43 protein-coding genes and 1 tRNA gene (1 of these 44 cut by a window edge) are annotated in these 44,043 nt (G+C 69.4%); 21 read left to right on the top strand and 23 right to left on the bottom strand.

What is annotated here, in order from left to right:
- The coding region (locus AC3WRV_RS16495) for an OmpA family protein (protein WP_492314084.1) at positions 1–288 on the top strand (288 nt) is incomplete at its 5' end.
- A gap of 185 nt (positions 289–473) precedes the next feature.
- A complete protein-coding gene (locus tag AC3WRV_RS16490) occupies positions 474–1,778 on the top strand; it encodes a UDP-glucose dehydrogenase family protein (RefSeq protein WP_291838775.1) in 1,305 nt (434 codons plus the stop codon).
- Positions 1,779–1,782: 4 nt separating this feature from the next.
- Here AC3WRV_RS16490 and AC3WRV_RS16485 read toward each other — a convergent pair whose 3' ends face one another.
- A complete protein-coding gene (locus AC3WRV_RS16485; RefSeq protein ID WP_291838777.1) occupies positions 1,783–1,953 on the bottom strand; it encodes a hypothetical protein in 171 nt (56 codons plus the stop codon).
- Positions 1,954–2,306: 353 nt separating this feature from the next.
- Positions 2,307–2,981, bottom strand: a complete 675-nt coding sequence (locus AC3WRV_RS16480) for a YiaD family glycine zipper/OmpA-like lipoprotein (protein ID WP_291838780.1) — start codon at positions 2,979–2,981, stop codon at positions 2,307–2,309.
- 225 nt (positions 2,982–3,206) lie between these two features.
- Between AC3WRV_RS16480 and AC3WRV_RS16475 the strand changes: the two genes are divergently transcribed.
- Complete coding sequence (locus AC3WRV_RS16475; protein ID WP_492314098.1) at positions 3,207–4,118, top strand: isopenicillin N synthase family dioxygenase; 912 nt, start codon at positions 3,207–3,209, stop codon at positions 4,116–4,118.
- 264 nt (positions 4,119–4,382) lie between these two features.
- Here AC3WRV_RS16475 and AC3WRV_RS16470 read toward each other — a convergent pair whose 3' ends face one another.
- From AC3WRV_RS16470 to AC3WRV_RS16435, 8 genes are all read right to left on the bottom strand, one after another.
- The gene (locus AC3WRV_RS16470; RefSeq protein ID WP_492314083.1) at positions 4,383–6,377 is read right to left on the bottom strand and encodes a pilus assembly protein TadG-related protein; all 1,995 of its coding nucleotides are present in this window, start codon (positions 6,375–6,377) and stop codon (positions 4,383–4,385) included.
- 131 nt (positions 6,378–6,508) lie between these two features.
- Positions 6,509–8,389 carry a M2 family metallopeptidase gene (locus AC3WRV_RS16465; RefSeq protein WP_492314082.1) on the bottom strand — a complete coding sequence of 627 codons (1,881 nt, stop codon included), beginning with the start codon at positions 8,387–8,389 and terminating at the stop codon, positions 6,509–6,511.
- A gap of 86 nt (positions 8,390–8,475) precedes the next feature.
- Positions 8,476–9,183: a monofunctional biosynthetic peptidoglycan transglycosylase gene (gene mtgA, locus AC3WRV_RS16460; protein WP_492314081.1), complete on the bottom strand. Its 708-nt coding sequence runs from the start codon at positions 9,181–9,183 to the stop codon at positions 8,476–8,478.
- Positions 9,184–9,222: 39 nt separating this feature from the next.
- Positions 9,223–10,842, bottom strand: a complete 1,620-nt coding sequence (locus AC3WRV_RS16455) for a TadG family pilus assembly protein (RefSeq protein WP_492314080.1) — start codon at positions 10,840–10,842, stop codon at positions 9,223–9,225.
- Complete coding sequence (locus AC3WRV_RS16450; protein WP_291840584.1) at positions 10,839–11,258, bottom strand: TadE/TadG family type IV pilus assembly protein; 420 nt, start codon at positions 11,256–11,258, stop codon at positions 10,839–10,841. Before AC3WRV_RS16450 ends, AC3WRV_RS16455 begins: the two co-directional genes overlap by 4 nt.
- A gap of 369 nt (positions 11,259–11,627) precedes the next feature.
- Positions 11,628–12,593, bottom strand: coding sequence for a WD40 repeat domain-containing protein (locus tag AC3WRV_RS16445; RefSeq protein WP_492314079.1), 966 nt, complete (start codon positions 12,591–12,593; stop codon positions 11,628–11,630).
- Positions 12,590–12,808, bottom strand: coding sequence for a DUF2093 domain-containing protein (locus tag AC3WRV_RS16440; protein WP_492314078.1), 219 nt, complete (start codon positions 12,806–12,808; stop codon positions 12,590–12,592). The genes AC3WRV_RS16445 and AC3WRV_RS16440 overlap by 4 nt, the downstream gene beginning before the upstream one ends.
- An 82-nt stretch (positions 12,809–12,890) precedes the next feature.
- Positions 12,891–13,991 (bottom strand): CobW family GTP-binding protein, encoded by a 1,101-nt coding sequence (locus AC3WRV_RS16435; protein ID WP_492314077.1) that lies wholly within the window; start codon positions 13,989–13,991, stop codon positions 12,891–12,893.
- 142 nt (positions 13,992–14,133) lie between these two features.
- Here AC3WRV_RS16435 and AC3WRV_RS16430 point away from each other — a divergent pair, with 142 nt between their 5' ends.
- A complete protein-coding gene (locus tag AC3WRV_RS16430; RefSeq protein ID WP_492314076.1) occupies positions 14,134–15,003 on the top strand; it encodes a hypothetical protein in 870 nt (289 codons plus the stop codon).
- Positions 15,004–15,014: 11 nt separating this feature from the next.
- On the opposite strand, the gene AC3WRV_RS16425 is transcribed toward AC3WRV_RS16430, so the two are convergent.
- The 3 genes from AC3WRV_RS16425 to AC3WRV_RS16415 all read right to left on the bottom strand — a co-directional run bounded on the left by AC3WRV_RS16425 (position 15,015) and on the right by AC3WRV_RS16415 (position 22,137).
- Positions 15,015–15,971, bottom strand: a complete 957-nt coding sequence (locus AC3WRV_RS16425) for a cation diffusion facilitator family transporter (RefSeq protein WP_492314075.1) — start codon at positions 15,969–15,971, stop codon at positions 15,015–15,017.
- A gap of 87 nt (positions 15,972–16,058) precedes the next feature.
- Entirely contained in the window at positions 16,059–16,718 is a 660-nt protein-coding gene (locus AC3WRV_RS16420) for a hypothetical protein (protein ID WP_492314074.1), read from the bottom strand.
- A gap of 76 nt (positions 16,719–16,794) precedes the next feature.
- A complete protein-coding gene (locus tag AC3WRV_RS16415) occupies positions 16,795–22,137 on the bottom strand; it encodes a beta strand repeat-containing protein (protein ID WP_492314073.1) in 5,343 nt (1,780 codons plus the stop codon).
- A 556-nt stretch (positions 22,138–22,693) separates the two neighbouring features.
- Here AC3WRV_RS16415 and rplU point away from each other — a divergent pair.
- The 3 genes from rplU to AC3WRV_RS16400 all read left to right on the top strand — a co-directional run bounded on the left by rplU (position 22,694) and on the right by AC3WRV_RS16400 (position 24,276).
- Positions 22,694–23,197, top strand: a complete 504-nt coding sequence (gene rplU, locus AC3WRV_RS16410) for a 50S ribosomal protein L21 (protein ID WP_291836075.1) — start codon at positions 22,694–22,696, stop codon at positions 23,195–23,197.
- A 92-nt stretch (positions 23,198–23,289) separates the two neighbouring features.
- Positions 23,290–23,577 (top strand): 50S ribosomal protein L27, encoded by a 288-nt coding sequence (gene rpmA, locus AC3WRV_RS16405; protein ID WP_291836072.1) that lies wholly within the window; start codon positions 23,290–23,292, stop codon positions 23,575–23,577.
- A gap of 165 nt (positions 23,578–23,742) precedes the next feature.
- Entirely contained in the window at positions 23,743–24,276 is a 534-nt protein-coding gene (locus tag AC3WRV_RS16400; protein ID WP_492314097.1) for a GNAT family N-acetyltransferase, read from the top strand.
- A 273-nt stretch (positions 24,277–24,549) separates the two neighbouring features.
- Here AC3WRV_RS16400 and AC3WRV_RS16395 read toward each other — a convergent pair whose 3' ends face one another.
- From AC3WRV_RS16395 to AC3WRV_RS16385, 3 genes are all read right to left on the bottom strand, one after another.
- Positions 24,550–24,747, bottom strand: a complete 198-nt coding sequence (locus AC3WRV_RS16395) for a hypothetical protein (protein ID WP_492314072.1) — start codon at positions 24,745–24,747, stop codon at positions 24,550–24,552.
- Positions 24,748–24,996: 249 nt separating this feature from the next.
- Positions 24,997–25,644 (bottom strand): hypothetical protein, encoded by a 648-nt coding sequence (locus AC3WRV_RS16390; RefSeq protein ID WP_492314071.1) that lies wholly within the window; start codon positions 25,642–25,644, stop codon positions 24,997–24,999.
- A 56-nt stretch (positions 25,645–25,700) separates the two neighbouring features.
- Positions 25,701–26,216 carry a hypothetical protein gene (locus AC3WRV_RS16385; protein ID WP_291836062.1) on the bottom strand — a complete coding sequence of 172 codons (516 nt, stop codon included), beginning with the start codon at positions 26,214–26,216 and terminating at the stop codon, positions 25,701–25,703.
- A 137-nt stretch (positions 26,217–26,353) separates the two neighbouring features.
- Here AC3WRV_RS16385 and AC3WRV_RS16380 point away from each other — a divergent pair, with 137 nt between their 5' ends.
- Positions 26,354–27,556: a threonine ammonia-lyase gene (locus AC3WRV_RS16380; protein ID WP_492314070.1), complete on the top strand. Its 1,203-nt coding sequence runs from the start codon at positions 26,354–26,356 to the stop codon at positions 27,554–27,556.
- Positions 27,537–28,070 carry a BamJ family beta-barrel-assembly machinery protein gene (gene bamJ, locus AC3WRV_RS16375; protein ID WP_492314069.1) on the top strand — a complete coding sequence of 178 codons (534 nt, stop codon included), beginning with the start codon at positions 27,537–27,539 and terminating at the stop codon, positions 28,068–28,070. Before AC3WRV_RS16380 ends, bamJ begins: the two co-directional genes overlap by 20 nt.
- On the opposite strand, the gene queG is transcribed toward bamJ, so the two are convergent.
- The 3 genes from queG to AC3WRV_RS16360 form a co-directional block, all read right to left on the bottom strand.
- A complete protein-coding gene (gene queG, locus AC3WRV_RS16370) occupies positions 28,067–29,104 on the bottom strand; it encodes a tRNA epoxyqueuosine(34) reductase QueG (RefSeq protein WP_291836053.1) in 1,038 nt (345 codons plus the stop codon). The genes bamJ and queG overlap by 4 nt on opposite strands.
- A 156-nt stretch (positions 29,105–29,260) precedes the next feature.
- Entirely contained in the window at positions 29,261–29,944 is a 684-nt protein-coding gene (fzlA, locus tag AC3WRV_RS16365) for an FtsZ-binding protein FzlA (protein WP_492314068.1), read from the bottom strand.
- 48 nt (positions 29,945–29,992) lie between these two features.
- Positions 29,993–30,925, bottom strand: coding sequence for a cation diffusion facilitator family transporter (locus tag AC3WRV_RS16360; RefSeq protein WP_492314067.1), 933 nt, complete (start codon positions 30,923–30,925; stop codon positions 29,993–29,995).
- 135 nt (positions 30,926–31,060) lie between these two features.
- Here AC3WRV_RS16360 and AC3WRV_RS16355 point away from each other — a divergent pair, with 135 nt between their 5' ends.
- On the top strand, positions 31,061–32,218 hold the full coding sequence (locus AC3WRV_RS16355) for a citrate/2-methylcitrate synthase (protein WP_492314066.1): 1,158 nt from the start codon (positions 31,061–31,063) through the stop codon (positions 32,216–32,218).
- Positions 32,219–32,245: 27 nt separating this feature from the next.
- Positions 32,246–33,049 (top strand): undecaprenyl-diphosphate phosphatase, encoded by an 804-nt coding sequence (locus tag AC3WRV_RS16350; RefSeq protein ID WP_291838681.1) that lies wholly within the window; start codon positions 32,246–32,248, stop codon positions 33,047–33,049.
- A gap of 208 nt (positions 33,050–33,257) precedes the next feature.
- On the opposite strand, the gene AC3WRV_RS16345 is transcribed toward AC3WRV_RS16350, so the two are convergent.
- On the bottom strand, positions 33,258–34,229 hold the full coding sequence (locus tag AC3WRV_RS16345; protein ID WP_492314065.1) for a complex I NDUFA9 subunit family protein: 972 nt from the start codon (positions 34,227–34,229) through the stop codon (positions 33,258–33,260).
- 175 nt (positions 34,230–34,404) lie between these two features.
- On the opposite strand from AC3WRV_RS16345, the gene AC3WRV_RS16340 reads away from it, so the two are divergent.
- From AC3WRV_RS16340 to lptB, 5 genes are all read left to right on the top strand, one after another.
- Positions 34,405–34,491, top strand: a tRNA-Leu gene (locus tag AC3WRV_RS16340).
- Between the two features lie 299 nt (positions 34,492–34,790).
- Positions 34,791–35,405 carry a ribonuclease D gene (locus AC3WRV_RS16335; RefSeq protein WP_291838676.1) on the top strand — a complete coding sequence of 205 codons (615 nt, stop codon included), beginning with the start codon at positions 34,791–34,793 and terminating at the stop codon, positions 35,403–35,405.
- A 9-nt stretch (positions 35,406–35,414) separates the two neighbouring features.
- A complete protein-coding gene (lptC, locus tag AC3WRV_RS16330) occupies positions 35,415–36,068 on the top strand; it encodes an LPS export ABC transporter periplasmic protein LptC (protein WP_291838672.1) in 654 nt (217 codons plus the stop codon).
- Positions 36,068–36,544, top strand: coding sequence for an LptA/OstA family protein (locus AC3WRV_RS16325; protein ID WP_291838669.1), 477 nt, complete (start codon positions 36,068–36,070; stop codon positions 36,542–36,544). The genes lptC and AC3WRV_RS16325 overlap by 1 nt, the downstream gene beginning before the upstream one ends.
- A gap of 19 nt (positions 36,545–36,563) precedes the next feature.
- Entirely contained in the window at positions 36,564–37,355 is a 792-nt protein-coding gene (lptB, locus tag AC3WRV_RS16320) for an LPS export ABC transporter ATP-binding protein (RefSeq protein ID WP_492314064.1), read from the top strand.
- A 2-nt stretch (positions 37,356–37,357) separates the two neighbouring features.
- Here the strand turns inward: lptB and AC3WRV_RS16315 are convergent, their stop codons facing one another.
- Positions 37,358–38,113, bottom strand: coding sequence for a DUF805 domain-containing protein (locus AC3WRV_RS16315; protein ID WP_492314063.1), 756 nt, complete (start codon positions 38,111–38,113; stop codon positions 37,358–37,360).
- 134 nt (positions 38,114–38,247) lie between these two features.
- Between AC3WRV_RS16315 and AC3WRV_RS16310 the strand changes: the two genes are divergently transcribed.
- Positions 38,248–38,685 (top strand): hypothetical protein, encoded by a 438-nt coding sequence (locus tag AC3WRV_RS16310; protein ID WP_492314062.1) that lies wholly within the window; start codon positions 38,248–38,250, stop codon positions 38,683–38,685.
- 16 nt (positions 38,686–38,701) lie between these two features.
- Here the strand turns inward: AC3WRV_RS16310 and AC3WRV_RS16305 are convergent, their stop codons facing one another.
- The gene (locus AC3WRV_RS16305) at positions 38,702–40,279 is read right to left on the bottom strand and encodes a phage tail sheath family protein (protein ID WP_492314061.1); all 1,578 of its coding nucleotides are present in this window, start codon (positions 40,277–40,279) and stop codon (positions 38,702–38,704) included.
- Between the two features lie 325 nt (positions 40,280–40,604).
- Here AC3WRV_RS16305 and AC3WRV_RS16300 point away from each other — a divergent pair, with 325 nt between their 5' ends.
- Entirely contained in the window at positions 40,605–40,763 is a 159-nt protein-coding gene (locus tag AC3WRV_RS16300) for a hypothetical protein (protein WP_492314060.1), read from the top strand.
- Here the strand turns inward: AC3WRV_RS16300 and AC3WRV_RS16295 are convergent.
- Positions 40,760–41,200 carry a VOC family protein gene (locus AC3WRV_RS16295; RefSeq protein WP_492314059.1) on the bottom strand — a complete coding sequence of 147 codons (441 nt, stop codon included), beginning with the start codon at positions 41,198–41,200 and terminating at the stop codon, positions 40,760–40,762. The two genes, AC3WRV_RS16300 and AC3WRV_RS16295, sit on opposite strands and share 4 nt — an antisense overlap.
- Positions 41,201–41,346: 146 nt before the next feature.
- Between AC3WRV_RS16295 and AC3WRV_RS16290 the strand changes: the two genes are divergently transcribed.
- The 3 genes from AC3WRV_RS16290 to rpoN form a co-directional block, all read left to right on the top strand.
- The gene (locus tag AC3WRV_RS16290; protein ID WP_492314058.1) at positions 41,347–42,672 is read left to right on the top strand and encodes an Hsp70 family protein; all 1,326 of its coding nucleotides are present in this window, start codon (positions 41,347–41,349) and stop codon (positions 42,670–42,672) included.
- 83 nt (positions 42,673–42,755) lie between these two features.
- A complete protein-coding gene (locus AC3WRV_RS16285; RefSeq protein WP_492314057.1) occupies positions 42,756–43,421 on the top strand; it encodes a hypothetical protein in 666 nt (221 codons plus the stop codon).
- A 146-nt stretch (positions 43,422–43,567) separates the two neighbouring features.
- Positions 43,568–44,043: the beginning of an RNA polymerase factor sigma-54 gene (gene rpoN, locus AC3WRV_RS16280; RefSeq protein ID WP_492314056.1), read on the top strand. Its footprint extends 1,030 nt past the window's final position; only the first 476 of its 1,506 coding nucleotides appear in the window; it begins with the start codon at positions 43,568–43,570; its stop codon lies off the right edge, out of view.

Below are 44,043 nucleotides of genomic sequence, written 5' to 3'. Positions count from 1 at the left end.
GCCGAAGCCCAATCGGTGGTCACGCAGGCCGCCAACTACGCCAAGTCGGGTCGTCCGACGCGCATCCTGATCGTCGGCCACGCCGACACCTCGGGTTCCGCGGCGTACAACATCGGCCTGTCGAACCGCCGTGCGCGCACTGTGGCTGACGCCCTGGTCGCCTCGGGCGTCAACGGCGGCGTGATCTCGCTGGACGGCAAGGGTGAAACCCAGCTGGCCCGCCCGACCGCCGACGGCGTTCGCGAGCCGCTGAACCGTCGCGCCACCATCGGCATCAACTTCCGCTAAAAACGGAAGCTGATCCGAAGCCTTCGGCCTCAAGCAGGCCGAAGGCCGGTAGGCCCAGACTACAGAGCCGCCGGTCCTCCAAAGAGGGCCGGCGGTTTTGCTTTGTCCGCCGCCGCGACGCCCGGGGTGGTCAAAGGCGCGCCCGGTCGCTATCTCCACGGCCTGTCTGAACGGGGTGGACCCACATGCGCGTGGCGATGATCGGAACCGGCTATGTGGGCTTGGTGTCAGGGGCCTGTTTCGCCGACTTCGGCCATGACGTGACCTGCGTCGACAAGGACCAGTCCAAGATCGACCGGCTGGAGAAGGGCGAGATCCCGATCTTCGAGCCCGGCCTGGACGATCTGGTCGCCTCGAACGTGCGCGGGGGCCGCCTGTCCTTCGCCCTGGACGGCGCCGAGGCGATTCGCGGCGCCGACGCCGTCTTCATCGCCGTGGGCACGCCGTCGCGCCGCGGCGACGGCCACGCCGACCTGTCCTATGTCTACGCCGCCGCCGAGGAGATCGCCGGCCTGATCGAGGGCTTCACCGTCGTGGTGACCAAGTCGACCGTCCCGGTGGGCACCGGCGACGAGATCGAACGCATCATTCGCGAACGCCGCCCCGACGCCGAGTTCGCCGTGGTCTCCAATCCGGAGTTCCTGCGCGAGGGCGCCGCCATCGAGGACTTCAAGCGGCCCGACCGCGTGGTGGTCGGCACCGAGGACGAACGCGCCCAGGCCGTGATGCGCGAGCTGTACCGTCCGCTGAACCTGAACGAGACGCCGATCCTGTTCACCGGTCGCCGCACGTCCGAACTGATCAAATATGCGGCCAACGCCTTCCTGGCGATGAAGATCACCTTCATCAACGAGATGGCGGACCTGTGCGAGGCGGTCGGCGCCGACGTGCAGCAGGTCGCGCGCGGCATCGGCCTGGACAAGCGGATCGGCGCCAAATTCCTGCACGCCGGCCCCGGCTACGGCGGCTCCTGCTTCCCCAAGGACACGCTCGCCCTGGTGCGCACGGCGGTGGACGCCGGCACGCCGGTGCGCCTGATCGAGACCACGGTCGAGGTCAACGACGCGCGCAAGAAGGCCATGGCCGGCCGCGTCTCCGCCGCTATGGACGGCGACCTGAAGGGCAAGACGGTCGCCCTGCTGGGCGTGACCTTCAAGCCGAATACCGACGACATGCGCGACGCCCCCTCGCTGGACGTGGCCCCGGCCCTGATGGCCCTGGGCGCGACGGTTCAGGCCTTCGACCCCGAGGGCATGCATGAGGCGTCCAAGCTGCTGGACGGCGTGGTGTTCAAGGACGGTCCCTATGAGGCCGTCACCGGCGCCGATGTGGTGGTGATCCTGACCGAGTGGGACCAGTTCCGGGCGCTGGACCTGGACCGCGTCAAGCTGCTGCTGCGTCAGCCGGTGATGGTGGACCTGCGCAACGTCTACCGCCCCGACGACATGCGGGCGCGCGGCTTCCGCTACACCTCGATCGGCCGGGCCTAGGCGACTATCGCGAGACGGTCCGGACCAGCTGGGCCTGGGCCTCGGCGACCGGATCGGGGCGGGGCAGGAGGACGCGGCCGGCGCCGATGACGACGGTCGCCGACAGCACCGCGGCGATGACCGCGATGGTGGCCAGCCTGAGGCCGTCTGCAAATTCCTGATGGTCCGGACGCAATCGTTCCCCCGAGTCGAACGTGCTTCCGTATCGAGCATTCGCGCGCCGGCTGTGCAAGTCACGGAACGGTGTGAGGCGCGGAAAAAGCGGCGTTACGGTCGGCTGGACCGGGGATGAAAGTGGTTAGTGGCTAGTGGTTAGTGGCTGGCCAGCCGGGTACGGCCTCACGGCCTGCGCCGCCCTTCCGCTGACGCCTGACGGTGCTGACGCCACGCTCGTTCTTTGGCTGCCTGCGGAAGGGCGGCGCGGAGGGCGCCGTCGCAGGCTGGCGGCCAGCCACTAACCACTAGCCACTAACCACTTGCCGGCCGCCGGCGGCCGCGCATGACGCACCGCCGCCGGAGCCAGTCAGATCAGCCGCGGAACGGGCGGATCAGGATTTCGACGCGGCGGTTCTGGGCCTTGCCGTCCGGGGTGGCGTTGGAGGCGATCGGCTGGCTCTCGCCGCGGCCATCGACGTACAGGCGGTCAGCCAGGACGCCGCGATCGACCAGGTAGCGGGCCACCGAGGAGGCGCGCTGGCGCGAGAGGTTCAGGTTGTAGTCGTCCGCGCCGTCCGAATCCGCGTGACCGACGATGTCGATCAGCGACTGGTCGTAGCGGTCCAGCACCGCGGCCACGTCGTCCAGGGTCGCATAGAAGCGCGCGTTGATGGACGACTGGTTCGAGGCGAAGGTCACGTCCGACGGCATGCGCAGGACCAGGTTGTCGCCCTGGCGCGCCACGCCGACGCCGGAGCCGGACAGTTCGGCTTCCAGCTCGCGCTGCTGACGGTCCATGTAGGAGCCGACCGCCGCCCCGCCCAGGGCGCCGATGCCGGCGCCGATGAGGGCGTTCTTGCGGCCTTCCTCGGAGTTGGAGGTGTTGGTCAGATAGCCCAGCAGGGCGCCGCCCAGGGCGCCGGCGATCACGCCGGTGCCGGTGTTGTTGCGGCGCGGAGTCGAGCTGTACGGGTCGGTGGTGGTGCAGGCGGCGGCGCCCAGCAGGGCGGCGATGCTCACGCCGGTGACGAAGAGTTTGGCGCGCATGATGGATCCTTTCGATCGTACGGGTTCTGGCCCTGAAACGCGGCCTTACAGTCAAGGTTCCTATCTGTACCGGAGCTGAACGGATCCGGTCGGATTTTTTCGGACGGCGCCCACGCTTTGCCAAGGTCGTGCCGCAGGGCGTATGGAAACCGCCAGACTGTCGACAAGGGTTCAGACGTGACCGAAGCCGCCCCCGCCCCGACCCGCGCCCTCGAGCCGGTGTCGATGAAATTGTACGATCAGGACTTCCAGGCCTTCGCCGACAAGCTGGGCCAGTCGTTCAAGCGCTACGGCTTCGCCGTCATCTCCGATCACGGCCTGGACGAGGCGGTGATCGAGGCGGCCATCGACGACTCCAAGGCCTTCTTCGCCCTGCCGGAAGACGTGAAGCGCCAGTACCACCAGCCGGGCACCGGCGGCGCGCGGGGCCTGACCCCGTTCGGCGTCGAAGCCGCCAAGGGCGCCGCCACCGTCGACCTGAAGGAGTTCTGGCATGTCGGCCGTGAACTGCCCGAGGGCCACCCCTACCGCAAATACATGCGCGACAACGTCTGGCCGACCGAGGTCGAGGGCTTCAAGGACCACCTGTACGGCATGTTCAGCGCCATGGACGCCCTGGGCGCCAAGGTGCTGCGCGGCATCGCCCGCTATCTGGAACTCGGCGACGACTTCTTCGCGGACAAGGTCCAGCTGGGCAATTCGATCCTGCGCATGCTGCACTATCCGCCGGTGCCGGCCGGCGCCTCGGGCGTCCGCGCCGGCGCGCACGAGGACATCAACGTCATCACCCTGCTGCTGGGCGCCGAGGAGCGCGGCCTGCAGCTGAAGGACGCCGACGGCGAATGGCTGGAAGTCGCGCCGCCGCCGGGCGCCCTGGTGGTCAACATCGGCGACATGCTGCAGCGCCTGACCAATCACGTCCTGCCGTCGACCAGCCACCGGGTGATCAACCCGACGCCGGAACGGGCCAGCTTCGCCCGCTACTCGACGCCCTTCTTCCTGCACTTCAACCCGGACTTCATGATCGAGACCCTGCCGTCCACGATCACGCCGGAAAACCCTGACCGCTACGCCGGACAGCCGCTGATGGCCGAGGACTTCCTGACCCAGCGGCTGAAAGAGATCCGGCTGATCTGACGGGCGGCAGCCGGCGGCGGTGCGCGACGGGCCGACGCTGGTGGCTGCGAGTGATTAGTGGTTAGTGACTAGTGGCTGGCCAGCAGGGTGCGGCCGTGTGGCCGGTGTCGCCCTTCCGCGGCCGCCGGCTACTGAGATGCCGCTCCGCGCGCTGTGTACGTCGCCAGCGGAAGGGCGGCGCAAACGGTCCCGTCGCAGGCTGGCGGCCAGCCACTAATCACTAGCCACTTCCCATCCACCAGCGCCTGCCGCCCGAGGCGCCGCCTACTTGGAAATGCGCAGCTGGCTGATGCTGCGGCCGATGGCGGCGAAGGCCGTCTTCAGCGAGGAGCCGTTCTGCGGCAGGTAGACGTAGTCCGGGCTGGTGGCGCAGGCCTGCATGACCTCGGTGGCCGTATCGACCGTTCCGGGCGTGGTGTCCGGCGTGCCCGAGATGTCGAAGCCCACGGTGTAGATGATGATGTTCTGCGCCTTCATGGCGTTGCACATGTTCACCGACTGCAGGAAGGGGCTGCCGTTGTTGGAATTGTGGTTGATCCAGCGGTCGTTCGAACCGCCGCCCGCGCCCGAGTCCCGCGCCCGCACGCCGTTGTAGTAGACCGCGTTGAACTCGCCGTCGGTCATGATGATCACCACCTTCAGCAGGTTCGGCGTGCCGTAGGGATCGGGCGTGCTTTCCGTCGGGAAGATGGAGGCGAAGGTCGGCGAGACCATGTACCAGCCCCAGCCCACGCCGATCTGGCCGGCGGTGCCGCCCTCGGCCTTGTAGGCGTTGATGCGGCTATGCAGCGTGTCGCGGTTGGTGGTCAGCGGCGTGAATGTGGTGGTCATGCAGCCGCCCTGACCGACGTTTGTCGTCCCGACATAGGAGAAGGCGACCTTGGACGTGGACGGGGCCGCGTCGGTGTAGGCGTTGGAGCCCACCCGCTCGCTGACGCAGCTGGACGCCTCGAAGATGCGCAGGTTGTTCTCGTTGTTCGTGAACAGGAAGTTGGCGCAGCCGTACTCGAGGCACTGCACCGTGCCGCCCGAGGTGTAGTTGGACACCGCCGCCACGGGGCCGACCATGTTGTTGATCGAGAAGGTCGAGTCCGTCTGCTTGGTGACGGTCTGGTAGAAGGGCGTCGAACCGCTGGGGCTGACGCTGTTCTGGGTGTTCAGCTGGGTCATGCCGCCGACGTTCAGCATGCGGACGTCCTCGCCCGTGGCCAGGCCGTGGCCGTTCGAGGTCACCACCACCTCGCAGGTCGAGACCAGGCAACGCCGGGCGATGCCGCTGCTGGCCGTATAGGTCTGGTAGCCCGTGGTGTTGATGGCCGACCCGGCGAGGGTCTGCAGGGAGAAGGTGTTGTTGTCGATCCTGACCACCTTGTAGGACTTGCCGTTCAGGTAGGAGGCTAGGTCGGTCTGGCCCGAATTGTTCCCGTCGGTCACCCCGCTGATCCAGACGAAATCGCCCGTGGAGTAGCCGTGGCTGTTCGCGGTGAAGACCCCGGGGCTGGCCTTCGTCATGGCGGTGATCGTCTTCTGGCTGTTGGCCACCATCCAGGCCGCGCCGGTGATGTTGGTGGCCCCGCGCGCGGCCCCGCGCACATCGTTCAGATAGCTGCCCGCGTTGACGCCCATCGAATAGGGCACCAGCGCCATTCGGGTCTTGTTGATGCTCTGGTTGGTCTGCACGACCAGGTCGACCAGATCGTTCGCCGCCTCCTGGAGGTCGGACAGGCGGGTCCCTTCCATCGAGCCGGTGATGTCCAGCACCAGCGACACCTCGATGTCCTTGGTCGCCCGGTTGACCTCGGAGTGGGCGCCCACCTGGATGTAGTCATCCATGAACTTGCCGTAGGGCGGCAGGAAGATGTTGGCGACCAGGGTCTTCACATCGACCTTGGAGCTGGCGACCACGATCTCGGACTTGTTCAGTACGAAGGTGGTGTCGGCCTCGCGCAGGGTGATGTTCGGATAGGCCTTCAGATTGGCTTTCAGGGCGGCCAGGCCGACGCGCTGGATGTTGACGTCGTCGGAGTAGGGCGAGCGGGCGGCGGCCAGGGTGGCGGCGTCCAGGGCGTCCTGCAGGTTGACCCGCACGGTCGAGGCGCGGTGGATATCGACCCCGCCGACGGTCATCAGGACCAGCACGGGCATGCTGAGGCCGAAGATCATGGCCACGTTGCCGCGTGTCTCGGACGCCATGCGGCGAACAAGGTTGCACGCGCCTCGGGCGATCCCGCTGATCCAGTGTCCGATAGCCATCGTCATCCCGGTCCTCGCCGCGGCACAGGGCGCCGACGGTCATCGGGGCGGAAGATGACCGAGTTCGGTTAAGGGAAGGCCTAACGGCGAGGGTTAACCCGGCGGTGACGAACCGCCGGGCTCTCTGGTTCAGGCGATCAGGCGTCCCAGCCGCAGGTCTTGCCGCGGTTCTGCACGGTCAGCCAGGCGTTCAGCGGCGCGAAATAGTCGGCCACCGCCGAGGCGTCGTTGCCGCGCTCGCCGGTGAAGGCTTCCATCGCTTCCGGCCACGGGCGCGACTGGCCCATCTCCAGCATCCGCTCGAAGCGCTCGCCCACCTCCTTGTTTCCGTAGATCGAGCAGCGGTGCAGCGGGCCCTGCCAGCCGGCCTGCTTGCAGGCCGCGCGCTGGAACTGGAACTGGTAGATGTGGGCCAGGAAGTAGCGGGTGTACGGAGTGTTGCCCGGGATGTGGTATTTGGCGCCCGGATCAAAGGCGTTGGCCGGACGCGGTCCCGGCGGCACAAGGCCCTGATATTTCAGCATGTTGGCCGACCAGGCGCTGTTGTACTCGGCCGGGCTGGTCTCGCCGTCGAAGACGCCCCAGCGCCAGCGGTCGACCATCAGGCCGAACGGCAGGAAGGCGATCTTGTCCAGCGCCATCTTGAGCAGGAAGGGAATGTCCTCTTCCGCGCCCGGCGTGGTCTGCAGCAGGCCGATCTGGTTCAGATAGGTGGGCGTCAGGGCCGACAGGCCGACGAAGTCGCCGATGGCCTCGTGGAAGCCGTCGTTCGCCCCGTTCTTGAACAGGAAGGGCTGATCCTTGTAGGCGCGCTGGTAGTAGTTGTGACCCAGCTCGTGGTGGACGGTGTAGAAGTCGTCGCCGTTCACCTGGGTGCACATCTTGATGCGGATGTCCTCGGCGTTGTCGAGGTCCCAGGCCGAGGCGTGGCAGACCACCTCGCGGTCGCGCGGCCGGGTGATCATCGACCGCTCCCAGAAGGTCTGGGGCAGGGCCGGCAGGCCCAGCGAGGTGTAGAAGCCCTCGCCCGTGCGGACCATGCGGGTGGCGTCGTACTGGGCGTTCGTCAGCAGCGCATCGAGGCTGTAGCTGGACGTCCCGCCGCTGGTCGGGGCCACGACGTCGTAGATGTTGCCCCACTGCTGCGACCACATATTGCCCAGCAGGTCGGCGCGGATCGGGCCGTGGTCGGGCTGGACGGCGTCGCCGTACTTCGCGTTCAGGCGGCCGCGCACATAGCAGTGCAGGTTCACGTAGAAGGGCTTCACCTGTTCCCACAGGCGGTCGGTCTCGGCGGCGAAGGCGTCCGGGTCCATGTCATAGCCCGCGCGCCACATGGCGCCGGTGTCGGCGAAGCCCAGCTCGCGGCTGCCCTCGTTGGCGATCTCGACCATGCGGGCGTAGTCGGCGGCCATGACCGGCGAGATGGTGCGCCAGCCCTCGTACAGGGCCTTGGTCTCGTTGGGATCGCGGCTCTCGGCGATCAGGACGTTGGCGTCGTCCAGCGTGATCTGGCGGCCCTGATACTCGAACTTGCCGACGGAGTAGGTCGAGTCCAGGCGGGTGGTGATCTCGGCCAGTTCATTGGCGGCGCCCGGACGGTTCGGGGCGGGCAGGACGATGCCGAGGCGCAGCAGGTTCAGCTTGCGGCGGACATCGGCCGGAACCTGGACGTCGTTGAAGGCGGCGGCCTGGTTGGCCAGCTCGACCTGGGTCTCGGTGACCTCGGCGTTGATGCGGCTCTCCAGCCACATGGTGTCGTAGGTGATGTTGGTGGCGCGGGTCCACTGGATGCGCGCGGCCTCTTCGCTCAGCGCGGCCAGCCGGGTCTCGGCGGCGGCGACGAAGGCGGCGGCGCCTTCAGTCGTGACGGGCCAGGTCTGGGTCGCGGACGCCGGGGCGGCTGCATCGGTCGCGGCCGGGGCGGCGGCGCTGTCGGCGTGGCTCAGGCCGGCGCAGGCGGCGACGCCGAAGGCGAGCGCGCAGACGGCGGTCGCGGTCATCAGGGTACGCTTCATAGGCTCCTCCTCGCGGCCTCCCGCCGCTGGTTTGGCGACAAGGGACGCGCGCCGGCCGATGGCGTCAAGCGGTCAGCGGTGCGGATCTAGCGAAGGACGCAGCGCGCCAGGCCCTCGTTCCGGACCGTGCCCATGGCCGCCTGGACCCGCGAGGCGCGGCGACGGACATAGGGGCCGGGCGCCGCCGCCTTGTAGCGGCGCGGGCTGGGCAGGATGGCGGCCAGGCGGGCGGCTTCGCGGGCGGTCAAATCCTTGGCGCTCTTTCCGTACCAGTGCCGCGCGGCGGCCTCGGCGCCGTAGATCCCCGGTCCCCATTCGGCGACGTTCAGATAGACCTCCATGATCCGGCGCTTGCCCCAGGTGGTCTCGATCAGAAGGGTGTAGCCGGCCTCCAGCCCCTTGCGGATCCAGTCCCGGCCCGGCCACAGGAAGACGTTCTTGGCGGTCTGCTGGCTGATGGTGGAGCCGCCGCGGATGCGGCCGCTTCCGCGCTTCTCGGCCCTGGCGTTGGTCTGCAGCGCCTTCTCGATGGCCTTCATGTCGAAGCCGGCGTGGGCGCAGAAGGTGGAGTCTTCCGAGGCGATCACCGCCTCGACCAGACGAGGCGAGATGTCGTCGAGCGAGCGCCAGCGGTAGTCCCGGCCGGAGCCCTCGAACAGCCGGGCCGTCATCAGCCAGGTCTGGGGCGGCGGCACGAAACGGTACAGCGCCACGCTCCCGACCAGCAGCACGGTCAGCATCAGGAAGACGGTCAGGATCGGCCGCCGCCTCTTTGGTTTGGGAGCCCCCGTCATGCGCCGATGTTGGGCGGCTCCTCGGGCGGGCGCAAGAGGTCAGGCGGCGAGGGTGGGCGGCGAGCCCTTGGTGCCGCATTCCAGGCCCGCGGCGCGCACGTCGGCCTCGCCGATCCCGGCGCCGACCAGCTTCAGGATCTCCTCCAGAACGCTGTCCAGCGGGGCGGCGACCCCGGCCAGGATGTCGCGCAGGGTCGCGGGCAGCCCCGGCAGGGAGATGCCCAGCAGCCCCAGCACCTGCACGTCCAGATGGGCGTTGGCCACCAGGCTGGTCAGGGTCGAGCCGAGGATGCCCTTGGCGCCGATGGTCTGGGCCTTCAGGCTGTTGATGTCGGCGCGGTGGAAACGCAGGCGGGTGTCGCCGGAATCGCCGACATTGATGCGGGCGGCGGCGCGGACCTTCAGGACGGCGGTATCCAGGATCGCGGCGGGCGACAGGGCGGCGTCGCGCGAGAAGTCGGACAGCTTCGAGGACTCGATCTCGCCCAGGGCGACGCTGGCGATGCCGGACCGGGCGGTGACGTCGAAACTGTCCTCGCGGCAGTTGATGGAGGTCAGGGCCGCCTTGCCGCTGGCCACCTCGGCGTAGACCGGCAGGTGGACCCGACCCAGGCCGGCCAGATTCGCGGTGGTGACGTCCACATGCAGCCGGACCTGGGCGGTGCGCACCACGGTCGTGCCGTCGCGGGCCACGGTCAGCCAGGGGGATTTCTGCTCGCGTTCCCCGACGGCCAGGCGGACCTTGGCGGTGACGGGGCCGTCGACATCGGCGTTCAGATCAATGGTCTGCGGCCCGGCGGCCTCGCCCAGGGCGGCGTTGAGCAGGTCCCAGACGGGAACCTTGGCGCTGATATCGCCCTTCACGCCCGACGCGACATTGATCAGGGAGCCGAGGCGCAGGTTTCGGTCCGGCCCGGTGGCCAGCGTGGCGGAGATGCTCTTCAGGGCCAGGTTGGTCGGGCCTGTCGTGCCCTTCGCCATGGCGTCGACCAGTTGGCGGGTCGACAGGTCGCGGGTCAGCAGGTTTTCGCGGTCGTCGGCGGACAGGACGCGGCCCAGTTCGTCCAGCAGGTCGTCGACGTCCAGGCTGGAGGCCAGCATGTTGTCATAGGACAGGGCGGTCAGCTTGATCTCGCGTCCGATCAACTGGGACAGGATGGCGTTGGCCAACGGGGGGTCCAGGGTCAGCAGGCGCGAGCCGATGGAGAAGGCGGCGGCGTCGCGCGCCGGGCGGATGGCCACGGCGGTCTTCTGCACCCGCACCGACCCGATGCCGAGCACGGAGCCGAAGAACAGGGGCACGTCCTCGCGCAACACCACGCGAACGGCGTCGGGAACGGGCCCTTCGGGGTTGAAGCGGTCGGCCACGGCGACATCGGCCTTTGCCTGATACTCGCCCAGGGCGACCTGTTCGATGCGCGCGCCGGACTGCTTCAGGCTCAGCACGCGTCGCACGGTGCTCTCGGCGGTGGTCAGGTCGCCGGCGGCCGAGACGGCGGCGGTGTCGGCCAGTCCCTGCAGCGCGCGGGCGCGGAATTCGACCGAGGCGGCGTCGACCGTGGCGGCGGTCGCGGTGATGACGAGCACGGCCAGCAGCACCGAGAGGGCGCCGACCCCGCCCCGCTGGTCGCGGCGCAGGCGTTTGAGAAAACTGGTCATCCTGCGGCCTCCGGAATGACGACGACGGCCTCGCGGGTGACGGCGGGGTTGGGCATGGGAATGAGCCGCGCCAGGTCGTAGTCAGGCAGGGTCGTGGTCACGGACACGGCGTAGAGGTCGCCGTCGCGCCAGGCGCGCCAGGTGCGGGTCGCGCCCTTCTCCAGCGGCACGCGCGCCACGGCGCCGGTCATCAGGCCAGAAACGATGGTCTGGCGCTCTGTGTCGTCCAGGCCCGCCACGGCGGCGCGGGCTCCGTCACTGGCCAGGTTCTGGGTCTGCGACGCGACCGTGAACCAGCGGCTGTAGAAGATGCCGCCGGCGACGAGGGCGAGCAGGACCGGAGCGAGTATGGCGAACTCCACCGCGGCTCCCCCGCGGCGGTTGCGCATGAGCGTGAGGATTACCGGGCGCGACATGGGGGCGCCTTTCCGGCGCCGGATGTGGAGTTGAGAATGGTGTCGGCCATGGTCCGCCGGGTCTTCGGACATTCGGCCATCGAGACGATGCGCCATTCTTCGGGAGAGAGGTCCGCCATAGACACCGGCTTGGGCCGCGTGCGCTGGGGCGCCTCGGTGCGGGGCGGGACCTCTAGTCCCAAGAAGCCAGGAATGGGTTTGGCGTGCGACATGGTCACAGCCTAACGCCACAATGGCTAATACACCCTAAACGGGTAGATGGTAATTTATACGCGTAGAAATGGTCATTTCACCCTAGTAGAAATACGCATCGGAAGACGATGTTTCGAGAATCTGCGAATTTCGGACGAATTCATCCCTGAATGAGATTCAGGTGTCGGCGACCCCCGCGCCGCCGTCCTCGTCGGCCCAGGCGATGCGCCGGGCGTCCGCGCTCATGGCCAGGGCCACGATGGGGGCGCCCTTCTCGGCCTTCAGGAAGTTCAGGCCCTGGCCGGCCGGATCGGCCAGCCAGACGCGCCCGTCGTTCAGCCCGGCGGCCAGCAGGCCGGCCTTCGGCGTCGACGCGACCAGGGTGACCAGGCTGCTTTCGTCAAAGCCGATCTCGGTGGCCTCGCGCCCCATCGGACCGTTGGCGCCGACGAAAGGCCACAGCACGGCGCCCTGCGCGCCCGAGGTGGCCATCAGCTGGCCGTTGGACAGGAAGCTGACCGACTTCACCTTGCCGGGGTAGCCGCCCATGCGCAGGTTCTTCTGGTCCTTGATCCGCCAGCCGTGCAACTGGTTGTCCTGCATGGCGGTGACGACGAAGGCGCCGTCCGGCGAGAAGGCCACGCCGGTATGCGATCCGGCCCACTTCAGCAGGGTCGGCTTCTGGTCGGCGATGCGGGCGAACCACAGCGCCGCGCCGCCGTAGGTCGAGGTCGCGATCCGCCGGCCCTTGGGCTCGAACGCCACGCCAGAGACGGTGCGCTCGTGCACGAAGTCGCGGCGGAAGGCGGCGTCCTTGGCGTCGATCACCGACAGGGTCTTGCCCGCCGAGAAGGCGATCAGCCCGCTTTCGGCCGAGGCGGCGATGGAATCGATCCACGCGCCCTTGGCGGTGGCCAGCAGGCCGGCCTCGCCCTTGCGGTGCCAGATCACCCGGCCGTCGTCGCCCCCGGTCAGGACGCCCTCGCCCGACGGGTGGGCGCAGGCGCACAGGATCGCGCCGTCGTGGGCGATGCTGAAGGCGCCGTCCTCGAACCGCACCGCGCCGTCGCCCAGGGCGAAGACCGCGCCGTCCTTCTCGAACAGGGCGGCGGTGGGCTGGGCATCGAACTGGAAGAGGGTCATGTCTCGGCCTTGTGGGTCTCGACCCACCGGCGGGTCATGAACTCCGCCGAGGCGTATGCCTCCTGCAGCGCCACGTTCCAATAGGTCAGGGCGTCCAGCGGGATGGCCGCGCCGGACACCGCGCAGCGCACGAAGTCGCCGGGCTGAACCACCTCGAAGTCGGGGGTGCCGTAATGCAGCACGGCTTCGCGATGCGGGGCGAGGGGCGGGTTCACCAGGGCAGCGCCTCGCCGTTCCAGCGGAGGAAGCGGTTCAGCGACGCGCCGACGATCAGCGCGGTCCTGGGCTCGGGTGCGATCAAGCCGCGCACGCCTCGAACCCGGCCTTCAGCGCCGCCTCGTCCAGATCGCGGCCGATGAAGACGGCGCGCGACCAGCGGCGTTCCTTGTCGCCCCACGGCTTCTGCAGGTCGCCCTCCAGGATCATGTGCACGGCCTGGAAGACCAGGCGGCGGTCCTCGCCGGCCACCTCGATGATGCCCTTGGCGCGCAGGATGTTCTGGCCCTGCTCGCCCAGCAGCTTGTCCAGCCAGGCGGTGAATTTCTGGCCGTCCATCGGACGGTCCAGCGACAGGGCGATGCCCTTGATGTCGTCCTCGTGCGCGTGGCCGCGCGGACCGTGGTCGTGCCCATGATCATGCCCGTGATCATGGTCATGATGATCATGGTCGTGATCATGACCGCAGTGGTCGTCGTGCACATGGCCGTCCGCGCCGTGCGGCGGATTGACGAAGTCGGGACGCACCTCGGTGATCCGGTCGAGGTCGAAACCGTGCACGCCCAGCACCTGGTCCAGCGGCACATTGGCCCGCTCGGTGCGGGTGATGGGGGCCAGGGGGTTGAGCGCGCGCAGGCGGCGCTCGACTTCGTTCAGCTCCTCGGCGGTGACCAGGTCGACCTTGTTCAGGATGATGCGGTCGGCGAAGGCGACCTGCTCACGGGCCTCCTTGGAGTCGTCCAGGCGCGCCATCACGTGCTTGGCGTCGACCAGGGCGGTGACGCTGTCCAGCTGGGTCTTGGCCTTGACCTCCTCGTCGACGAAGAAGGTCTGGGCCACCGGGCCGGGGTCGGCCAGGCCGGTGGTCTCGACGATGATGGCGTCGAAGGCGGGCTTGCCCGGACGCTGGCGCTTCATCAGGCCGGCGACGACGCGGATCAGGTCGCCGCGCACCGTGCAGCAGACGCAGCCGTTGTTCATCTCGAACACGTCCTCATCGGCGCCGACCACCAGGTCGTTGTCGATGCCGATCTCGCCGAACTCGTTGACGATGACGGCGTAGCGCTTGCCGTGGTCCTCGGTGAGGATCCGGTTCAGCAGGGTGGTCTTGCCCGCGCCGAGATAGCCGGTGAGGACGGTGACGGGGATCTTGGCGTTTGCGGCGGAAGCGGTGTCGGTCATGGGCCGCTAGATGGCGGTTGGGGCGCCGGAAGGGAAGGGGGCTGGCCACTTGCTGGTCGATGCAACTTCAGGGGGATTTTCGCCTTGCGAAGACGGGAGAAGGTGGTGAAGCTTCGCCGTGAACCCTGGAGGCCCGCCCCCGATGAGACTTCCTCCAAGCTATTTTCGTCCCTTCGACAAGGTCTACCGGGCCGTGACGGCGGACATTCGTAGTAGGGCGGCCACCCTCTCCGGCGACGACCGGACGTGGCTGGAGCGGCTCGTCGTGACGTTCCTGGAAGAGCGACAGCGCTGGAACGACAGTGGGGAGCTGGCGGGATACCGGGCGATCTGGCTGCGTCTGAACACGCCCTTGCTGCGGCTGGCCGCCGGGGCCTACCTCCATGTCGCCTATGATCTGCCCCGGGCCATGGCGAACGACTGGCCGGGCCAGGGACGGTGGGCGCACGCGCCCACCGTCGCGCGGGGCGAGGGCGTCTTCATGGGACTGGCTTCGATCTTTCCCCTGCATTTCCAGTTGAGCCTGGGGCTGGGGTGGCTGCCGTTTGGCCTGTTCCGGGACTATCTGGACGCCCCCATGGATCGGCTCAGGCGGGGCGCCTGGGCGCACGCCCGCATCCTGGCCACCGAACCCGGTCGCCCTCAGCGCGAAGCCGCGATGGCGGAGGCCCTGACCATGGGTCTGAAGGATGCGTGGGATCTGCAGCCGTGGAAGATCAAGAAATTCCTCCGGCCGCCCGACGGCGCCGTGTTTCCCGTCGTGACCGTTCCCCTGCTGACGCTGGTCGCGGGCAGTTCGCTGGCGACCGGGCTCACCGTCGCGGTGGTCCTATGGGGCCTTTTCGAGTGGCGTCTCTACGTGGCCCGGAATCGGCAGATGCAGCGCGAGTTCATCGCGACCTGGGGCGAGATGCTCGAGGACTATGTACGCGTCGCGGTGCGGGAGCCCGAAGACCTAGAGCGCTTCCGGCGTCAGCGCCGCATCGACCTGAGGCTTGATACCGCGGACTGATCCGCGGTCGCTCAGCAGTCCGGACAGTCCGGCAGCGCCCCGCTTTCCAGCTGAAGCGTGGTGTGGCCGATCTGGAAGCGGGCGCGGGCCAGGGTCTGGGCCTCCGCCAGCAGGGCGTCGGCGTCGGCGCGCTCGTGGACCAGATGGGCGGTCAGGGCGGTGTCGGTGGTCGACAGCCCCCAGATGTGCAGGTCGTGCACGGCGCGGACGCCGGGCAGGGCCAGGAAGGCGGCCCGAACGGCCTCGACGTCGACGTTCCGCGGCGCGGCGTCCAGCGCCAGGTTCACCGAGTCCTTAAGCAGGCCCCAGGTGCCGAGCAGGATCACCACCACGATGGCGATGCTGACCAGGGGATCCACGATCGACCAGCCGGTCAGCAGGATGACGCCCCCGGCGATGACCACGCCGATGGAGACCGCCGCGTCGGCCATCATGTGCAGATAGGCGCCGCGGACGTTCAGGTCCTTGTGCTGGTCCTTCATGAACAGCAGGGCGGTGCCCAGGTTGATCACGAAGCCGATGCCCGCCACGATCATGATGGTGACCGAGCCGACCGGGGCCGGTTCGGCCAGGCGGCGCACGGCCTCGAAGGCGATGGCGCCGCAGGCGAAGATCAGCAGCAGGGCGTTGAACAGGGCGGCGAGCACCGTGGCCTTGCCGTAGCCGTAGGTCTTCTGCGACCCGCCCGCGCGGCGCGCCAGCCAGGCCGCGCCCCCGGCCATCGCCAGGCCCAGCACGTCCGACAGATTATGCCCGGCGTCGGCCATCAGGGCGGTCGAGCCGCTGATGATCCCGGCCCCGAACTCCACGGCCACGAAGGCCAGGTTGACGATCAGGCCGACGGCGTAGCGCCAGTCGCCGGTGTCGACCGGGCCGTGATGATGGCCCCCGGGCCCATGGCTGTGCCCATGCCCATGGTCATGGGCGTGGTCGGCATGATCGTGTGCGTGGTCGTGTCCGTGCGCCATGCGGCGTCCTTAGGCTCCGTCGCGTAAGGGGTCAATGCGGCGTTCTACTAAGTCATTGAATGTAAATATATAACCTTTCACCAACCTTCAGTGTTGGTGGAAGACGACCAGCAGGCCGATGGCGATCAGGGCGACCCCCAGGACCGCGCCCTCGTAACGGGCCCAGCGTTCCAGCCGCAGCACCGACCAGCCGGCGCGGGCCAGCAGGGTGAAGACCGCCATGCCGGCCACCGTGCCCGCCGCGAAGGTCAGGGTCAGGGCGATCAGCACCAGCAGGCCCTCGGTGGCCTGCGACAGGTAAATGGGCAGCAGGACCTCGCCCGGCGACACGGCCATCATGGCCACCAGCCCCCAGAAGGCGGCGGCGTGGGACACGGTGGGCTCGGGCAGGTCCATCTCCGGGCCGCCCGCCATCCGGGGGCGGCGCAGGGTGGCGCGGGCCAGGTAGAAGGCGCCGAACAGGAACAGCAGCACCGCCGAGATGTGCGGCAGCAGGCCCGAGATCCACTGGTCGAGCGCCAGCCCGGCCATGACGATCAGGCTGCCGAACAGGGCGGTGGTGGCGATATGGGCCAGGCCGGCCGCGCCGACCGCGCCGAGCACGCGCGGCAGGTTCCAGCGCTGCGCCCGGCCGACCAGCACGAAAGGCAGCCAGTGCGTGGGCAGGGCGGCGTGCAGGAAGGCCGTGGCGAAGCCGGTCCCCAGCAGGGACAGCAGAATGGGTTGCTCGAGATCGGACGGCGACATTGCTCGCCCTGTAGCGTGTTACTTTATAACAGTCGAGCCCGGCGGCGCATTTTTCGTGCGCCGCCGGATCGGTGGATCAGAACATCCAGTCGTCGTGACCCGGCGCGTGGCCGATGCCGGGGATGGCGTGATCTTCCAGCACGGCGATCTGCACGCCGTCGATCATGACCGACGGAGCCAGATGGCTCATCTCGAGCCCATGCGCATCGTCGCCCAGACCCGGCTGCACCAGCGGAAGGTGATCGCCCTTGCCGATGAGGAAGTCGTCGTCGGTCACCCCGGGCAGGACCAGGGGTTCGGCCGTGTCCTTCTGGTCGTCCGCGATGAGGCCGGGCTGGGTGAGCGGCTGCGAAGCGGCGTCCTTGACGAACAGGACCGGCGAGGCGGCGCCGCCGCTGAGGATGGCCGTCACGCCGTTGGAGAAGCGGACCTCCTCGATGCCGTTCAGCAGGTCGATCCCGTCGCGACCGCCGACATTGTCGGTGATCCGGTACTGGCTGCCGCCCAGGTGCACGATCGTATAGTCGGTGCTGAGGCCGCTCATGACCACGGTGTCGCGACCCGACCAGCCGTCCAGCACGTCGTCGCCGCCGCCGCCGGTCAGGGTGTCGTCGCCCATGCCGCCGGTGATCTCGTTGGCCAGGGCGTTGCCCTGACCGGCGAAGTTGCCCGTGCCGGTGAAGCGCATGTGCTCGACGTTGTCGGCCAGGGTGTAGCTGTGCAGCGTCGTCTCGACACGGTCCACGCCCTCGCCCGACAGCTCGACGATCGTGTCGTTGGCGTCGACGATATAGAGGTCGTCGCCCTCGCCGCCGTACAGCTCATTGGCCACGCCGGATCCGCCGCGCAGGGTGTCGTTGCCCTCGCCGCCGATCAGGATGTCGTAGCCGGCGCCGCCGTCCAGCACATTGTCGCCCGTGCTGGCGATGATCACGTCGTTGAAGGCGGTGCCGATGATGTTCTCGACCCCGCTGACGTAGTCGGTTCCGCCGTCGCCGTCGGTCACCTCGCCCGTATCCAGCTGGGCGCGAATGCCCGAGGCTGCGGCGCTGTAGTCCGCCGTATCGACCCCGTCGCCGCCCCGCAGGACGTCGTTGCCGCCGCGTCCGATCAGCACGTCGTCGCCGTCGCCGCCGTCCAGTCTGTTGGCCGAAGCGTCGCCCGACAGGCTGTCGTTGAAGGCCGAGCCGGTCAGGTTCTCGATGCTGGTCAGGATATCGGAGCCGCCGTCGCCGTCGTTGGTGACCGCATTGGCCGCCAGATCAGCCACGATCCCGGCGGCGGCCGTCGCATAGCTGGCCGTGTCGCTGCCCAGGCCGCCGTTCAGCCGGTCCCGCCCGGCGCCGCCGCTCAGGATGTCGTCGCCGGCGGCGCCGGTGAGGACGTTGTTCAGCGCATTGCCCCGGCCCTGGAAATTGCCCGAGCCGGCGTAGGTCAGGTCCTCGAAATTGGCCCCCAGGAAGAAGGCGTTGAGGGTAGTGACGACGGTGTCATGCCCCTCGTCGACCTCCTCGATGATCGTGTCGTCGGCGTCGACGTAATAGGTGTCGTCGCCCTCGCCGCCGTACATCTCGTTGGCCGTGCCGGTTCCGCCGTACAGGGTGTCGTTGCCGGCCAGGCCGACCAGGACGTCATAGCCGCCTCCGCCGCTCAGGACGTTTTCGCCCTCGGCCCCGGTCAGGGTGTCGTTGAAGGCCGAGCCGGTGAGGTTCTCGATCTCGATCAGCGTGTCCACGCCGCCGTCGCCGTCGTCGTCGGCCGTTCCCGTGTTCAGGCCGGCCACGACGCCGCTGCTGGCGTTGGTATAGTCGGCGGTGTCCTTGCCGGCTCCGCCGGTCAGCGTGTCGTTGCCGCCGCCGCCCACGAAGGTGTCGTCGCCGCCGCCCGAGGTCAGGACGTCGTCGCCCGATCCGCCGGTGACCACGTCGCCCTCGGTGTCCTGGCCGGTGATGGTGATGGTGACCGTGGCGGTGTTTCCGTTGGCCAGGGTGTAGCTGAAGGTGTCGGTCGCCGTCTGGTTCGGCGAACCCGACGACGGGCCCGGAATATACGCGAACGCCCCGTTGGGATCGTAGCTGTAGGTCCCGTCGGCGTTGAGCGTCAGCAGGGCGCCCGACGGCAGGGTGATCTGCATCCCGACCGACGCTGCGGAGCCGTTCACGGCGCTGACCACCAGGGCGGGACCGTCCACGTCGCTGTCGTTGGTGAAGACCGTGCCGCTCACGGCGACGGTCTCGGCGGTGATGTTGACGTCGTCCACCGCCACGGCGGCGTCGTTGACCGCGCTGACGGTGACCGTCGTGCTGACATTGACGGTCGTGAGATTGGAGCCGCCGCCGTTGTCCGCGATCGAGACCACGGTCACGGTGCGGTCGCCCACGGTCGGGTTCTGGCTGGCGTTCCGATAGACGAGCGCGTCCAGAATCTGCTGCGCGTGGGTGTTCGAGCTGATGCCGACGATGATGACGTTCAGCACGCCCGCCCCGCCCGAGGTCACCTGCACCATCACGGCGCCGCCCGGCGCGGGCTGGATGAAGGGGCTGCCGGCGACCAGGTTGATGGGCACGCCGGACAGGATCAGCTGCTCGTCGAGACCGTCGGAAACGCCGCTGACCTGCAGGCGCAGCGTCAGTTCCTGGCCGCTTTCGGGATTGGTGACAGTCACTCCCGAGAACAGGTCCGCCGAGGCGCCGTCCTCGACGAAGGTCGTGGTCGTGCCGGTCAGGCTCAGCGTCGGGGCGTCATTGACGCCTGCGACGGCCGAAGTGCCGGCGCTGGTCACGCTGTTAGCGAAGCCCTGGCCGTCGGTGTAGCTGGTGATCACGCGGATCACGCCGCCTACGTCGGCGTCGCCCAGGGTGTAGGTCGATTGGTCGGCCCCGACGTTGACGAAGCCGGATCCGGTGTTGCGCTGCCATTGGTAGTGCAGCGTGCCCAGGCCGTCGGCGTCGGCGAGCGTCGAGGAATCGGCGGTCAGGACCTGGTCCTCGGTCGCCGTGCCGGTGATCGAGACGCCGCCCGTGGGCGCGTCGTTGATGGCCGCGATGGCCGCGGTGCCGGCGCTGGTCGCCGATTCCGAGAAGCCCTGGCCGTCGGTGTAGCTGATGACCACGCGGACCACGCCGCCCACGTCGGCGTCGCCCAGGGTGTAGGTCGCCTGGTCGGCCGCGCCGATGGAGACGAAGCCCGAGCCGGTGTCGCGCTGCCAGTCGTAGTGCAGCGTGCCCAGGCCATCCACGTCGGCCAGGGTCGAGACGGCGGTCAGGGTCTGGTTCTCGGTCGCCGTGCCGGTGAGCGAGGCGCCGCCGGTGTGCGGATCATTGACCGCCGCGATGGCGGCGGACGCCGCCGAGGTCGCCGATTCCACCGTGCCGCCGGCGTCGGTGTAGTAGATGACCACGCGGACCACGCCGCCCACGTCGGCGTCGCCGAGGGTGTAGGTCGACTGGTCGGCGCCGACGTTGACGAAGCCGCCGCCGGTGTCGCGCTGCCATTGATAGTGCAGGGCGCCCAGGCCGTCCGGATCCGCCAGGGTCGAGACGGCGGTCAGGACGCCGTTCTCGCTTGCCGTGCCGGTGATCGCGGCGCCGCCGGTGTGAACGTCGTTGGCCGCCGTGACGGTGACGCTGGTCGTCTGGGTCGTGCTGGTGCCGCCGTCGCCGTCGGTCAGGACGATGGTGACCGTGCGCGTCGCGGTGTTCGGCGCGTCCGAGGTGTTGTTGTACTGCAGCGCCCGCACCAGGGCCTGCGTCGCCGCCGGGGTGGCGTCGGTATCGAGGGTGATGACCAGGGCCACGCCGCCGGTCCCGCCGGTGAAGGTGCCGATCTGCACGCCCTGATACAGGATCGCCGAACCCGAGACGCCGATCTGGCCGGCCCCGTTGCCGATGTTGGCCACGCTCAGCACGTCCTGCCCCGCCTGGCCGTTGGCGGTGATGGTGACGGTCAGGGTGCCGGTGTCGAAGTTCAGGCTTTCCGCGTCCGCCACCGTGGCGTTGCCGCCCACGTCCAGCCGGACCGGCACGTTCTCGGTGTGCGCGGCCGCGTCGCCGTTCAGGTTGGTGAAGGTCGGGGCGGTGTTGCTCGACGCCGTCGTGAAGTTCAGCGTCGTGGGGTTGAAGATGCCGGCGAACACCGCGCCCTCGGCGTCGGCGAAGGTCTCCTGGTCGATCAGGATGTAGTAGTTGGTCAGGCCCGCCAGGGTGACGGACGGGTCGATCGTCCAGGTCGTGCCCGAGCCGGTCACCTGGGCCGAGCCGATCGAGATGGTCTCGATCAGGATGCCGTCGCCGCGGTAGATGTAGATGTTGCCGTTGCCCTTGGTGACGCTTTCGCTGAACGTCAGGGTGATGTTGGCGCCCGGGGCCACGCCCGTGCCGTTGTCCGAGGGCGTCGTGGCGGTCAGGCGCGGCGGGGCGCCGTTCTGGCGGTACAGCACCAGGCCGCCGCCGGCCTGGTCGCGGTCGACGATGTCCACGTCGCCGTCGCCGTCGATGTCCACCGCGGTCCAGGTGGTCAGCTGCTGGGCGGTCAGGTCCAGCCCCTCGAAGGGCGTGCCGGTCAGGCTGGTGAAGTTGGTGAAGGACCCGCCGTCATTACGGAAATAGCCGAAGCCGGTCCCGGCGGTGTTGCCGTTCTGGTAGATGGCGTCGGTGTCGCCGTCGCTGTCGAAGTCGCCGAAGATCATGCGGGCGTCGAAATTGCCGATGTCGGCCAGCGGATCCGCCGTGCGGACCATGGTCCCGCCGTCGTTGCGGTACATCACCTGGGTCGTGCCGCGATCCAGGATGTCCATGTCGCCGTCGTCGTCGATATCGACCACGAAGGTGGAGGTGGTGATCTGCAGGCCGGTGAAGACGACGCCGGTGAAGGGCGTGCCTGCCGCCGCGGCGTTGGTGAAGTTGGTGAAGCTCAGGCCGCCGTCGTTGCGTAGGAAGCCGATGCCCGATCCGGCGGTGTTGCCGTTCTGGTAGAGGGCGTCCACGTCGCCGTCGCCGTCGAAGTCGCCCCAGACCATGCGCTGATCGAAGCTGCCGGTGTCCGGGATCGGATCGGCGATGCGGGTGAAGCCGGCGTTGCCTTCATTCCGGAAGAAGGTCGTGCTGTTGGATGTGCGGTCCAGGATGTCCAGGTCGCCGTCGCCGTCGAAGTCCAGGATGAAGAAGTTGGCCGGGCTGATCTGACGGCCCGACAGGTCCACGCCCTGGAAGATCGACCCGGCGGCGGTGGCGTCGGTGAACGTGACGAACGTCCCGTTGCCGTTGTTCCGCATGTAGCCGATGCCGGTGCCGGCGGTGTTGCCGTTCTGGAACAGGATGTCGATGTCGCCATCGCCGTCGAAGTCGCCGAAGATCATGCGGCTGTCGAAGGCGCCGGTGTCGCCAATGGGATCGGTTACGGTGGACCAGGTCGTCGGCATATAGGTGTCTCCCCCTGAAGACGGGCGCTCATGAAGCGCCGTTATGCATTGGCGTCGTCGCCGACGCTAGGTACTCTTACCTAAACCTTAAGAGGGTCGGGCAAGCAACCAGAGATTATGGCGAAGCTAACTTCGAGCAGAAAACTCGCCAACGAGGCGACTGGAGGATGATCGCCAGTCAAACGCAGCGCCGGCGGAGCATCGATCAGCCCCGCATCATGCATAGAACTCTGCGCACCGGTATCGTCAGGGTTGATGAGGCCGTCGTGATCGGGGACGCCTCGGCCGGGCCGGGCGATGGCCGCTGACGGGCGACCGCTCCGGATTCCCGTCGTCCCGTCCCCCGCGACCTTGCGACGGCCGGGCAGGGTCTGTACGGCGGGCAAAGGTCCGAGCTTCAGGGGACGGCGGGAGCCGGACCCGAATACGGCGGGTCCGGGGTTTTTTCCCCGTCCGCGTTGACTCGGCGGACCCCTTCCGTATATGTCGCCGCTCTTCGCCCGCCGGGGGTCCCCGCCGGGCGCTATTCTTTTTGCGTTTACGCTGAGGCTTCAACATGTACGCGGTGATCAAGACCGGCGGCAAGCAGTACCGGGTCCAACCGGGCGACGTGATCGTGGTCGAGAAGCTCGACGGCGACGCTGGCGCTGCCGTCAACTTCGGTGAAGTCCTGATGCTGGGCGGCGACAAGGGCGTCACCCTCGGCGCTCCGCTGATCGAAGGCGCTTCGGTCGCCGCGACGCTGGTCGAAACCCGCAAGGGTGAGAAGATCAAGATCTTCAAGAAGATCCGTCGCCAGGGCTACCGCCGCACCAACGGCCACCGCCAGATGGAATCGGTCCTGCGCATCACCGGCATCGAAGGCGCCGGCGAGAAGGCCAAGTGGGACGGCGAAACCTCGCTGATGACCAAGCTCGAGATGAACGCTCGCGCCCGTGGCCTGGCCCCGCGCGTCGAGGCGACCGAGGAAGCCGCTCCGGCTCCGAAGGCCGCCAAGGCTCCCGCGGCCAAGAAGGCTCCGGCCAAGAAGGCCGCCGCCGCCTCGACCGACGAAGCGTAAAACCAACCCCGCGTCCCTTGCGGCCGCGACTGTGATAGAATGACGATGTCGGGCGCCCGAGGGCGCCGGACGCGAAGCTGAAGAGAGTTACGATGGCTCACAAGAAATCAGGCGGTTCGTCGCGTAACGGTCGCGACTCCGAGTCGAAGCGCCTCGGCGTGAAGAAGTTCGGCGGCGAGCGCGTGCTGGCCGGCAACATCCTCGTGCGCCAGCGCGGCACCACCTTCCACCCGGGCGAGAACGTCGGCCTGGGCCGCGACCACACGCTCTTCGCCACCGTGCACGGCGCCGTGAAATTCACGAAGAAAGCCAACGGCCGTTGTTACGTGTCGATTCTTCCGGCGAACGACACCGCCGAACAGGCCATGGCCGCCGAGTAACGCGATACGGAACATCACCCGGATCGCGAAGGCTCAAGAGCCGCGATCCGGACCAGGGAAATTTTCCGCGGGGAGTCTGGATCACCAGGCTCCCCGTTTTCGTTCCCCGCCTCGAACACCGCCCGAGCCCTCCAAGGAGGCGGTGAGTTCCGAATGAGGCGTGTCATGTGCGTGATCGAACCCTCTCCCGTCGTCGAGACCCGGCGCCTGGCCTTGCGCAGCCCGCAGGCCCAGGACATCAGCCGTCTCACGGCCCTGGCCAATGACGCCGACATCGCGCGGATGACGCTGCGCATGCCGCATCCCTTCTCGACGGCCGACGCCGAGGCCTTCGTGCTGACCGTCGCGGGCCAGGATCCGGCCCGCGCCCGCACCTTCCTGATCGACCACGAGGACCACGGGCCCGTCGGCGTGATCGGCCTGTTCGAGGACGGGGATATCGGCCCGGAGGTCGGCTACTGGATCGGCCGCCCCTACTGGGGCCGCGGCTACGCCACCGAGGCGCTGGAGGCGGGCGTGGTCTGGGCCAGCCGCAACTGGCGCCGCCGCGCCCTGGTCGCGGGCCATTTCGACGACAACCCCGCCTCGGGCCGCGTCCTGGAGAAGGCGGGCTTCCTGTACACGGGCGAGGTCCGCAAGGGCTTCAGCCGCGCCCGGAACGGGGAAGCCCGGACGCGCCGCATGGTGTGGCTGGCCTAGCAGGCGCTTTCTCCCTCCCCCTCGTGGGGAGGGATGTCGGCGCGCAGAGCCGACAGGGTGGGGTTCGTAAGGGCGGAAGCGCCGCTCCCCACCCGACCTCGCTTCGCTCGGCCACCCTCCCCAGAAGGGGAGGGAGAAACCAGGCCGCGTCGGGTCGAAAAGGCGGAGCCTTTTGACCGCGGCCCAACAAACATGCGCCAGGCCGCGTCGGGTCGGGAGGTCCCCGAAGGGGCCGACGGTCCGCGGCCCAACATAAAGAAAGCTCTTCGGCTTTCAGCCGAAGAGCGTCGGCCCGAACACCGCCGCCAGGGCGATCGCGCCGCCGGTCACGGCCACGACGGCGCCGGCGATGAAGGCGACCAGGGTGCGGGCGCTACGCTGGCGGCGCAGGCCGCTGGTCTTGACGCCGCGCAGGATGACGAACGGCTTGGGACCGAAGACCTCGGACCCGGAAATATTGTGCTGGGACATGACGCTCCCCCTCGACTACGCCCGGACGGGCGGGGCGAAGGAGCGGGCCGCAGAGGGCGAAACAATGGCGAACGCCGATCACCCACACGTCTGTGATCGGACGAACATTGTCAGGCGTCCAGCTTAGAGCCTGATCGGCTGAGGTGGAATCGCTTCGCGATTCCGCTGATGCCGTGAATCAGGCTCCAGAATTATGCTGGAGCGAAATCTGAGCTGAGTTGGACTGCGTCCAACTCAACCGATTTCGCTCTAGCCGCACCAGACCAGGCGGCCGCTGTAGGCCCGATAGTAGCCGCTGCCGGGGTCGTAGGAGCGGTAGGTCGCCCGGCACCAGTCGATGCGGCGCCCGTCCCGGGAGCCTCCCGCATAGCCGCCGCGATAACCGCCGCCGGGGAAGACCACGTCGGGCCGCCCATAGGCGCCCTCATAGGCCGTGCCCCCCTGATTGTGTCCGCCGTAGCCATAGCCGCCGTAGTACTGCGAGCCGTAGCCGCGGCGCGGGTAGTAGCCGTGACCGCCATAGCCGTAGCGGCCGGAGTCGTATCCGTAGCCGTACCGGTAGCCGGCCAGCTGGCGATAGTCGCTGCGGGCCTGCGGGCTGACGCGGCGGCGCTGGTCGCGCCAGCGGTCGCCGCAGTCGTCGCGGCTGGCGTCCCAGAACCGGTCGCAGCGATAGTCGCCCGGCCGGTCCAGCTGGCTGCGCCAGTCGAAGTTCGACGGCACGGCGTTCGAGCGGTAGCGCGGCGTGTAGTAGCGGCTCCCGCCGTCCGGATCGTAGCCGCCGTTATAGCCGCTGTTCCCGTACTCATGGCCGTAGCCGCCGGCCCACGACTGGGCGGCGGCGGGGGATGCGGCCAGGGCCAGGCCGGCCGCGGCGATCAGGAGGGAGGCTCGCATGGTTAATTCTCCGAAGCGGCCCGATACGCGGCCTCGAAATACGGCGTTGGAGGCACTCAGGGCAGGGTGACGGCGATCCGTCCGTTACGCGTCTCGACGTGACGCATCAGCACCACGCGGTCTCCCCCGGCGCTGACCGGGGCGATGATGAACCAGCCGCCCGCGGGCAGGCCGACGAAGTCGAAGGTCCCGTTCCGGCAGGTCTCCGAGCGCACGAAGGAGCGGTAGTCGGCGTTGGGATCGGCCACGGTCCGGGCGCGCACCACGGCCTCGGGCAGGGCGGCGCGGTCGGTCGAGCCGTACAGGGTCCGGAACCGGGCGCGGGTATAGGGGGTGTCCGGCGTCAGGGCGACCGAGCCGGTGCAGCTGAAGACCTGGCCGTCGCGGCGATAATCGACCCGGCCCTCGATGGCCGCGCGGCCCGAGGTGCTGGACCAGGCGAAATCATCGGCGCGGAACGCGGCCGGTCCGGCCGGCGCGACGGGCCCCATGGGCACGGTCTCGCAGCCCGCCAGCACGGCGGCTGCGGCGGTCAGGGCGGCGAGGGGCAGAAGGGACCGGGCGGTGGACATGGGCTCTCTCCGGGCGGGGGCGGGTCGAACGCCCGATCAGACGCTCAACGCCGCCATAAGGTCAAGGTTGCGACCTCTTGGACCGTGGTTCACAAGCGCGCAACAAACCGGCGCGAGACCGGCTATAGGGGACGCTCATGACAGTGACGTTTGACGATATTCTGGCGGCGCGGGACCGGATCGCCGGTCAGGTGGACCGCACGCCCGTACGCTATTCCCGCCGCCTGTCGCAGCTGACCGGCGCCGAGGTGTGGATCAAGTTCGACAACCTGCATTTCACCGGCAGCTTCAAGGAGCGCGGGGCGCTGAACCGCCTGCTGCAGCTGACGCCGGAGGAGCGCAAGCGCGGCGTGGTGGCCGCCAGCGCGGGCAATCACGCCCAGGCGCTGGCCTATCACGGCGGCCGTCTGGGCGTGCCGGTGACCATCGTCATGCCCGAGGGCACGCCCTTCGTGAAGGCGGACGGCACGCGGGCGCACGGCGCGACCGTCGTCATCAAGGGGCTGGATTTCTCGGGCTCCACCGAAGAGGCCCACCGGCTGCGCGACGAGGAAGGCTTCGTCTTCATCTCGGCCTTCGACGACGAGGGAATCGTCGCCGGCCAGGGCGTCTGCGGCCTGGAGTTCATGGAGGACGCGCCGGACCTCGACGTCCTGATCATCCCGATCGGCGGCGGGGGGCTGATCGCCGGTTCGGCCATCGCGGCCAAGGCCATGAAGCCGTCGATTCGCATTTTCGGGGTCGAGGCGGCGATGTACCCCTCGTTCAGCGCCAAGCGGCGCGGCGAGGCGCCCAAATGCGGCGGCCAGACCATCGCCGAAGGCATCGCCATCAAGGCCGTCGGCGACATTCCCTTCGCCCTGGCCGAGCCGCTGATCGAAGAGGTCCTGGTCTGCCAGGAGGCCGATTTCGAACGCGGCGTCTCCTATCTGGCCACCATGGAGCGGACCGTCGCCGAGGGCGCGGGCGCGGGCGGGCTGGCGGCCATGCTGGCCTATCCGGACAAGTTCAGGGGGCTGAAGGTCGGCATCGAGCTGACCGGCGGCAATATCGACGCCCGCATGTTGGCCGTGGTCCTGAACCGCGAACTGGTGCGCGAGAAGCGGCTGATCGTCTATCGCATCCTGGGCGACGACCGCCCGGGCATGCTGTCCAAGATGAGCGCCGTGATCGGCGGCCTTGGCGGAAACATCATCGATGTCGTGCACAACCGGCTGGCGCTGGACGTGCCGGCCAAGGGCGCGGAGTTCGACATCATGGTCGAAACCCGCGGCGAGGCGCATGCGGAAGAAATCAGACAGGGACTTGAAGGTGCGGGTTATGAACTCCGGATGGGCTAGGGGCGTCGCCGTCCTGGCCATGGTTGCGGCCCTGGCCGCCTGCAATCGCGCGCCGGACACGGGCGGCGCCGACGCCGAGGCCAATCTGAAGGCCGGGCAGGCCTTCATGGAACGCAACGCCAGGGCTGAGGGCGTTCAGACCCTGCCCGGCGGCATCCAGTACAAGGTCCTCCAGTCCGGTCCTCCGGGCGGCGAGAGCCCGGACAGCAATGACTTGGTGCGCGTCGAGTACGAGGGCACCCTGACCGACGGCACGGTCTTCGACAGCAGCTATGAGCGCGGCCAGCCGGCGGTCTTCACCCTCGGCACGGTCGTCGCGGGCTGGACCGAGGCGCTGCAGCACATGAAGGTCGGCGACGAGTGGATCGTCTACCTGCCGGCCGACAAGGCCTATGGCGAGCGCGCGGCCGGCAAGATTCCGGCCAACAGCGTGCTGGTCTTCCGCCTCAAGCTGTTGGCCGTCGCCCGCGCCGAGGGCGGCGAACGGGTGGTCGGCGTCACCGCCAACGCCTAACGGCCGGGGAGTCGGGACAGCGCCCATTCGGCCGCATCCCGCACCACCGGCGCGGGATCGTTCAGCAAGGCTTCGGCCGGGCCGATCAGGTCGGCGTCGCCGCTGTTGCCGATGGCGTACAGGACATTGCGCACGAACCGGTCGCGGCCGATGCGCTTGACCGGGCTCTTCGAGAACAGGGCCCGGAAGGCGGCGTCGTCCAGCGCCGCCAGATCCGCCAGCCGGGGCGAGACCAGGGCGTCGCGCGCCTGCACCCGCCCTTCCTTGGCCGCCGCGGCGAACTTGTTCCACGGGCAGGAGGCCAGGCAGTCGTCGCAGCCGTAGATGCGCCCGCCCGTCGCCGCGCGGAACTCCTCCGGCCAGGGACCCGCGAACTCGATGGTCAGGTAGGACAGGCACCGCCGGGCGTCGAGCTGGAACGGCGCCGGGAAGGCGTTGGTGGGACAGGCGTCCAGGCAGGCGGTGCAGGTGCCGCAGTGCTCGCCCTCCGGCGGGTCGGGCTCGAACGTCGTGGCGCTCAGGATGACGCCCAGAAACAGCCAGTTGCCGTGGCTGCGCGACAGCAGGTTGGTGTGCTTGCCCTGCCAGCCCAGCCCGGCGCGCTGGGCCAGCGGCTTCTCCATCAGCGGGGCCGTGTCGACGAAGACCTTCACCTCTTCCTTGGTGCGGGCGGCGATCTGGCCCGCCAGGGTCTTCAGCCGGCCCTTGATGACCTCGTGATAGTCGTCGCCGCGCGCATAGACCGAAATGTAGCCGGCCGACCGGTCTTCCAGTTCCGGCAGGGGATCGTGCTCCGGGCCGTAGTTCAGGCCCAGGACGACGGCGGTCTTTGCGCCGTCCCACATGGCGGTCGGATGGGCCCGGCGCTCCAGCGTCGTCTCCATCCAGCCCATGTCGCCGTGACGCCCCGACTCGACGAAATGCGCCAGCCGCTCGCCCGCGCTCCACGGCTCGGACGCCGAGGCGAACCGGCAGACGTCGAAGCCCAGGGCGGCGGCGCGCTCGCGAATGAATTTACGGGGATCGGCCGCCATGGACGCTATCTCACACACCGCTCATCCCGGCGAAAGCCGGGACCCAGTCCTGTCCAGCGTGACGCCGGCATTTCAGGACCGGCGATGACGCATGCCCTGCAGGGGCGGATCACCCAGAACACTGGGTCCCGGCTTTCGCCGGGATGAGCGGAGATCTCAGAAGTCGAGGTCGGCGTAGTGCGCCGCCGCGGCCACCCCTGGGAAGCGGTCCGTCAGCAGGGGCCGGAAACAGGGGCGGGATTTCAGCTTCATGTACCAGGTCTTGAGCGCCGGATAGTTCGCCCAGGCGATCTCGCCGAAATAGTCCAGGATCGACAGATGGGCCGCGGCGACGATGTCGGCCTGGCTCAGGCGGCGTCCGGCCAGCCAGTCGCGTTCGGCCAGCAGGCCTTCCAGCATGGTCAGATGGGCGCGCAGCGCCTCGCGCCCGGCGCGCAGCTGGCGCGCCTCGGGCGGGCCCAGCCGCAGCAGGGGCTTCTCCATCCGCTCGTGCAGCAGGACGGCGTCGACCTCGTCGGTGAAGCGGCGGTCGAACCAGCCGACCAGGCGCCGGGTCTCGGCGCGCTCGAACGGATCGGCGGGGACCAGGAAGGGCTCGCGGTCGCGGTCCTCCAGCCAGCCCAGGATGGCGGCCTGCTCGCACAGGGTCAGGACGCGGTTGTTGGCGGTGGTCTGCAGCACGGGCGTCATGCCGGACGGGTTCAGGGCGCCGACGGGGCAGTCCGGCTCCCACGGGCGCACGGCGTTCTCCTCGAACGCCACCTTGGCTTCGCCCAGCGCCAGTCGCGCGGCGCGCGAGACGGGGTCGAAGGCGAAGTGAAACAGGACGGAGACCGACATCCCGCACTCCATGCGCCCAAGCCCGTTAAGCGGGCGTTAGTCATCGCGTCAGGACCACGGGCCTTTTTGCCCCGTCGCCTGTGTCGCGTCCGGCTCCACCGGTCCGCGCGGGTCGGGATGGATCAGGATGTCGGCGTGCGGCCACAGGGCCAGCAGGCGCGCTTCGGCCTGTTCCAGGATGTCGTGGGCCTCGGCCAGGGTCAGGGTCGGCGCCATGTCGACGTGCATCTGGATCGTGGTCACCGGCCCCGCCTGACGGGTGCGCAGCCGGTGGACCCCGGCGATGCGCGGATCGGACAGGATGGCGCTGGTGATGGCCACGCGGTCGGCGTCCGAGGTCGCCCGGTCCAGCAGCTGGTCGGCGGCGTCCTTCAGCACGGCCGTGGCGCCCCAGAACAGCCAGACCGCGACCACCAGGCCGGCGGCGGCGTCCAGCCCCGGCGCCTTCAGGAACGTGCCCGAGATCACGCCGATCAGGACCACGGCGCTGGCCGCCAGGTCGGAGGCGTAGTGGGCGCGGTCGGCGGCCACGGCGACCGAGCCGCTGGCCTTGATCGCCCGGCTCTGCCGCCAGATCAGCCAGACGGTCAGCGCCATGGAGATCAGGACCACGCCGACGCTCCAGGTCCCCGACGTCACCGGGCGGGGATCGAACAGGCGCTGGATGGCCTCCCAGCCGATGAAGACGCTGGAGGCGAACACCAGTCCGGCCTGCACCAGCGCGGCCATGGCCTCGCCCTTGCCGTGGCCGAAGCGGTGCTCCTCGTCCGGCGGGGCGGCGGCCCAGCGCACGGCGAAGAAGGTGGCCAGGGAGGCGATCAGGTCCAGCGACGAATCCGCCAGCGAGGCCAGGATCGACACCGACCCCGAGGCGCCCAGGGCGAAGGCCTTCAGCGCGATCAGCACCACCGCCACGCCCACCGACAGGCGCGTGACGCTGCGGGTCGCGGCGTGGGCGTCGTCGAGGGAGGAGGCGGTCATGACGCCTTGTCGCGGAAACCCGTGACCCTGCCAAGGCGCCGTGCGCGTACCGACGTTAGCGTGTTCGTCACGAAAGGGTCCCATGGTCGCGTCCCATTATGGTTTCCGGGCGCTGAACAGCCGGGGGAGACAGGCATGGACACGTCCGGCGAGCGCTGGATCGGGCGAGGCGAGGCGCTGGATCGTCTGCGGGTCAAGGCCCAGACGCTCTACGCCTATGTCAGCCGTGGCCGCATCGCCGCCCGTCCCGACCCGAACGATCCCCGCCGCAGCCTGTACGCCGTCCGCGACATCGCGCGCCTGACCGGCGATGCGGTCGACGACGGCGACGAAGCGCCGCGGACGGCCGAACGCGGCCCCGCCGCGCGCGGCCAGGCCGATCTGGAATCCTCGGTCAGCGTCGTCGCCTCGGGCCGCCTGTTCTATCGCGGCCTGGACGCGGTCCAGCTGTCCGCCACGGCGACGCTGGAGGACGTGGCCCGCGGCCTGTGGGGCGCCCGGACCGCCAATCCCTTCGCCGAGATCCGGCCCCGCGTGGGCGTGACGCCCGGCGGATCGACCCGCGCCCGCCTGTTCACCGCCCTGTCGCGCCGCGCCGAGGAAGACGCCGACGCCAAGCCGCGCATGCCCGAGGCCCTGCGCACTGAATGCGCCCGCGTGCTGGACGAGGCGGTCGACGCCGTCGCCGGCCCAGGGCCCCGCCTGTTCCTGCACCAGCGTCTGGCCCGCTTCTGGAAGGCGCCCGAGCGCGACGCCCAGCTGATCCGCCGGGCGCTGGTCCTGTCGGCGGACGCCGGGATGGACGCCGCCGTGGTCGCGACCCGCGCCGCCGCCGGGGGCGGAGCCTCCCCCGCCGCCGCGGCTCTGGCCGGACTGGCCGTGCTGGCCGCCTCGCGCACCGTGGGCGAGACCGCGTCCGCCTCGGCCTGGATCATCGCCGCCCGCCGATCGCCCGCCGAGGCCGCCCGCGATGCGGCCGGGGCCGGGTTCGGCGATCCGGACTGGGCCGCCGGCGATCCCCGCGCCGCCAGCCTGCTGGCCGCCGCCGAACTGCCGGCCGACCTGGCCCGCGTCCTGCGCGACGGTGAGGCGGTCACGGGACAGCCGCCGGGCTTCGCCCTGGCCCTCGCGGTCGCCGTGCGCCGCATGGAGCTGCCGCGCGACGCGGCGCAGGACATCCTGCTGACGGGCCGCCTCGCGGGTTTGCTGGCCCATGCGGTCGATCAGATGCTGGACGGCTCGCCTATCCGGGCGCGCCTGCGCTATGTGGGGCCCGAACCGGGCGCGAACTGACCCGACATCATCTTTGAAAGGACGCGCATGGCGGACTGGCTGGCGGCGATCATCCTCGGCCTGGTGGAAGGCCTGACCGAATTCATTCCGGTCTCGTCCACCGGCCACCTGCTGCTGACCAAGGAGGCTCTGGGCCTGCCGCCGGAGCCGTGGGACACCTTCATCGTCATGATCCAGCTGGGCGCGATCCTGGCGGTGGTGGCGCTCTACTTCCAGCGCCTGTGGAAGGTGCTGGTCGGCCTGCCGGGCAAGGATCCGGCGGCGCGCATGTTCGCCCTGTCGGTGCTGCTGGCCTTCATCCCGTCCGCCATCGTCGGCCTGCTGTTCCACGACTTCATCAAGCGGGTGCTGTTCAATCCCACGATCGTCTGCGTGACCCTGATCCTGGGCGGCTTCGCCCTGATCGCGCTGGAGCGCTGGGCGCCCCCGGCCCGCACCGAGGATTCCATGAAGTTCAGCTGGAAGACGGCGCTGGGCGTCGGCCTGTTCCAGTGCCTGTCGATCATCCCCGGCGTGTCGCGCTCGGGCGCGACCATCGTCGGCGGCCTGCTGCTGGGCGTCGACAAGCGGGCGGCGGCGGAGTTCTCGTTCTTCCTCGCCATCCCGACCATGGTCGCGGCCTTCGGCCTCGACTTCTGGGAGAGCCGCGACCTGATCAACGGCGACGTCGCCGGACTGATCGGCATCGGCTTCGTGGTGTCGTTCTTCAGCGGCCTGTTCGTGGTCAGGACCCTGGTCGACTTCGTCGGCCGCTACGGCTTCGCGCCGTTCGCGGCCTGGCGGATCCTGGTCGGCGGCGTCGGCCTGCTGGCCATCTGGGCCTACGGCTGATCCCGGAGCGCCGGAAGTGGTTAGTGGTTAGTGGTTAGTGGTTGGTCGGCAGGGTGCAGCCGCAAGACCTGCGCCGCCCTTCCGCTGACAGTGCCGGCGGAAGAGCGGCGCAAACCGCGCTGTCGCAGGCTGGTGGCCAACCACTAACCACTAACCACTAACCACTAACCACTTCCCCGAAGGTCCGCGCTCCGCTGGAGGCGGTGGCTCAGGCCGCCGTCGCTTCCGCGAACTGCCCGCCGCGGCGGTAGCGCCACAGATAGCTGGCGGCCACGGCCTCGACGCCCGTGGGCTCGATGTCCAGCGCGGCCAGGCCCTGGGCGTCCGCGGCGACCACGTTGTCGCTCTCCAGCAGCACCACCTGGTCCTTGGTCAGCACCGGCTTGAAGCCGAGGGCCGCCGGGATCTGGGCGAAGGTCCCGATCAGCTTGGCGATGGCGAAGGGCAGGGGCAGGAAGCCCGGGGTGCGGTAGGTCTCGCGCGCCACCAGCCTCAGCACGTCTTCGAAGGTCATCACCGCCGGGCCGCCCAGCTCATAGGTCTGGCCGCCGGCTTCGCTGCGGCTCGCGGCGCGGGCCACGGCCTCGGCCACGTCGCCGACATAGACCGGCTGGAATTTCGTCTGGCCGCCGCCGATCAGCGGCAGGACGGGGGCGATCTGGGCCATGCCCGCGAACTTGTTCAGGAAGTCGTCGCCGGGGCCGAACACCACCGACGGACGCAGGATCACCGCGTCCGGCTTCACTTCGCGCACCGCCATCTCGGCCTCGGCCTTGGTGCGGGCGTAGTCCGACTCGCTCTCCGGATTGGCGCCCAGGGCCGAGACCTGGACCAGACGGTCCACGCCGGCGGCGGCGCAAGCTTCCGCGATCTTGCGCGACGCGCCGACGTGCAGGGCCTCGAAGGTGCGCGCGCCAGCCTCGTACAGGATGCCGACCAGATTGATCACGGCGTCCGCGCCGCGAACCGCCTCGGCCACTTGGGCGGCGTCCGTGACGTCGCAGCGGATCGCCTGGATCTGGCCGACCGACCCCGAGGTCTGCAGCTTGTAGGCCCGGTCAGGACGGCGGCAGGCGATGCGGATACGCCAGCCACGACGGGCCAGGGCATGCACAACCTGGCTGCCGACGAATCCCGAACCGCCGAAGACGGTGACCAGGCCGGGGGCGACTTCGCTCATGTCAGACTCCAAAGGCGAACGGCGCGCGGGCGAACCCTTGCTGGGGCGGGGATTAGACGATGGCTGCGAGCCTCGCAACGCAAACGCAAAAAATGGCTGTTGACCCACATGATCCGCTGCCTTAGAGGTCCGCGCCTTCCAGACGAAAACGCCCCCTCGGGGACGCGACGTCCGGGCCCAGATGGCGGAATTGGTAGACGCGCTGGCTTCAGGTGCCAGTGACTGAAAGGTCGTGGAGGTTCGAGTCCTCTTCTGGGCACCAATTATTGAAACGGCGTCGCACTTCCGGTGCGGCGCCGTTTCTCTTTTGGGGCGGGGCTCGATGGGGAACGGCGCCCCGGCTGGCGGCCGTTGGTGCTGGCGAAGTGATTAGTGGTTAGTGATTAGTGGGTGGCCGCGTCTCTGACAGCGCCGGTTGCGCGCCGCCGCCTGCGGCGTCGACCCACTAATCACTAACCACTAATCACTAGCTGGGCTCCGTCAGCCGCGATTAGCCGCCTGTGGGCTCCGTCAGACGACATTGGCCTCGCCTCCTGCGCCGCTGCGCGCTACCTACGGCTCATGACGGTATTTCTGCACGAAGGCGATCTTCCCGACGGTCTGGACCTGGGTCCGGTGGTGGCTGTCGATTCTGAGACCATGGGGCTGCGCTTCCGCCGCGATCCGCTCTGCGTGGTCCAGCTGTCGTCCGGCGACGGCGACGCCCATGTCGTGCGTCTGAACCGGCCCGCCTACGACTGCCCGAATCTGAAGCGCGTCATGGCCGATCCGGCGGTGCTGAAGCTGTTCCACTTCGGCCGCTTCGACATCGGCATGTTCCAGCTGCATCTCGGCGTCGAGACCCGTCCGGTCTACTGCACCAAGATCGCCTCCAAGCTGGCCCGCACCTATACGGACCGCCACGGCCTGAAGGATGTCGTGCGCGAATGCGCGGGCGTCGAACTCAGCAAGGCCCAGCAGTCCAGCGACTGGGGCGCGGCCGTCCTGACCCAGGCCCAGCTGGACTACGCCGCCTCCGACGTCCTCTACCTGCACGCCGTGAAGGCCAAGCTGGACGAGATGCTCGAGCGCGAGGGCCGCACCGAGCTGGCGCGCCGCTGCTTCGACTTCCTGCCCACCCGTTCGGCCCTCGACCTCGCGGGCTGGGACGAGCAGGACATCTTCGCCCATGCGTGACGCGCACTGATGATCGAGCCGGTCGAGAGCCGCACCGCCGAGGACGAGGCCCGCGTCGCCGCGACGGCCAAGGCCTTCCGCTCGCGCTCCCGGCGGGTCCAGCTGCTGCGCCGCCTCCTGCCCGTGCTGATCCTGGTGCTGGCCGGCGGCACGATCAGCTGGGTCGTCCTGCGCACCGTCATGTCGGACGTCGAGCGCAAGGCCGGGACCAGCCGCGAGGTCCGCCTCGACAACCCCATGTTCCACGGCCAGGACGCCCAGGGCCGCAGCTTCGTCATCGGGGCCAAGGGCGCGGTTCGGGATCCGGCCACGGGCCGCTTCCGCCTGATCGGTCCGGCGCTCCGCCTGAACCTGGGCGGCCGCAAGGTCACCACCCTGACCGCCGACGGCGGTACGTACGACGAGGTCGCCAAGACCGTGACCATCGGCCCCAACGTCCGGATTTCCGACGGCGGCACCGGTTTCACGCTCGTCACGCCCGAGGCGGTGGTCAATACATCGACCGGCGTGGTGACCGGTGACAAGGGGGTTCAGGGAACCGGCCCCCTTGGAACGATCAACGCTTCGTCCTATGCGATCTATGAACAGGGCCAACGGGTCGTGTTCAGCGGTACGGGCGATAACAAGGTGCGCGGGACCGTGAACCCGGCGAGGGCGAACTGATGAGCAAGACCACACTTCTGACCGCCGCCGCGCTCGGCCTGGGCCTGATGGCCCTGCCGACGATCGGCGACGCCCAGAGCTTCCAGGGCGGGCAGCCGATCACCTGGGGCGCCGACCGCGTCGAATATGTCGGCAGCACCCTGAACCTCATCGGCCGCGCCGAACTGATCCAGGGCGACAACCGCCTGCGCGCCGACCGCATCGCCGGTCTGGACCAGACGGGCGACAGCCGCGTCGAGGCGACCGGCAACGTCTATCTGGTCACGCCGGAACAGACGATCCGCGGGGACCACGCGGTCTTCACCACCAGCAACGACACCGTCATCCTGACCGGCGACGTGATCCTGACCCAGGGCGAGAACGTCGTCACCGGCGCCCGCCTGGTCTACAACACCCGCACCGAGGCGGCGCAGATGGAAGGCGGCTCGGGCCGTCGCGTCCAGGGCGTCTTCCACCCCCAGACGCGGGGGAACTGAGCTTCGGCTCGGGTGTCGCGTGGCGCGCAAGGAACTCTCAGCCCTCAACGTCCATGACGCGGTCGCCCCGGCGCCGGTCGAGGCCGCGCGCGCGACCGGCCTGCGGGCCGAACACCTGGCCCGCTCCTTCGGCCAGCGCCAGGTCGTCCGCGACGTCTCCCTCACCGTCCAGCGCGGCGAGGTCGCGGGGCTGCTGGGTCCCAACGGCGCGGGCAAGACCACCTGCTTCTACATGATCACCGGCCTGATCCCGCCGGACGCCGGCTCGATCTGGCTGGACGGCGAGGACATCACGGCCCAGCCGATGTACCAGCGCGCCCGCATGGGCCTAGGCTATCTGGCGCAGGAGGCCTCGATCTTCCGCGGCATGACGGTCGAGCAGAACATCCGCGCCGTGGTCGAACTGCACCAGACCGACCGCAAAAAGATCGCCGAGGAGACCAGCCGCCTGCTGGAAGAGCTCCGCATCGACCACCTGCGCCACGCCCCGGCCTCGGGCCTGTCGGGCGGCGAGCGTCGCCGTTGCGAGATCGCCCGCGCCCTGGCCGGCAACCCCAGCTTCATGCTGCTGGACGAACCCTTCGCCGGCATCGACCCCCTGGCCATCGCCGACATCCGGCAGGTGATCCGCTATCTGGCGGGCGAGGGCATCGGCGTCCTGATCACGGACCACAATGTCCGCGAGACGCTCGAGATCATCGACCACGCCTCGATCATCTCGGGCGGTTCGGTCCTGTTCGAGGGCAAGGCCGAGGACGTCATCCGCGACCCCGAGGTCCGGCGCGTCTATCTGGGCGACATGTACGCCTGATTTCAGCCGTTGCGGCGTCCGAACGGCTGCGACGGCGCCGTGCCGGGATCATAGGCGGGCCGCCCCCAGTCGACCGGCGCGGCCTGGCGGGCGGGCGCCGGCTCGGTCTGCGGTCCCGGACCGAAGTCGAATCGGGACTTGTACGCGGGCTCCGCGCCCGTCTCGCCCCTGGCCTCGGCGAACAGGCTCTCCAGCCGCGCCTCGTCATAGATCCCGCCGCCCGAGGAATAGCCGCCCGAACTGGGATCGCGCGGGTCGCCGCCGAACTGGTTCTCGCCGCGCGTGCCGGGCAGCAGGGTCAGGATCAGCAGGACGCCCTGGCAGACCATGCCGATCATCGACAGCACGCCCGCCGCGCCCAGCCCGGTCAGGACTGTGCCGACGAAGGCCTCGCGGCTCGCGCCCGCCCCGACCGCGCCGACAGCCGTGGCGATCGTGCCGATGACCATCACCGAGCTGAGCAGGCTGGGCACGATCAGGCACAGCCAGATCGCGCCGCGCCCGCTGTCGTGCAGCCGGCGCACCAGCACCGCGTAGTTGGGCACGATCAGGGCGGCCAGGCTGATCAGGATCACGCCGAAGGCGATCAGCACGCCGGGCGTCGCCTGGGCGGGTTCGCCCGAGCCCATCGCGCCCAGGGTCAGGCCGACCAGCAGGCCGTACCAGAGCCCCTGCAGCACCGCGAACAGCCAGTACTCGCTCCGGCTGGCGCGACCCTTGAAGTCGGCATAGCGGATCAGCGGTCGGAACATCACCATGGGGGACCCCCGGAAAGCCTGTCGGACAAGGCTCAACCTGTGGGCGAGCGATGAACATGTCGCTGACGGAAGGGGTTAACCGCCACGGGCCTGTCCCGCTTGCCCCCGGCGGCCCCATCTCGCACACTCCCGCCATGCAGAGACATCGCGCCCTTTCCCTGACGGTCGCCGTCCTGTTCACGGGGCTTCCCACCGTCGCCCTCGCCTGCGATTTCGCGATACCCGCCGACCCGGCGGGGCGTGAGGCCGCGGCGCGGGCCACGATCGACCAGTTCGCCGCCATCATCGACGCCGAGGTCGTCCGCGCCCCGGCGCCCGGCCGTCCCGCCCTCGTCCGCGCCGTCCGCGTCTTCAAGGGTCCGCGGCTGGAGATGTTCGAGATCGGCCCGCAGCGCACTTCCTGCGACGCCGGCATCGGGGGCGTCGGATCGCGCCAGCGGCTGTTCCTCACCGGCGGCCCGGACCTCTGGTACGCGGGCGACACCGCCTCCTACCCGGCTGACGAGGACCGGCTTCTCGGCTCCGACCGCGAGCAGGACTGGCCCTTCGTCGGCGTGGCGATCCAGCCCTGACGAAGGCGCCGCCGCCCTAGCCCTGCCCGGCCGTCTGCTGGATGTTCAGGATCACGAACTCGGCCGGTCTCACCGGCGCGAATCCGATCTGGATGTTCACCCGCCCGGCCTCGATGTCGGCCGTCGAGGTGGTGGTGGCGTCGCAGGTCACGAACCACGCCTGGTTCGAGGCGGATCCGAACAGGGCGCCCTGTTTCCACAGGTCGTTCATGAACGCCGACACCTGGCTGCGCAGGCCCGCCCAGAGGACTTCGTCATTGGGCTCGAACACCGCCCACTTCGTGTTCTGCAGGGTCCATTCCGTCAGATAGAGCATCAGCCGCCGGACCGGGATGTAGGCGTAGGGATCGCCCAGCACGTCGGCGCCTTGCAACGTGCGCGCCCCCCAGATCACCGTGCCGCCGATGGGGAAGGTGCGCAGGCAGTTGACGCCCAGCGGGTTCAGCAGGCCGTTCTCCGCGTCGGTCAGCACGGCGGGCAGGCCGGCGACGCCGTTGATCGCCGCGTTCAGCCCCGCCGGGGCCTTCCAGACGCCGGACTGGACATCGGTCTGCGCCCACACGCCGGCCATGTAGCCGCTGTTGGGGAAGGTCCGGACCTGGCCGTCGCGAAGCGGATCGACCGCCTGCACCCGGGGGAAGTAGACCGCGGAACTGCGCCCCGCCTCGACGCTGAACGCGCCCAGGTCGGCCGGCGACACCGCCTGCAGCTCGCCCCGCGCATAGTCCGCCTGCCATCGCGTCGGCGGATCGATGATCAGCATCGCATTGCGCATCACGCAGTATTCCGCCGCCCTCTGGTAGACGACCGGCGGCGTGTCGCCGTCGATGTCGTCGGGCGGAATGCACAGGATGTTGAAGCCCGGCGTCTGGTCCAGCGCATACAGGCCGGTCTTCCGGACCGGATCGCCCAGCCAGGCGCCGATCGACAGGGGCGCTGAATCCCGGCCGCCCTGGCCCTGGCCGCTCGCGCCCGCCGCCACGGCTCCGCCGCTGCTCCAGGTCGCCAGCTGCGACTGCTCCGCCAGCACGTGGCGCAGCAGCAGGGCGGGATAGGCCGGGTCCAGGGTGACGTTGGTGAACCGCTCGGTCCGGACCGCGCCGTTCGGCGCCTCACAGGCGACGGTCAGGTTGAACAGGCCGGCCGGATCGGACACCCCCAGCCCGCGCGCCGTCTCCTCCGTGACGCCCGCCGTATCGACCGTGGCGCTCAGCCGGTCGCCCCAACTCCCGGGCGACGCGGCGGCCAGCACCAGCGGCGCGCCGTCCCCCGCCGGCCCCGCACCCAGCGACAGGATGGCGCGGCAACCGTCCGTGTCGCCGCCCGCGGGCGCCTCGAACAGCCGCACGCACACCGCCTGGCCCCCGCCGTTCTCGAAGAAGGCGCTGACCTGGTAGGACATCGAACTGTCCCCATCCAGGCCGCCGAAGACGCGGTGGTAGTCCCCCCAGTTGTTCACCGTCACGGGCGTATCGACGGGCCCCATCGGCGCCCGGCCGATGAAGGCCGCCAGCGAGGTCGTGACCCCGACGTCAGGCGGCGGCGCGCCGATCTCCTGCACATAGACTCCCGGATACGAGACCGTCAGCGCCATTATCCCGTCCCCGAGGCCGTGTCCGGTCGCCGCCGCCCCACGCGCGGTCCTTGAAGCCCGACCGGAGTGAGCACGCGAACGGCCGCCGCCGCAAGCGGCCCGCCCTCGGCGCGGCGCCGTCCGGATTCAATCAGGGTGTCGATGGGCCTTGGGCGCAGAGCAGGCGCATATGCAGCTTGCGCATCCCGGGCTGGTTCCGGCGTTCTCTCGATTGTTTGCGACCAAGTCCAGCCAAGAGCATTAGCCACGGGCGCGGCCTCTCCAGCGGGCCCGGATGCTGCCTATGGGTCCATACACTTTGAAGGTTTTTCACAAGGGCAGCCCCGTGCCCACCGAGACGGCCCACGCCAGGCGCGCGCCGGAAGTTCTGGCGAAGATCAAGGACCTTCTGGAGAAGCACGCGGACTGTCACCGGGTCCGCGTCGAGACCCTGACCGCTCACCTGTTCACCGTCGATTGCAACGGCGACAGGGTGGAGGACTAGCACGGCTCCGCCAGCCCGATCAGCAGCCCCTCGGGCCCGCGGATGTAGCAGAGGCGATAGGCGTTCTCGTACTGCACCACCTCGCCCACCAGCTGCGCCCCCAGCTTGCCCAGCCGCGCCAGCACGTCGTCGATGTCGCTGACCGTGAACATGGCCCTGAGATAGCCCAGGGCGTTCACCGGCGCGGTCCGGTGATCGGCGACCACGGCGGGCGCCAGGAACCGCGACAGCTCCAGCCGGCTATGCCCGTCCGGCGTCACCATCATCGCCACCTCGACGCTCTGGTCCCCCAGCCCCGTCACCCGCCCGGCCCACTCCCCCTCGATCCGGCCCCGCCCCTCGCAGGTCAGGCCCAGTTCGGTGAAGAAGGCCACGGCGTCGTCCAGCGACTCCACCACGATGCCGACGTTGTCCATTCGCAGGAGTTGGCTGGGCATGGGATTGGGTCCGGTGATCAGTTCGCGGCGGTCGGTATCGACCGCCGTATGCAGGAACGCCAGAGCGGGCGAATCGGCGCCGCCTGACGGTTCCGCCCCGGCGGCGCATGCGCTAGAAGCGCCGCCCACCGCCGGGAGCCGCCTTCATGACCACTGACATCGCCCCCTCGGTCGGTATCGACTTCGGCACCACCAACACCGTCGTCGCCTTCGCCGGCGCGGACGGCGAGGCGACCGTCCTGCGCTTCGACGCCCCCACCGGTCAGGTCACCGCCTTCCGCTCGACCCTCAGCTTCCAGATCCGCCAGTCCGCTGACGGTCAGCCGCCCGAGCGCATCGTCGAGGCCGGGCCCTGGGCCATCGAGGCCTATGTCGAGGACGCGCTCGACACCCGCTTCATCCAGTCGTTCAAGACCTTCGCCGCCAACGCCGCCTTCACCGACACGGTCATCGACAACCGGCGCTACAGGTTCGAGGACCTGCTCAGCGCCTTCCTGCTGCGCCTGCGCGCCCATGGCGGCGAGGGCATGGCCGAGCTTCCGGCCCGCGTCATCGTCGGCCGCCCCGTCACCTTCGCGGGCGGCGCCCCTGACGAACAGTTGGCGCTGAAGCGCTACGAGACCGCCTTCGCCCGGCTCGGCTTCACCGACATCCGCTACGCCTACGAACCCATCGGCGCGGCCTTCTTCTTCGCCCGCACGCTCCAAAGCGACGCAAGCGTCCTCGTCGCCGACTTCGGCGGCGGCACCAGCGACTTCTCCGTCGTCCGCTTCGAGCGCGGCCTGGAGGGCCTGCGCTCCACCCCGCTGGCCCGCTCCGGCGTCGGCGTGGCGGGCGACGCCTTCGACTACCGGATCATCGACCATCTGGTGTCGCCCGAGCTGGGCAAGGGGAGCGAGTACCGCACCTTCGGCAAGACCCTGCCCATCCCCCAGCGCTACTACAGCGCCTTCGCCCGCTGGGACCAGCTGGCCCTGCTGCGCGCGTCCAGGGACATGCGCGACATCCGCGCGCTGGCCCGCACCGCGCTGGAGCCGGACAAGCTGGACCGGATGATCGAGGTCCTCGACGACAACCACGGCTACGCCCTCTACAAATCCGTCGCCGCGCTCAAGATGGCCCTGTCCAGCCAGGAGCAGGCCGATTTCGTCTTCGCCGCCGGCTCCATCCGGATCGAGAAGCCGGTCACCCGCGCCCAGTTCGAAGACTGGATCGCCCCTGACCTCGCCGCCATCGAGGCCGCCGTCGACGAGGCCGTCCAGCGCTCGGGGCTCGCCCCCGACCAGATCGATCGCGTCTTCCTGACCGGCGGTACTTCCTTCGTCCCCGCCGTCCGCGACATCTTCCACCGCCGCTTCGGCGCCGACCGCATCGAGACCGGGGGCGAGTTCGAATCCATCGCCTCGGGCCTGGCCCTGATCGGGCGGGAGACCGATCTGGATATGTGGAGCGAGCCGGCGCCCGCGTCCTGACCGCCTTTGATCGCCTCTCACGGGCCGCCGACCAATTTTGACGTACCGGCGTGCGATCATCCTCCCGACAGGAGGATCGCACCGTGCAGACAGACACTCCCGCCGCTCCACGCGGCCGCGCCGTCCACAGTCCCGAGATCTGGACGCAAGCCCGTCGTGACTACCTCGCCGGCGATTCCACCGAACAGGTCTGCGGGCGCTATGGCCTGAAGGAAAGGACGTTCAGGGACCGGGCCCGGCGCGAGGGCTGGCGCAAGGCGGACCAGCCCGATCCGCGGCCCGTCCCCGACGACGATCCCGAGGCCGATCAGCCCGTCGACTGCGCGGCCCTGGCCGAGGACGCCCTGGTCCGGGTGCGGCGCGCCTTGCGCCTGGGCCGGGCAGGGGAGGCGGCGTCATGGATGCGGCTGCACGAGAAGCTCGCCGCGCGGCTGGAGGCGGACCGCGAGGCCGGGCGGCGGCGCGAGCGGGTCGCGCGATCGCGGGGCTCGGCCGGGGCGGAGGATCCGCTGGTCAGCGCCCTGGCGCCGCTGCGCGACCGGATGGCCTTCATCAACGGCCTGGGGACGGCCCAGGTCCGCGTCGGCCGCGCCTGGCGCCAGGGCTATATCTCCGATGGGGTCTATGACCGCCTGAACGGCCTGAACTCCGCCGCGGTCGGGGTGCTGGACCAGCTCCTCGCCGCCGCCGCCGCGCCGGGCGATCCGCCCTCTTCGCACCCGGATTTTTCCGCCGCGCCCGATCCGTGAAGGCGACGCCGCCCGCCGCCGCCCGGACCCTTTTCCCGGCGCCGCGCATGGGCGTTCCAACCCTTCAATCGCCGTTAACCGGTTCGGCGACAAAGTCGCCTCAGCAAGTTTCGGGCCACTCGGGTCCGAAGGCGGGGAGGCACGCGGTGCTCGGACAGAGGCTGGAGATCAGGCAGGGCCAGGGGCTGGTCATCACGCCCCAGCTGCAGCAGGCCATCAAGCTGCTCCAACTGTCCAACCTCGAACTGGAGGCCTTCGTCGAGGCCGAGCTGGAAAAGAACCCCCTGCTGCAACGCGAGGACGGCGATCCGGGCGAGGCCAATGACGCCACGCCCGAGCGCATCGAGGTCGCCGACCGCGCCGAGATGACCTTCGAGGACGGCCGCAGCGCCGACGCCGGCGACTCCGTCGATGCGCGCGGGGACGACGTCTACGGCGACGCCGCCCCGGGCGAGCGCGGGGCGGACCGCACCGACGACGGCCAGCCCGGCCTGACCGACTGGTCCCGCGCCGGCTCCGGCGGCGGCCTGCCGGACGGGGAGGGGCGCGAGCAGCCCGACACGCGCGAAAGCACCCTGTGGGAACATCTGCAGGCCCAGGCCTCGCAGGCGGGCTTCTCGCC

It is taken from the genome of Brevundimonas sp. EU05-FHT14B11 (assembly GCF_058790835.1).
Note: the sequence above shows the minus strand (reverse complement) of the source record. Positions and strands in the feature narration are given on the sequence as shown.

Excerpts from the sequence above, each read along its gene's own strand:
- AC3WRV_RS16475 (WP_492314098.1), top strand. The coding sequence starts at position 3,207 with ATGAAATTGTACGATCAGGACTTCCAGGCCTTCGCCGACAAGCTGGGC.
- AC3WRV_RS16435 (WP_492314077.1), bottom strand. The coding sequence starts at position 13,991 with ATGACCGACACCGCTTCCGCCGCAAACGCCAAGATCCCCGTCACCGTC.
- bamJ (WP_492314069.1), top strand. The coding sequence starts at position 27,537 with ATGAACTCCGGATGGGCTAGGGGCGTCGCCGTCCTGGCCATGGTTGCG.
- AC3WRV_RS16455 (WP_492314080.1), bottom strand. The coding sequence starts at position 10,842 with ATGACCAGTTTTCTCAAACGCCTGCGCCGCGACCAGCGGGGCGGGGTC.
- lptC (WP_291838672.1), top strand. The coding sequence starts at position 35,415 with ATGATCGAGCCGGTCGAGAGCCGCACCGCCGAGGACGAGGCCCGCGTC.
- AC3WRV_RS16380 (WP_492314070.1), top strand. The coding sequence starts at position 26,354 with ATGACAGTGACGTTTGACGATATTCTGGCGGCGCGGGACCGGATCGCC.
- AC3WRV_RS16420 (WP_492314074.1), bottom strand. The coding sequence starts at position 16,718 with ATGTCGCCGTCCGATCTCGAGCAACCCATTCTGCTGTCCCTGCTGGGG.
- AC3WRV_RS16345 (WP_492314065.1), bottom strand. The coding sequence starts at position 34,229 with ATGAGCGAAGTCGCCCCCGGCCTGGTCACCGTCTTCGGCGGTTCGGGA.
- AC3WRV_RS16385 (WP_291836062.1), bottom strand. The coding sequence starts at position 26,216 with ATGTCCACCGCCCGGTCCCTTCTGCCCCTCGCCGCCCTGACCGCCGCA.
- AC3WRV_RS16415 (WP_492314073.1), bottom strand. The coding sequence starts at position 22,137 with ATGCCGACGACCTGGTCCACCGTAACCGATCCCATTGGCGACACCGGC.
- AC3WRV_RS16355 (WP_492314066.1), top strand. The coding sequence starts at position 31,061 with ATGGACACGTCCGGCGAGCGCTGGATCGGGCGAGGCGAGGCGCTGGAT.
- AC3WRV_RS16425 (WP_492314075.1), bottom strand. The coding sequence starts at position 15,971 with ATGGCGCACGGACACGACCACGCACACGATCATGCCGACCACGCCCAT.
- AC3WRV_RS16490 (WP_291838775.1), top strand. The coding sequence starts at position 474 with ATGCGCGTGGCGATGATCGGAACCGGCTATGTGGGCTTGGTGTCAGGG.
- AC3WRV_RS16480 (WP_291838780.1), bottom strand. The coding sequence starts at position 2,981 with ATGCGCGCCAAACTCTTCGTCACCGGCGTGAGCATCGCCGCCCTGCTG.
- AC3WRV_RS16400 (WP_492314097.1), top strand. The coding sequence starts at position 23,743 with ATGTGCGTGATCGAACCCTCTCCCGTCGTCGAGACCCGGCGCCTGGCC.
- AC3WRV_RS16350 (WP_291838681.1), top strand. The coding sequence starts at position 32,246 with ATGGCGGACTGGCTGGCGGCGATCATCCTCGGCCTGGTGGAAGGCCTG.
- AC3WRV_RS16470 (WP_492314083.1), bottom strand. The coding sequence starts at position 6,377 with ATGACGATGGCTATCGGACACTGGATCAGCGGGATCGCCCGAGGCGCG.
- rplU (WP_291836075.1), top strand. The coding sequence starts at position 22,694 with ATGTACGCGGTGATCAAGACCGGCGGCAAGCAGTACCGGGTCCAACCG.
- AC3WRV_RS16335 (WP_291838676.1), top strand. The coding sequence starts at position 34,791 with ATGACGGTATTTCTGCACGAAGGCGATCTTCCCGACGGTCTGGACCTG.
- AC3WRV_RS16305 (WP_492314061.1), bottom strand. The coding sequence starts at position 40,279 with ATGGCGCTGACGGTCTCGTATCCGGGAGTCTATGTGCAGGAGATCGGC.
- AC3WRV_RS16315 (WP_492314063.1), bottom strand. The coding sequence starts at position 38,113 with ATGGTGATGTTCCGACCGCTGATCCGCTATGCCGACTTCAAGGGTCGC.
- AC3WRV_RS16295 (WP_492314059.1), bottom strand. The coding sequence starts at position 41,200 with ATGCCCAGCCAACTCCTGCGAATGGACAACGTCGGCATCGTGGTGGAG.
- AC3WRV_RS16310 (WP_492314062.1), top strand. The coding sequence starts at position 38,248 with ATGCAGAGACATCGCGCCCTTTCCCTGACGGTCGCCGTCCTGTTCACG.
- AC3WRV_RS16465 (WP_492314082.1), bottom strand. The coding sequence starts at position 8,389 with ATGAAGCGTACCCTGATGACCGCGACCGCCGTCTGCGCGCTCGCCTTC.
- AC3WRV_RS16395 (WP_492314072.1), bottom strand. The coding sequence starts at position 24,747 with ATGTCCCAGCACAATATTTCCGGGTCCGAGGTCTTCGGTCCCAAGCCG.
- AC3WRV_RS16325 (WP_291838669.1), top strand. The coding sequence starts at position 36,068 with ATGAGCAAGACCACACTTCTGACCGCCGCCGCGCTCGGCCTGGGCCTG.
- AC3WRV_RS16290 (WP_492314058.1), top strand. The coding sequence starts at position 41,347 with ATGACCACTGACATCGCCCCCTCGGTCGGTATCGACTTCGGCACCACC.
- AC3WRV_RS16450 (WP_291840584.1), bottom strand. The coding sequence starts at position 11,258 with ATGTCGCGCCCGGTAATCCTCACGCTCATGCGCAACCGCCGCGGGGGA.
- AC3WRV_RS16430 (WP_492314076.1), top strand. The coding sequence starts at position 14,134 with ATGAGACTTCCTCCAAGCTATTTTCGTCCCTTCGACAAGGTCTACCGG.
- AC3WRV_RS16360 (WP_492314067.1), bottom strand. The coding sequence starts at position 30,925 with ATGACCGCCTCCTCCCTCGACGACGCCCACGCCGCGACCCGCAGCGTC.
- rpmA (WP_291836072.1), top strand. The coding sequence starts at position 23,290 with ATGGCTCACAAGAAATCAGGCGGTTCGTCGCGTAACGGTCGCGACTCC.
- mtgA (WP_492314081.1), bottom strand. The coding sequence starts at position 9,183 with ATGACGGGGGCTCCCAAACCAAAGAGGCGGCGGCCGATCCTGACCGTC.
- AC3WRV_RS16390 (WP_492314071.1), bottom strand. The coding sequence starts at position 25,644 with ATGCGAGCCTCCCTCCTGATCGCCGCGGCCGGCCTGGCCCTGGCCGCA.
- fzlA (WP_492314068.1), bottom strand. The coding sequence starts at position 29,944 with ATGTCGGTCTCCGTCCTGTTTCACTTCGCCTTCGACCCCGTCTCGCGC.
- AC3WRV_RS16445 (WP_492314079.1), bottom strand. The coding sequence starts at position 12,593 with ATGACCCTCTTCCAGTTCGATGCCCAGCCCACCGCCGCCCTGTTCGAG.
- queG (WP_291836053.1), bottom strand. The coding sequence starts at position 29,104 with ATGGCGGCCGATCCCCGTAAATTCATTCGCGAGCGCGCCGCCGCCCTG.